Source organism: Mesorhizobium sp. WSM4841, from assembly GCF_055811515.1.
The window spans coordinates 66,507-122,812 of record NZ_JBVVQC010000002.1; the positions used below are offsets into that span (position 1 = coordinate 66,507).

Sequence of the window (56,306 nt, forward strand, 5' to 3'; positions counted from 1 at the left end):
CAAGACAGGCGAAACTGCAGGCCGGTCGCGGTGCCAGTTCTTCATGTAACAAGAGGTTCCGCCGAAGACAAAGAAAAAGGGGCGCCAAGGCCGATGAGCCGGCGCCGAAAGGAATGAAAGTGTCTGGTTTCGCGTCGCTCCGCCTCGCCCTCAGCGCAGCATTTCTCGGCGCTCTCCTTCATTCCTCGCATGTGGCGGCACAGAATGCGGCAGCACCCGCCCAGAGCACAACGCTCGGCCCGAGCGGCCTGCCGCTGCCGCGTTTCGTCAGCCTGAAAGCGGGCCGCGTCAACTCCCGCGTCGGACCAGGCGTCAACTATTCCGTCGACTGGATGTATATGAAGCCCGGCCTGCCGATGGAGATCATCCAGGAATTCGACACTTGGCGTCGTGTGCGCGATGCCGACGGCTCGGAAGGCTGGATCAACCAGTCGCTGCTTTCAGGCCGCCGTACGGCGATCGTAGCTCCCTGGCAGCGGGGCAAAGATGCCCGAGTCAATCTTCTCGACGACCCGGAAAAGGATGCCAGCATCGTCGCGATCATCGAGCCGGGCGCCATGGGCACGATCAAGTCCTGTGACGGCCAGTGGTGCGAGATGACCTTCAACGGCCACACCGGCTGGCTCGCCCAGTCGCTTGTCTGGGGCGCTTATCCGGGCGAACGGGTCAAGAACTGACCTCATCTTGTCGGTCGGGATTCTAGAGGCCGATACAGGCGAGACGGTATCTCGCGGCCTTATGAAGCGCGGATCAATCGGAGCGTTTGGGGCGCAGCCTCACCACGATGTCGACATTGGCGATCTCCATGCCTTCCGGCGGCTCCGGCAGGTTGGAAACCGTGACAGGACCACTGGCGATATCGAAGATCCTGTTTTCGCCTTCAATGTAGAAATGATGGTGATCGGAGGTGTTGGTGTCGAAGTAGGTCTTCGACCCCTCGACTGCCAGGATGCGCAGAAGGCCCGCCTGGGTGAATTGATGAAGAGCGTTGTAGACGGTGGCAAGCGAAACCGGCACGCCGGCGGTGATCGCCTCCTCGTGCAGCTCCTCGGCCGACAGATGGCGGTCGCCTTTGGCAAAAAGCAGATCGGCCAGCGCAATGCGCTGACGCGTCGGCCTCAGGCCAGCTTCGCGAACCCGCTTGTCCACAGAGACATTTTCCTTCCGGCAGCCCAGATCCATCTATCCGTCCAAGCTCAAAGTTTCGCCTCAAGATATGCCCAGAATGGCAAAAAACGAATATTGACCGAAACTGGACACCCCCCGACATATATTCTGTCGCCCGAATACGATCAATAGCGCGCATTGACCCAGGCAGACGGGCGGGTTAAGCGCAAACGCCGGTTTCCGGCCTGAAATAGATTGTGTTAGGAAACCAACGACAAGGGCGCGCTACCGCCCGGACGATTATTGGGGACGGAGATTGATGGCGGTTTCGAAATCCAGCTACGATTACGAGGAACTGCTTGCCTGCGCCCGCGGCGAGCTGTTCGGACCTGGAAACGCCCAGCTCCCCTATCCGCCGATGCTGATGTTCGATCGCATCACCGAAATCAGCGAGACGGGCGGTGCCTTCGACAAGGGCTTCATCCGCGCCGAATTCGACATCAAGCCGGACCTGTGGTTTTTCGCCTGCCATTTCATCGGCAATCCGATCATGCCGGGGTGCCTGGGCCTCGACGCCATGTGGCAACTGACGGGCTTCTATCTCGGCTGGCTCGGCGAGCCGGGCAAGGGCATGGCACTGTCGACCGGCGAAGTGAAATTCAAAGGCATGGTGACGCCGTCGGTCAAGAAGGTGGAATATGGCGTAGACTTCAAGCGCGTGATGCGCGGCCGGCTGGTGCTTGGAATCGCCGATGGCTGGCTGAAGGCGGATGGCGAACCCATATACGCAGCAACGGATCTCAAGGTGGGTCTGTCCAAGCAATCGGCCGCCGCCTAACCGGCGCCTTCACAGCGCCGCGAGTCCGCGGGACGCGCAAGGAAGCTGTAGAACTTTAATTTGCGCATGATCCTGGTCCGACAGGTTTCGGGTTCATGCGCTGGAAGGAGTTGCGAATGAGACGGGTCGTAGTGACGGGCCTCGGCATCGTGTCGTCGATCGGCAACAATGCCAACGAGGTGCAGGCCTCGCTCCACGATGCCAGATCCGGCATCAGCTTCTCCGATTCCTTCGCCGAACACGGCTTCCGCTGCCAGGTCTGGGGGGCGCCGACGCTCGACCCTTCCGCGCTGATCGATCGTCGCGCCATGCGCTTCCTGTCGCAAGGCGCGGCCTGGAACCATGTCGCCATGGACCAGGCTATCGTGGACGCTGGACTGGGCGAAAACGACATCACCAATGAGCGCACCGGCATCGTCATGGGATCGGGCGGACCGTCGACCCGAACCATCGTCGAAGCCGCTGAAACCACGCTCAAAAACGGCAGCCCCAAGCGCATTGGTCCGTTTGCGGTGCCGAAGGCGATGTCGTCGACCGCTTCGGCGACGCTCGCAACCTGGTTCAAGATCCACGGCGTCAACTATTCGATCTCTTCGGCCTGCTCGACCTCGGCGCATTGCATCGGCAATGGCTACGAACTGATCCAGTGGGGCAAGCAGGACATGGTCTTTGCCGGCGGCCATGAGGACCTCGACTGGACGATGTCGGACCTGTTCGACGCGATGGGCGCCATGTCCTCCAAGTTCAACGACCGGGCATCGGCCGCCTCGCGCGCCTATGACGTCGATCGTGACGGCTTCGTCATTGCCGGCGGCGCCGGCGTGCTGGTGCTAGAAGAGCTCGAGCACGCCAAGGCGCGCGGCGCAAAGATCTACGCCGAGGTCGTCGGCTATGGCGCGACCTCCGACGGCTACGACATGGTGGCGCCCTCGGGCGAAGGCGCGGTGCGCTGCATGCGGCAGGCGCTGGCGACCGTTTCTTCGCCGGTCGACTACATCAACACGCACGGCACCTCGACGCCGGTCGGCGACTCCAGGGAAATGGGCGCAATCCGCGAGGTGTTCGGCGACAAGATGCCTTTCATCACCTCGACGAAATCACTGACCGGCCATTCGCTGGGTGCGGCCGGCGTGCAGGAATCGATCTACTCGATCCTGATGATGCAAGGCGGCTTCATCGGCGAGAGCGCCCACATCGAGCAGCTCGATCCGGAATTCGAGGGCATGCCCATCGTGCGAGAGCGCATCGACGATGCCAGGATCGACACCGTTTTGTCCAACTCGTTCGGTTTCGGCGGCACCAACGCAACGCTGATTTTCCAGCGCTATTCCGCATAAGGATTGCCGACCATGGACGGATTGATGAAAGGCAAGCGTGGGCTTGTCATGGGTGTCGCCAACGACCATTCGATCGCTTGGGGCATCGCCCGAAAACTGTCCGAACATGGGGCAGAACTCGCCTTCACCTATCAGGGCGAAGCCTTTGGGCGCCGGGTCAAGCCGCTTGCCGACAAACTCGGCTCCTCGCTGGTCGTGCCTTGCGACGTCGAGGACAGCGCATCGGTTGCCGCTACCTTCGAGACCTTGGGCGAGGCCTGGGGAGGGCTGGACTTCGTCGTCCACGCCATCGGCTTTTCCGACAAGAACGAGCTGAAGGGCCTTTACGCCGACACCAGCCGCGATAATTTCGTCCGCACAATGGTCATCTCCTGCTACTCGTTCACCGAGGTCGCCCGTCATGCCGCCGCGCTGATGAAGGACAGCGGCTCGATGATCACGCTGACCTATGCCGGTTCCGTTCGTGTCATGCCGAACTACAACGTCATGGGCGTCGCCAAGGCCGGGCTGGAAGCCAGCGTCCGCTATCTCGCCAACGACTACGGCCCGCGCGGCATTAGAGTGAACGGCATATCCGCGGGACCGGTGCGGACATTGGCGGGCGCCGGGATTTCCGATGCACGCCACATGTTTTCCTACCAGCAGCGCAACTCGCCGCTGCGCCGTACGGTGACCATCGACGAAGTCGGCGGTTCCGCGGTCTACCTCCTGTCCGACCTGTCGTCAGGCGTCACCGGCGAAATCCACTATGTCGATTCCGGCTACCACATCGTCTCGATGCCGGCGCTCGACGAGCTGAAGCGGACCGACAACGTACGAGATTAATTCGGCCCGTAAAAATGCGACGGCCTTGCTGGCAAGCAGACTGGAACGATGGTCGAAGAGCGCGGCCATAGATACGGCGCCTTGCCGATCTGCACTGAACTCCGCGTTCAGCGGCGCGCCGCGAGAACCTTGAACATGCCATCGCGGGCGATCTCGGCATGGCTGGAGAAGGCGGCCGCCAGCATCGGCTCGTAGGGAAGCTGACGGTTCGCCACCATAAACAGCCGCCCACCCGGCTTCAGCGCCTTTGCCGCGGCGCGGATCATGCGGGCACCGATCTCCGGCTCGGCCGCCCGGCTGCGATGGAAGGGCGGGTTCATGACGATGGCGTCATAGCGCCGCTCGACCGGCTCGCTCAAAAGATCGATCCAGAAGAAATCGGCTTCCGCCGCTGTATTGCCAATATTGCCTTTCGCCGCCTCCAGCGCATCGAACTCGGCCTCGTAGAGATCGAGCGCCGATATGCCAGGTGAGCGGGCGGCGACCTCGGCCGCCACATAGCCCCAGCCGGCACACAAATCGGCAACTTTGCCACGCAGGTCGCCGGGCAGATTGTCGACCAGCAATTTCGAACCTGTATCGATCTTGTCGAAAGAAAACATGCCTGGCGCGGTGCGGAAACGGCCCTCGAGCAGAAGGGTTGGATTGGCGGCGCGAAGCGCTGCCGCGACCGCAGCATCGGCAGGTCGATGAAACCAGAAAGCGATGCCGTGATGTTTCGGCAAATGGCCGTCGAGCGGCACAAGCTCGCCGATGCGCTTGCGCAGGCTGGCAATGCCATCGTCCTTGGCACCGGCGACGATAATCGATCCGCCCGGCCTCACACGCTCAATCGCCTCAGCGATGTGCAATTCGTTTTGCCCGCGATGACGGCCGGCAAGCACCAATGCCGCATCGAAACCTTCGCCTTCCGGGCGCGGCGTGACCGTGAAGCCCGACCCCTGCAGCGCGCGAAAATGCGGGCGGAAGCCTTGCACCAGATGCAGTGCCGCATCGAAACCTTCGGGCAGGCGGAAGCCGGGTTCAGCGCCGAGAAAGAGGACACGCTCGCCCTTACGCGGCAGGGGGACAGCCTCGGCCTCGAACGGATGGAACAGTGTCTTCAGGGGCTCGGCGGACATTCTTCGATCTCGAAATGCAGCTGGCTTGTCTAGAAAATGAAACGGGCGCGACCTGTCGGCGCGCCCGTTTCGATTGTATCGCTTCGCATCGGCCCGAATCGGAATCGATTTCGGAAAGCACGATGCGAACATTCAAAGCCTTAGAGCGTACTATGTGCGTCCATTTTGGACGCACGTCGCTCTAAATCGCTCAGGCGGCGTCTTCTTCGCCTTCGGCCTTCTTGTCGCGGGCGATTTCCTTGCCCGTGGCCTGGTCGACGACCTTCATCGACAGGCGGACCTTGCCGCGTTCGTCGAAGCCCATCAGCTTGACCCAGACCTTGTCGCCTTCCTTGACGACGTCGGAGGTCTTGGCGACGCGATCGGTCGCGAGCTGCGAGATGTGGACGAGGCCGTCACGCGGACCGAAGAAATTGACGAAAGCGCCGAAGTCGGCGGTCTTGACGACCGTGCCCTCGTAGATTTCGCCGACTTCCGGCTCGGCGACGATGGTGTGGATCCACTTCTTCGCCGCCTCGATCTCCTTGGCATTGGACGAAGCGATCTTGACCGTGCCGTCGTCCTCGATGTTGATCTTGGCGCCGGTCTTTTCGACGATCTCGCGGATGACCTTGCCGCCCGAGCCGATCACGTCGCGGATCTTGTCGGTCGGGATGTGCATAACCTCGATGCGCGGCGCGAATTCGCCGAGTTCGGCACGCGCGCCAGACAGCGCGTGGCCCATTTCACCGAGGATATGCTGGCGGCCGTCCTTGGCCTGGTCCAGCGCGATCTTCATGATCTCCTCGGTGATGCCCTCGATCTTGATATCCATCTGCAGCGAGGTGATGCCGTTGGCGGTGCCGGCAACCTTGAAGTCCATGTCGCCGAGATGATCCTCGTCGCCGAGAATGTCGGAGAGCACCGCGAAGCGCTCGCCTTCCTTGATGAGACCCATGGCAATGCCGGCGACCGGCTTGGCCAGCGGAACACCGGCATCCATCAGCGCCAGCGAGGTGCCGCAGACGGTGGCCATCGACGACGATCCGTTGGACTCGGTGATCTCGGAGACGACGCGCAGCGTGTAGGGGAACTGGTCTGATGTCGGCAGCATCGGGCGGATCGCGCGCCAGGCCAGCTTGCCGTGACCGATTTCGCGGCGGCCGGGCGAACCCATGCGACCGGTTTCGCCGACCGAATAGGGAGGGAAGTTGTAGTGAAGGAGGAACTTCTCCTTGTACATGCCGGTCAGCGAATCGACATACTGCTCGTCCTCGCCGGTGCCGAGCGTGGCGACGACCAGCGCCTGGGTCTCGCCGCGGGTGAACAGCGCCGAGCCGTGGGTACGCGGCAGGACGCCGACTTCGGAGACGATCTTGCGGACCGTCTTCAGATCGCGGCCATCGATGCGCGAACCGGTGTCGAGGATGTTCCAGCGCACGACCTTGGCCTGGAGCTCCTTGAACACGGTGCCGATCTGTTCGGACGTGTATTTTGCTTCCTCGCCTTCGGCGGGTGCGAACGCAGCCTTGACCTTCGCCTTTACGGCGTCGACGGCGGCATAGCGCTTCTGCTTGTCGGTGATCTTGTAGGCATCGCGAAGCTCGCCTTCGACGATCTTCAGCATCTCCGCTTCAAGCGCCGAATAGTCCGGCGCGGTGAAATCGCGCGGATCCTTGGCGGCGACCTCGGCCAGCTTGATGATCGCGTCGATCACCGGCTGGAAGCCGCGATGGCCGAACATAACGGCGCCGAGCATCAGGTCCTCGCCGAGTTCCTTGGCTTCGGACTCGACCATCAGCACGGCGTCGGAGGTGCCGGCGACGATCAGGTCAAGCTTGGATTCCTGCATCTCGTCGACATGCGGATTGAGCACATATTCGCCGTTGATGTAACCGACGCGGGCGCCGCCGATCGGACCCATGAAAGGGACGCCGGACAGCGTCAAGGCCGCCGAGGTGGCGACGATCGACAGGATGTCCGGGTCGTTTTCGAGATCATGCTGGACGACGGTGACAACGATCTGCGTGTCGTTCTTGTAACCGTCAGCGAAGAGCGGGCGGATCGGACGGTCGATAAGGCGGGAAACCAGCGTTTCCTTTTCGCTCGGACGACCTTCGCGCTTGAAATAGCCGCCCGGGATCTTGCCGGCGGCATAGGTCTTTTCCTGATAGTTGACGGTCAGCGGGAAGAAATCGAGGCCGGGCTTCGGTTCCTTCATCGAAACGACGGTGGCGAGAACCTTGGTTTCGCCGTAGGTGGCGAGCACCGCACCGTCAGCTTGGCGCGCAATCTTGCCGGTTTCGAGGATGAGCGGACGGCCGCCCCATTCGATTTCCACTTTGTGGTGATTGAACATGTCTTGTCCTTCATATGCGGAAAGGGCCGCGCCGTTTCACCGTGCGCGAGTGCCCCTTTCCCTTGGCTTCGTTTCTCGGGCAGCCACGGGCAAGACAACGGGAAGCTCGGGTAAATCCGGCGCGGTGCCGGGCGAGCGTCCTGCAATCCTGCCCCATGACCGTCCATGGGCGGTTTCGAATGGCCCTGTGCTATCTCGAAACCGGGTCTGGCCAATCGATCCGACTGGCCTTGCGCATGACCCCGAAAACCGCGGCTCTCGGAAAATGCCTTGCGCAAATTCAAAGTCTCAGAGCGTACTATGTGCGCGTCCAAATCGATGCGCGGCGCTCTACTTCCTTCATTAGAGCAATGGACTGCTCCAATGCGCGACCGGCGGGCCCTCGAAAGAACCCGCCGGTCAATTCGTCAACGGCGCAGACCGAGCTTCTCGATCAGCGTCTGATAGCGCGCGTCATCCTTGCGCTTGAGATAATCAAGCAGGCTGCGGCGCTGGGAGACGAGAGCGAGCAGACCACGGCGGGAATGGTTATCCTTCTTGTGGTCCTTGAAATGGTCGGTCAGGTTCTTGATGCGCTCGGAAAGGATGGCCACCTGGACTTCCGGGGACCCGGTATCGCCCTTGGCGGTTGCGAATTCACCCATCAATTCCTTCTTGCGCTCGGCAGTAATCGACATCGTGTTTTTCCTTATCTGTTTGAGGAAACGGGACGCCCTCGGCCGGGATGTCGTCCAGCAGGGGCCGGTACAAGCAACGTGTCATTGCACGATGCTGCGGCGCATATAGTGCAATTCAGGCAAAAACACCAGCCCAATTCACAAGCCGGCTTTTTGCTGCACAAACGAAGATTTGTCTTCGGCTAAAGCCACTTCTTCCATCTGAAGAAGGCAACAAGCCCGAGCGCAACAACGGCCATGAACACGAGCGCCGCCGGATATCCGTATTGGGCCTTCAGCTCCGGCATGTTCCATGGCGAGGTTTCGGGATCGAAGTTCATGCCCCACACGCCAGCGAGAAAGGTGAGCGGGATGAAGATCACCGAGACGATCGTCAGATAGCTGATGACATCGCTGGTGCGCGCCTGGCTCAGCGACAGATGCATCTCGATCAGGCCGGTCAGCATGTCGCGCTGGGTTTCGACCAGTTCGATGAGCCGAAGCGAGTGATCGAGCGTGTCGTTCAGGAAGATCTTGGTCTCGGGCTTCACATAGGGCACGTCGTTGCGGATCAGCGTCGCCAGCGCATCGCGCATCGGCCAAAGCACCCCCTTCAGCACATTGGCGTCGCGCCGCAACTCGTGAAGCCGCCGCATCTGGTGCTTGTCCGCCGCGCGCAGCATCTGGTCCTCGATGCTGTCGACCAATTCGCCGGCAGCCTCGATCGGCGGGAAATAGCTGTCGACAATGGCGTCGATCAGCGCATAGGCGAGATAGTCAGCGCCGCGTGCGCGCAGCCGGTTGGGCATGGAGCTTGCGATGCGCTTGCGCACGGGATCGAACGGATCGCCTTCGCGCTCCTGGAAGGTGACGACGAAGTTTCTGCCGAAGAAGACCGCGATCTGCTCGTAACGATGCGCGGTGACATCGTCGATCATCCTGACGACGACGAAGGCATGGTCCTCGAAGAAATCCACCTTCGGCCGCTGGCCGGTGTTGACGACGTCTTCCAGCGCCAGCGGATGCAGGCTGAAAATCCGGCCGATCTCCTCGATCAGCGGGATGTTGGCGAGACCGGTACAATCGAGCCAAATGACCGGCCATGTGTCGCAATGAGCGTTGACGTCGTCGATGCTGGCATTTTCGATTGTCTCGAATTTGTCGGGCGACATCAGCGTCAGTCGCAGTTCGCTGCGCCGCGCCGCGGGGTCGGCGATCAGCGTGCCCGGTGATGCGCCGACCGGCGGCCGCCGCGCTGTCACCGGCGCCCGCTTCTTGATCGTCTCGGCCTTTGCCATGTGCCCCTCGGATGTTACGTCTGATCGAGATTAGACGACGGGACTCACCCGGCAAAGACCCGCTTCGGCTTGAACATGCCTTGTTCGACGGCGCCGATGGCGACCAGCTTGCCGCGCGCCGTAGCGCAGGCTTCCTCGGCTTCCACCGGCGCGTCGCGGCCACGGATGATGACCGGATTGCCGAGGCGGATTTTTGTTGCAGCGTCGTCGCTGATCGCGATTTGCGGCAGGCAGTCGAGCGCGGCCGATGTGTCGACCAGAAGCGCATCGATGGCGTCGAAATCGACAGGCACCGTGTCCGCTGAATCCGAACGTTCATCGCCCTGTTCGCCGAATCGAGCGGCTTCCAGCTCGGCGATGGTGACGAAGTCTTCCTGCGTGAACGGCTCGACCTCGATCCGGCGCAGTTCGGCGATATGACCGAAACAGCCGAGGTCGCGGCCCATGTCGCGGGCCAGCGAGCGCACATAGGTGCCCTTACCGCATTCGACCTCGAAAATGGTGCGATCCGCACTGTGCTCAATCAGGTCGAGACGGCCGATCTCGACCTCCCGCGCCGGGATGTCGACCGTCGCGCCGTCGCGGGCAAGGTCATAGGCGCGCTCGCCTGCGATCTTGATGGCCGAAAATTGCGGCGGTGTCTGCATGATGATGCCGGTGTATTTCGGCATCAGCAAAAGCACATCGGCTTCTGCCGGACGCTGGTCGGAGCTTTTCGTCACCGGCCCTTCGAGGTCATCGGTCGAACGCTCCTCACCCCAGGCAACCGTGAAGCGGTAGACCTTGGCGCCATCCTGGACATAGGGCACGGTCTTGGTCGCTTCGCCGAGCGCAATCGGCAGCATGCCGGAAGCGAGCGGGTCGAGCGTGCCAGCATGGCCGGCCTTTTCCGCCTGGAACAACCATTTGATCTTGGAGACGGCTTCGGTCGAGCCCATGCCGACGGGCTTGTCCAGCACCAGCCAGCCGGAGATCGGCCGGCCCTTCTTCTTGCCGCGACGCGCCACTATTCTTCGTCCTTGTCGCTGTGTTTATTCTGGTCGCCGGGGCCGAGATCGCGCGCCACTTCGGGCGAGTGCAACAATTCGTTGATCTTCTGGAAATTGTCGTAGCTGGTGTCGAGCCGGAAGCGGAATTCCGGCATGTACTTCATCTGCCGGAGCGCGCCGGAAACGCGGCCGCGGATGAATTTCGCATGCTTGTTGAGCGCTTCGACCACCGCATCGGCATCGCCAGCGCCGAGCGGCGAGACGAAGGCGGTGGCGATCTTCAGATCGGGCGACATGCGCACCTCCGAGACCGAAACCACGGCGTTCTCGACCAGCGGATCGATGATCTCGCCGCGTTGCAAGGTTTCCGACAGCGCATGGCGCACCTGCTCGCCGACGCGAAGCATGCGCTGGGATGGACCTGACGTGGTTGAACGGGGCATTTTTCTCTATCCTGAAATCGTGAGGCACGGGATGGGACCGCGCCGCATGTCTCATATGCTTTGGGCGGCAGCCTTTCGACCACCGCCCGGTCTCAGTAGATGCTCGAACTCAAGTTGCTCGAAACTCAGAGCGTCCTGGTCACCATCTCGACGCGGAAGCACTCGATGACGTCGCCGACGCGCATGTCTTCGTAGTTCTGGAAGGCCATGCCGCATTCCTGGCCGCCCGGGACTTCCGCGACTTCGTCCTTGAAGCGCTTCAGGGTCTTCAGCGTGCCTTCGTGGATGACGACGTTGTCGCGGATCAGGCGAACGCCCGCACCGCGCTCGACCTTGCCTTCGGTGACACGGCAGCCGGCGATCTTGCCGACCTTGGTGATGTCGAAGATCTCGAGGATCTCCGCATTGCCGATGAAGGTCTCGCGACGCTCCGGCGAAAGCAGGCCGGAGAGCGCCGCCTTCACGTCATCCACGAGGTTGTAGATGATCGAGTAGTAGCGGATCTCGATGCCTGCCGCCGCGGCAGCAGCACGCGCCTGCACATTGGCGCGGACGTTGAAGCCGATGATCGCGGCACCCGAGGTTTCCGCCAGCGACACATCGCTTTCGGTGATGCCGCCGGCGCCCGCATGGACGATGCGCGCACGCACCTCGTCGGTGCCGAGCTTGTCCAGGGCCGCGCTGATCGCCTCGATCGAGCCCTGCACGTCGCCCTTGATGACCAGCGGGAATTCCTTCAGCCCGCTCGTCTGCAGTTGCGACATCATCTGTTCGAGCGAGCCACGCTGGCCGGCATGCTTGGCCACCGCCTTCTCACGCGCCAGACGCTGGCGGTATTCGGTGATCTCGCGGGCGCGGGCTTCGTTGTTGACCACGGCGAAGCGGTCGCCGGCCTGTGGGGTTCCCTGCAGACCGAGCACCTCGACCGGCATCGCCGGCGGCGCTTCCTTGATCTGCCCGCCGCGGTCGTTGACCAGCGCGCGCACCCGGCCCCATTCGTTGCCGGCAACGAGGATATCGCCAGGCATCAGCGTGCCGGTCTGGACCAGCACGGTGGCGACGGGGCCGCGGCCCTTGTCGAGCTGGGCTTCGATGACGACGCCCTCGGCGGTGCGGTCCGGATTGGCCTTCAGGTCGAGGATTTCGGCCTGCAGCAGGATCGCTTCGAGCAGCTTGTCCAGATTGGTACCCTTGGTCGCCGACACTTCGACGTCCAGCACCTCGCCGCCCATCGATTCGACGAAGACTTCGTGGCGCAGCAGTTCCGAACGCACCTTCTGCGGGTCGGCATCATGCTTGTCGATCTTGTTGATCGCCACGATGATCGGAACGCCGGCCGCCTTGGCATGGCTGATCGATTCGATCGTCTGCGGCATCACGCTGTCGTCGGCCGCCACCACGAGGATGGCGATGTCTGTCGCCTGGGCGCCGCGGGCGCGCATCGCCGTGAAGGCGGCGTGGCCGGGCGTGTCGATGAAGGTGATCCTATGACCGTTCTTCTCGACCTGATAGGCGCCGATATGCTGGGTAATGCCGCCGGCCTCGCCGGACACGACATTGGCATTGCGGATGGCATCGAGCAGCGACGTCTTGCCGTGATCGACATGGCCCATGATGGTTACCACCGGCGGACGCGGCTCGAGATCTTCGGGACGATCGGCGATGTTGAACAGGCCTTCCTCGATGTCGGACTCGGCGACGCGGCGAACCGTGTGGCCGAATTCGGTGGCGACCAGCTCGGCCGTGTCGGCGTCGATGACGTCGCCTGGCTTCAGGATCTGGCCCTGTTTCATGAAGAACTTGACCACATCGACGGCGCGCTCGGACATGCGCTGCGCCAGCTCCTGGATGGTGATGGTTTCGGGCAGTATCACTTCGCGCATGACTTTCTCGCGCGGTTCATTATGCAGCGCGCGCTTGAATTTCTCCTGGCGCCGACGCATCGACGACAGCGAACGCGCTCGCGCATCCTCATCGGAAAGTGCGGCATTCAGCGTCAGCTTGCCGCGGCGGCGATCTTCTTCGCCCTTGGTCGGCTTGGCCGGACGCGCCACTTCGGGCGTGACGGGACGGCGCACGGGCGCTCCGGCGCCGGTGCGCTTCGGCTTGACGTCCTCGTCGTCGACCGTCGCCAGTTCGGCAGCCAGCGGCGCGCGGCGGCGCGCCTCTTCCTCGGCACGCCGGCGGGACTCCGCTTCGGCCTGCAGCCGGGCTTCTTCCTCGGCCTGGCGGCGCGCGGATTCCTCGCGCTCGCGACGGCGGCGCTCTTCATCCTCGGCGCGGCGCTTGGCCTCGTCGATGGCGCGCTGGCGATCCTCGACGTCGCGCACCTTCGAGCCCTCAAGGGCCCGGCGGCGCGCCTCCATCTCGTTGCGCGACAATTCGTTCAGCACCATGCCGCCGCGTTCGACCGGCGGCAGAGGCGGCGGCGCCTTGGGCGCCTCCTGCACAACGGGCGCTGCCACGACCGGCGGCTTCGGCGTGAAGACGGACGGGGCAGCGGCCGGCTCCGGCTTGTCACCGGGCAGCGAGAACTTGCGCTTCTTGGTCTCGACCACGACCGCCTTGGTGCGGCCATGCGAGAAGCTCTGGCGCACGGTGCCCTGTTCCGTACCGGGGCGCTTCAGCGTCAAAGTCTTCTTCGGCGTAACACTCAACGTCTTGTCGTCGCCCGATTTCGTATCGTTCATTCCATATCCTCTGCGGCATCATCTTCGTCAGCAACGGCCGCAAGCATTGCCAGATCGTCCGGGGAACCGCCCCGATATCGGTCGAGCGCAACCATGCGCTTCTGGACCGCCCTGCCCGCGTCTCCCGCGAGAACGGCAGCATGTATCACATTTGTACCCCCCAATGCCAAGCTCAACTCGGCCTCGGAGAAAAGTTTGTAGGCAGGGATGGCGGGGCCGCCAAGGCGGACGGTTGCCCGTCGCGCCTGGCTGATCTTGCGGACGCCGTCATCTGACGCCTCGGTCGCATGCAACACGAAAAGCGCCAGCCCACCACGCACCGCGCTCTCGACCTTGGTGGCGCCGAGCGCGATCGCGCCTGCCTTGCGGGCAAGACCGAGCATGCCCAGAGCGGATCTGGAAAGCAGCCCGTCGACCATGCCGCCGAGATCTGTCGGCACGGTCACCTGCGCCTTGAAGGCGCGAGCGAACAGGTTCTTCGCTGCCGCCTTGTCGATATGTAGGCGGTCGGCGGTCACCCAGCAACCGCGGCCGGGCAGGTTTTTCTTGATATCCGGAACGACGGCCGAATCCGGGCCGACGACGAAACGGATCAGTTCATCCGGTTCGGCTTGTCTGCGCGTGACGATGCAAGTGCGATCGTTCATCTCGTCCAAGGGCGGGTTGTGTGCGATGCGGTTTCACCTCACGCACCAACGGCTTCGTCAGCCGTCACGTCTTCGGCTGCAAGCTCGTCTTCGGTGATCCAGCCGGCCTTGAGGCGAGCGGCCAGAACCATCTGCTCGGCATCGGCACGCGAGACGCCGTGACTGGCGAGCACGCCGGGGAACACCTTCGTCTCGCCGTCCTTGCGTTCCTTCCAGCCGGTCAGGTCATCGGCCGCATAGCCGGCGAAATCCTCGATCGTCTTCACGCCGTCCTCGCCGAGTGTCACCATCATGGCGGTGGTCACGCCGGGAATCTCGCGCAGCTCGTCCTTGACGCCCAGCGCCTTGCGCTTCTCGTCATGCTCGGCTTCGATCTTCTCCAGATACTCGCGGGCGCGGGCCTGGATTTCCGAGGCGGTGTCCTCGTCGAAGCCGTCGATCGACGCGATCTCGTCAGCATCGACATAGGCGACTTCCTCGACGCTGGTGAAGCCTTCGGAGGCGAGCACCTGGCCGACCATCTCATCGACGTTGAGCGCATCCATGAACAGAGCCGAGCGTTCGACGAACTCCTTCTGGCGGCGCTCGCTCTCTTCCTGCTCGGTCAGGATGTCGATATCCCAGCCGGTGAGCTGCGAGGCGAGCCGGACGTTCTGGCCGCGGCGGCCGATGGCCAGCGACAGCTGGTCGTCCGGCACCACGACCTCGATGCGTTCAGCGTCCTCGTCGAGCACGACCTTGGCGACTTCCGCCGGCTGCAGCGCGTTGACGATGAAGGAAGCGGCCGAAGGCGACCACGGAATGATGTCGATCTTCTCGCCCTGCAATTCGCCGACCACCGCCTGAACGCGGCTGCCGCGCATGCCGACGCAGGCGCCGACCGGATCGATGGAACTGTCACGCGAGATGACGGCGATCTTGGCGCGCGAACCCGGATCGCGGGCGACCGACTTGATCTCGATGATGCCGTCGTAGATTTCCGGCACTTCCATGGTGAACAGCTTCGCCATGAACTGCGGATGGGTGCGCGACAGGAATATCTGCGGACCGCGCTGCTCGCGGCGCACGTCATAGACATAGGCGCGGACGCGATCGCCATATTTGTAGTTTTCGCGCGGGATCAGCTCGTCGCGGCGGATGATCGCCTCGCCGCGGCCGAGATCGACGATGACATTGCCGTATTCAACGCGCTTGACGGTGCCGTTGACGATCTCGCCGATGCGGTCCTTGTACTCGTCATATTGGCGATCACGCTCGGCCTCGCGCACCTTCTGCACGATGACCTGCTTGGCCGACTGGGCGGCGATGCGGCCGAAATCCATCGGCGGCAGCTGTTCGGCAATGAAGTCGCCGAGCTGGGCGTCGGGATTGCGCTCGCGCGCCGAGGAAATGGCGATCTGCGTCGCATAGTCGTCGACCTTCTCGACCACCTCCATCAGCCGCTGCAGCTTCATCTCGCCGGTATTCGGATTGATGTCGGCACGGATGTTGGTTTCCTGGCCATAGCGCGAGCGCGCCGCCTTCTGGATCGCATCGGCCATGGCGGCGATGACGATCGACTTGTCGATCGACTTTTCACGCGCGACCGCATCGGCGATCTGCAGCAGTTCAAGCCTGTTGGCGCTTACAACCATCGTTTTTCTCCCGAGCTTGTTGCCGAGCCTTGCGCCCGGCAGCCCAATCACATTTCCTGTTCGGTTTCATCTTCCGCGCCCGCTTCTACGCCCTCTGGCGCGTCTTCGGGTTCGCCGCGGCGCTTCTTAGCTTCCTTGCGCGCCCTGTTGTCCTTCGACAGTGCGTCGCGGATAAGGTCGTCGGTCAGGATCAGCCGTGCTTCGGCAATCGCATCGTAGGGCACACGCACCGTCGGCTGTTCGCCATAGGCCGCCTTGTCGCGCTCGATCAGCACGCCGTCCGCGTCGCTCTCGGCGATCTTGCCCTTGAAGCGCTTGCGGTCGGCGACAAGGACCGAGGTTTCCATCTTCACCAGATGACCCGTCCAGGTCGCGAAATCCGACTTACGGACCAGCGGCCGGTCGATACCCGGCGACGACACTTCGAGATGATATGCCTTTTCGATCGGATCATCGACATCGAGCGCAGGCGACACCGCCCGGCTGACCTCTTCGCAATCCTCGACGGTCATGGTGCCGTCCTCGCGCTCGGCCATGATCTGCAGCGTCAGCCCGTTCTGGCCCGTCAGATGCACCCTGACAAGGCGGAAGCCGATGGCACGCAGCACCGGCTGCACGATCAACGCGATGCGCGCATCGATGCCGCTTTCGCGGATGATGCGGTCGTCGCTGTCGGATACCGTTGCCGTCATTCTATTCCTGTCGCTTCATGGGCGGTCGGAAGCTAACAAAAAAGAGCGGGACCGGGTGGACCCACTCTTCGCCATACCGACCAAGAATTTGAGCCTGATATAGACGATCGCGGCCGTCGTTTCAAGTCCGCATGCAGCCCGCATGCAGGGCCGGGCGAAACTGCCTGGGGCGGCAGCCTTGCACAGGACGCATGGCGGCCATGCGGCGACGTCCCTGTGATATCAGGCAATACGCGCCTATCTATGTTGCGCTGCACAAATCCAATCACGCATAGCAGCAGGCGAAAGGGCATAATCATGACCAACCGCAAGGTTTTCTCGGCCATCGGCGATTTCTTCACCGTGTTCGGCAGCGCCGTCGCCGCTTCGCACGCCGTCGAAGCCGGCCGCAAGCCGCGCGCGCACGATCTGCGCAATCTCGGCATGGATCCGGCCTCCTTCCACAAGATCGGCCGCTTCTAAGACCGGCGATGCAGGGCGAGGACATCTTTGGTCCTCGTCGACGGCAAAGCGCGCGATGCGCGATGCTTAACGAAATATGCCTATCTTCGGACGAAGGTGAGATAGGCCGGCCGCCGGCCTTCGCGAATGGCCTTAGCTTCGTAGCGGGTACCCGGCCAGCCCTCATAGGGCCGCTGCCAGTCGGCTGCCTCTTCAGCCTGCCACGCAAACGCACCATGTGCCCGGCAGTGCAGCAGCGTCCAGTTCACATAGCTATCGATATCGGACGCAAAGCGGAATTTTCCGCCTGACTTCAGCACGCGGGCGAGACGGTCGAGATTGACCGGACTGACGAAACGGCGCTTCCAGTGTTTCTTCTTCGGCCAGGGATCGGGATAGAGCAGGTCGATGCCGTCTAGCGAGGCTTGCGGGAGCCAGTCGAGCAGGCGTGTGGCGTCGTCGTCATAGACCCGAAGATTGGCAAGTGGCCGTTTCGTGACCGCCATCATCAGCTTGGCCATGCCGTTGACGAAAGGCTCGACGCCGACAAAACCGGTCTCAGGAGCCGCCGTCGCCCGATGCAGCAGGTGCTCGCCGCCGCCGAAACCAATTTCGAGATGAATGGCGCCGACGTCGGCTTCGAACAGGCTGCGCAGTTCGGCCGGCGGTCCGGCCGTCAGATCGAGGCGGTAAGTGCTGAAGCCGCTTTCCAGTGCCGCCGCTTGCTGCGGACGGATGGTCTTGCCGCGCCGGCGACCGAAAAATGCTTCGGTCGCACGGCTTGGCCGGTCTTTCGGATCCATGGACGCCGCGGCTAGGCCGCGACTGCTTCGGCCGGCGCTTCGGCAAGTGCGTCCTTGAGCGCCTTGGCGAGATCGGTCTTTTCCCAGGAGAAGGACCCGTCGCGGCCGGCCTTGCGGCCGAAATGGCCATAAGACGACGTCTTGGCGTAAATCGGCTTGTTGAGATCGAGGTGACGGCGGATGCCGGACGGCGACAGGTCCATCACGGTGCGCAGCGCCTGCTCGAGCTTTGCCTCATCGACCCTGCCGGTGCCGTGCAGGTCGACATAGACCGACAGCGGCTGGGCGACGCCAATGGCATAGGAAAGCTGGATGGTGCAGCGATCGGCGAGCTTGGCGGCCACCACGTTCTTGGCGAGATAGCGTGCCGCATAGGCTGCGGAACGGTCGACCTTGGTGGTGTCCTTGCCGGAAAAAGCACCGCCGCCATGGGGTGCGGCACCGCCGTAAGTGTCGACGATGATCTTGCGCCCGGTCAGGCCGGCGTCGCCGTCTGGCCCGCCGATGACGAATTTGCCCGTCGGGTTGATGTACCAGTTGCAGCTGTCGGCGATCTTCAGGTCGCCCAGCGCCTCGCGGATATAAGGTTCGACGACGTTGCGGACCTTCTTCGAATCCCAGCTGGCGTCGAGATGCTGGGTGGACAGCACGATTTGCGTCACTTCCGCCGCCTTGCCGTCGACATAGCGGACGGTGACCTGGCTCTTGGCGTCCGGCCCGAGCCGGCCGGCGTCGCCGTTGCCCTCATGGCGCGCGGCGGCCAGCAATTCGAGGATCTTGTGGCTGTAGTAGATTGGTGCCGGCATCAGATCCGGCGTCTCGCGGCAGGCATAGCCGAACATGATGCCCTGGTCGCCGGCCCCTTCCTCGCCTTGCCGGTCGGAGGCATTGTCGACGCCCTGGCCAATATCAGGCGACTGGCCGTGCAGCAGAACCTCGATCTTTGCCGTTTTCCAGTGGAAACCGGCCTGTTCATAGCCGATTTCGCGGATCGCCTTGCGGGCGGCCGACTTGAACTTCGCCGGATTGACGAGCGGATGACCGGCGGCATCCATCAGGATGTTGCCGGCCTTGTCCTTCTTGAGCAGGGTCTCGGGGACGCGCACCTCGCCGGCGATGACGACGCGATTCGTGGTCGCCAGCGTTTCGCAGGCGACGCGGACCTTCCAGGGGTCCATGCCGGTCTTTCTGGCCTCGCGATAGACCAGATCGACGATCTCGTCGGAGATACGATCACAAACCTTGTCGGGATGACCCTCGGCAACGGATTCCGAGGTGAATAGATAGTTTTGCCGCGTCACGGGTGTCCCCTCTTGAAAAAATATCGGCACGCTGCCGATTGGCGCGCCACGTGTTAGCTGTGCCGGGCGGCGCTCGTCAAGCGGTGCGGCCATTCTGGTGTAAAAATCGCGCTGTTATCTTATACCAACTGCGACCGGCTGTGACCGGCGGCAGGATGCCGCCAGCGTGCCTTAGCTCCAACACGTGCTTAGCTTCAACACGTTGATGAAAAAGACTTTGAGCATGGGCGTCGAGCAAAATCGATCCGCTCTCCGGCATGCCTATGGGATGTAAATTCCACGATGCGCGAGATCGCGAGAATTTGCCTGCCCCGCTATGACGGCCTCGCCATTTCCGGCTTTTCAAGGGTCGCCAACTCAGTCGGCCCAAATCAATCGACTTCGTCGGTGGAAAGGGCCTTCACAAGCTCGATGATCTTGCGACGTATCTTCACGTCGGCGATCTTGACGAAGGCCCGGTTGAGTTGAAGACCTTCAGGAGTGCCGCAGAATTCGACGGCAAAAGCCATTGATGCATCCTCGGCAAATCCGCGGTTGCCCACGGTCTCCTGGCCCGGCGCGTCCTCGAAAAAGAAAGCGACGGGAACGCCGAGTATCGAGGCGATTGCCTGCAACCGGCTGGCGCCAACGCGATTGGTCCCCTTTTCGTATTTCTGTATCTGCTGAAACGTTATGCCGAGGTTCTCGCCCAGCTTCTCCTGACTCATTCCCAACATATTGCGACGAAGCCTGATGCGACTTCCGACATGGATGTCGATAGGATTCGGCTTCTTCTTGTTTTCTTCTGCCATTTTTTCCTCGCCGAATTTTTCCGGCTTTTTGTGTTTTTCTGCCCAAACGAAGCCGGCGGCCAGTGCCCCAACACAACGACGTACCGACTTCGAGAAATTTCAGGCCGTTACAGTATGAGTTTCTAATGTGTCGACTGTCAATTCGCCCGTAGCTTTTGCCTTACATTCAATGTGAAAGCGGCCAGGGCAAACAGCAACAAGATCAGCAGTCCGTTAATGCGTCTTTGGCTGGAAGAAACGATGGCTTGATTGGAAATCGGAACATGGACATCGACGGCTCCGCGTGCGTCGATCGCCAGTGCATCGAGGATGCGCCCGCGCGGATCGACGACAGCGGAGATGCCGTTATTGGCTGCACGCAACAAGGGCACCCCGTTCTCCACAGCACGAACCTGCGCCTGCCTGAAATGCTGGTATGGACCCGGCGTGTCACCGAACCACGCGTCGTTCGTGACATTCACAATAAGCTCAGCTGACGGAGCGTCAATCGCCACCAGATCGGGAAAGATGACTTCATAGCAAATGAACGGAAGCATGCGGATGCCACCGGACAGCGTGATCGGATGCCGCTCATTGCCGGCCGCGTAGGTCGTCGGCCCGGCGACGAGCTGTTTGAGTCCTAAGCGGCCAAGCAGGTCGGCAAAAGGCAGATATTCGCCAAAGGGCACCAGATGAACCTTGTCGACAGCATCTGCAATTTCACCCTTGTCGTCGATCGCCACCACCGAATTGTAGTACCGCCTGTCGGCATCTGCTGCCGAGCCGCCCTCCTCCCGGACGACGCCGGCGATCAGCATCTGGCCGTCGCCAAGCATCTCTCCCAGAGCGGTCAGCGCATCGGGACGTTCGGCGAAAAAAAACGGCACGGAGGTTTCCGGCCACAGGATCAATTGCGGCTTGTCATGGCCGGCCTGCGGCGCCTCGGCCGAAAGCCCCATCAGCATGGCGAAGATCCGGTCGGGCACCGAAGCGTCCCACTTCTCGCTGAGGTCGACAGCCGGCTGCACGATGCGGACGTCGATTGCGCGGGTTGCGGGCTCGACCTTGGCAGCAAGCCTGACATAGCCGAAGCCGACATGGGCCGCGACGAGAACGGCAAGCAGTGCAGCTCCCAGGCGGACATGCCGGCCCGCCGCAAGCAGGGCCGGCAGTGCAAAGACGAAGACCGCCAGCGCGTTCATGCCGACCATGCCGGTCACCGACACGCTCTGCATAAGCAAGGGCACCGGCATCGCCGCGTAGCCGACGGCATTCCACGGGAACCCGGTGAACAGAAAATCGCGCAGCCATTCCGCCAGGCCGAAGCCGAAGGCAAGAGCGGCGATGCGGCCGATGTCGTTGCTCCACAGCAGCCGGGCAACCGCTGTTGCGAAGCCGTAGAAAAAGGCGAGCGCCAGCGGAATTCCGACCACTGCGAAGGGCAGCGCCCAGGCGAAACTGTCGGCCTCGACCAGAAGTGCCGAGCCGATCCACCACAGGCCGGCGAGAAAATAGCCGAAGCCGAACCACCAGCCGATGGCGAAAGCCGGCCGCAAACGCCGGAACCAACCATCGGAAGCTTCGCCGGTCGCACCGTCGAGAAGCCAGACCAGCAGCGGAAACGAAACGAAACCGACGGCGAAGAAATCGTAAGGCGCCTGGGCAAGAACCGCCAGCGCCCCGGCAAGAAACGCCACAAGGGCGCGACGCCAACCCCATAGCAGAATTATCCGGCCGGCCAGGCGCTTCATCAATGCTTCCGAGTCGTTCGAATCACGGCAGAAGATTTATCAGGCTGCGGTCCACGTTCCAAACGGCCACGCTTCAGCCTGCGTGCCGGATTGAATTTCGGCAATCGAACCGTTGCTGTCATTCGCAATCGTCGAGCCAATGGCAAAACACTGGATGTCTTCGGACCTTGGTAATACGCCCGCTTTCGGCATCAGTGCTTCGAGTTATGTGAATATCAGACGATCGGCAATCCGGCGGCTTTCCATTCCGGATAGCATGTGAGGTATGGGAGTTTGTTCACGTCACACGCCGGCGGTGCGGTGCCGCATCGGGAGGCCGCATCCGGAATGTCAACCTGCATGACTCGTGACGGTGCGGGAGACCGGCATGATGTGGGCGAACATGCTGCGGGCGTTCCAGGTCGGGAAGGCTCTTGCGAGCGACAGGTCGCCGTCGAGCTGGATTCGGTCCTCGCGGGTGGCTTGGGACCAACTGAGCTGGCCGGCGTGCCATTTGACGAAAGCTTCGGCTTCCGCCGTGATGTAGAGGTCCTCGTCGAAGCCAGGGTAAGTCTTGCAGATCTCTGTGTCTCCGAGCTCGATGAGTAGCCAATAGCGCTCCCGGTGTGGGCGGCCGGTGAAGTCGAAGCGGATGACGACGCGTCGATCCGGGAGCCGGTCCCGGCGGAGCGCCTTGCACATCGACCACAGGGCCACAAAGGGGTCTAGGTGCTGGGGGGCGATCTCGAGCCAATGCGCGCCCCACTCGCCGAGCGACTGGCAGACCGTGAAGAGGTCGTGGCCCGCCGACGTGAGCTCGTAGTGGCGCCCGCGCCCGTCTGGCTTGGGATTCGACTCGACGACACCGACCCATTCGAGCTGCTTGAGCCGCTCTGAGAGCAGGGTACGGGAGAGTCCGGGCGCGCCCTCCAGGATCTCGCTGAAGCTTCCGCAGCCAAGGTACAGGTTGCGGATGATCAGCGGCGTCCAGCGCTCGGCGAAAATCTCGGCGCCACGGGCGATGGGGCAGTACTGGCCGTATGTCCTCATGACGGACGTCCTCACAACAGCAGTGTTGCGCATCCGCCTCCGATTGTGGAGTCCAGATTGTTGACTATACGGCAGCGGCCCGCCGTGGTCCGATGTGGCCTCTCTCGACGTGAGGAGGACACGATGACGACACCTATGACGACAACAACGTACGCAGAAGCCCACCACGGGAGCATGCAGCCAACCGTCGTGGAAATCGACGGGTTCCGAGGCCGGCTGATCAATGCCAGCCACGCCGACTACGATGTCGCCCGTGCAATCTGGAACGGCGCCATTGACCGGCGCCCGCATCTGATCGCCCGATGCATCGGGACCGCCGACGTGGTCGCGGCCGTGCGCTTCGCTCGCGACCACGATCTGGAGATCGCCATACGGGGCGGAGGCCACGGCGTGGCGGGCACCGCCGTTTGCGACGACGGGATCGTCATCGACCTCTCGGCGATGCGGGGCGTGCGGGTCGATCCCGCCGGCCGCAGGGCGTGGGTGCAGGGTGGCGCGCTGTGGGGCGACGTCGACCGCGAGACGCAGGCGCACGGCCTGGCCACCACCGGCGGAATCGTGAGCCATACCGGAGTCGCCGGGCTCACCCTCGGCGGTGGCATCGGCTGGCTGATGCGCAAGCATGGCCTCGCGGTCGACAACCTCCTCGCCGCCGACGTCGTGACGGCCGACGGCGAGCGGCTGCGGGCGTCCGAGGACGAGCACCCCGACCTGTTCTGGGCGTTGCGCGGCGGCGGCGGCAACTTCGGCGTGGTCACCTCGTTCGAGTTCCGCCTCCACCCCGTCGGGCCCACGGTTCTGGCCGGGCCTATCCTCTGGGACGCGAGCGACGCCGGGGAGGTCCTCCGTTTCTACCGCGACTTCATCCGCGACGCTCCCGACGAGCTCGGCACAGTCGTAAAATTCTGCACCGTGCCGCCTCTATCGGTCATTCCCGAGGAACTGCACTGGCGCCCGGTGATGATGGTGGGCGCGTGCTACGCCGGGCCGATCGAGGACGGTGAGAAGGCGCTCCGCCCGCTCCGCACATTTCGGACTCCCCTCCTCGATCTGGCCGGGCCCAAGCCGTACGTGGTATTCCAGAGCGCGCTCGACTCGACCGTCCTCCACGGTTGGAACTACTACTGGAAGGCCACCCACCTCCCCGCGCTCCGCGACGACCTCATCGACGTGATCGCCGGGCACGCATTCTCCTGCTCGTCGCCACGGTCGTATGTGGCAATGTTCCATCTGAAGGGGGCGGTGAGCCGAGTGGCCGAGGGCGCGACGGCGTTCGGGAACCGGCAAGCGTCGCACGCGATCATCGTCCACGCTGCGTGGCGGCCCGGCGAGGACTTCGGCGACCGAGAGACGGCCTGGACGAGGGGGGTCCTCGCCGCTCTTGGCCGCTTCCGCGAAGGCGTCTACGTCAATTTCCTCGGCGGCGACGAAGACCCGGGCCGGGTCCGAGAGGCGTACGGCGACTCCGTCTTTGACCGGCTGGCTGACGTGAAGTCCTCGTACGACCCCGACAACGTCTTCCACCATAACCAGAACATCCGCCCGGGGCTGAGTGCCGGTGTGAGCGGTTCCGACGGCGCGGGCGATACTTGATAAATTTGGGGTGGTGTTGGATGGGTGCGACGCTGCCGGAGGCGCAATGCCGTCCTTGAGGCGCACATAGACCGACTGCGTGTTCTTGCCGGCGACCGACGCGGGGCTGGCGACATGGTCGGCCCATTCGGCATCGACGATGATATAGCCGTCACCGAACCGCATCTCGGAATGGACGAGCCTGCCATCAGCGTCGCTGACCACCATGCTTGGCTCGAATCCGAAAGCCTTTTCAAGCCAGATCAATGCGGCGCGCGGATTCTTGTAGAATATGCCAGAGCCCAAGGTTGAGTGCTTGAACGGATCGTCGACCGTCATCGGGCGAGCGGCGTCTTTCAAGCCTGCTCGGCGCGCACCGCGCGCCGGCGGCGCTCGCCCTTTTGGGTCTCCACGATGCGCACGCGCTTGACGCGGCGTGGATCGGCGTCGAGCACAAGGAATTCGAAACCAGGTATGGCCTGCACCACTTCGCCGCGGGCCGGAACACGGCCAAGCGTGTTGAAGATCATGCCGCCGATCGTGTCGACATATTCGCCATGCTCGCCGGCGGCGAAATCCTCGCCGATCATCTTGGTGACTTCGTCGATCTCGGCCTTGCCGTCGACGACGAACACGCCCTCGCCGGTCTGGGTGATCATCGGCTCGTCCTCGTCATGCTCGTCCTCGATGTCGCCGACCACCATCTCGACGATATCCTCGAGCGAGGCCAGACCATCAGTGCCGCCATATTCATCGATGACCAGCGCCATCTGGGTGCGCATCGCCTGCATCCGCCCCATGAGATCGGAGGCGAGCATCGACGGCGGCACGAAAAGCACCGGGCGGATCAGGTTCAGGTCGCCGATGGTGCGCGCGAGATCGACCTTGGCAAGATCGAGAAGCGTGGTGGCGGCGGCTTTCCTGGTCGTCCTGCCCTTCCTGACGCGGGCGATCTTGGTGATGTGCGCGAGCACGTCGCGGATGTGGACCATGCCGCGCGGGTCGTCGAGCGTTTCCGAATAGACCGGCATGCGGGAATGGCCGGACTGCTCGAACAGTCCCAGAAGATCGCCCAGGTTCGTGGTGATCTCGACCGCCTCGATATCGGCGCGCGGCACCATGACGTCCTCGACGCGCACCTCGCGCAGGCGCAGGATGTTGTTGAGCATGGCCCGCTCGCCGGGCGAGAAGGATCCGGGATCGCTCGCCGTTTCGGCAAGCGCGTCGGCGATCTCCTCGCGCAGGCTGGTGCCGTTGCGTTGCCTGAACAGGCCGAGCACGCGATCGAACAGGGAAGGACCGGCAGGCGATGGCTCGCTGGCGAAGCTGCCGGTCGGGATACTCGGACTAGAGCCCTCTTCCGTCTGTTCGGATGGCTTGGTCGCACTGCCGGCGTCTGGGCGGGCGGCAGTCTCTGGTTTGTCGTTCATCGTCGTCCGGTCATTTGATCTTTTTAGTTACGCGTAGGGATCGGGAATGGCAAGCCTCGCAAGTGCTGCGCGTTCGACGGCTTCCATTTCCTCGGCCTCGGCGTCGGTCTCGTGATCGTAGCCCAGCAAATGCAGCAGGCCGTGGATGACGAGATGGATGATATGGTTCTCGACAGGCTTGTCTTCCAGTGCGGATTCCCGCGCGACCGTCTCGGCGGCCAGCACGATGTCGCCCAGCATGGGGGGCAGCGGACCGCCCTTCGCGAGCGGAAAAGCCGGGAAAGACAAGACGTTGGTCGGTTTGTCCTTGCCGCGCCAACCGGCATTGAGGCTGCGGATATGGGCATCGTCAGAAAAGACGATGCTGAGCTCGGAACGGCCGGCCGCGCCGGTTTCGGCAAATGCAGCGGCAACGGCGCGATCGACCAGCCGCGTCAGCGCGGCCTCATCGGGCCAGTCGCCCGCTTCGACCGCTATATCGATGTCGACGGGAACCGGAAGGTCCCCGCCTACAGACTTTTTGTCCTCAGCCATAAGGCCGCATCATCAGCCTTCGGCGCCGAGGCCCCGGGCCAGCTTGCCGTCACGGTCGTAGGCCTTGACGATCTCGGCGACCAACGGATGCCTGACGACGTCGCCTTCGTTGAAGCGCACCGTCACCATGCCGGTTACGCCGTCGAGGATCCTGAGCGCCTCGACCAGACCGGATTTGGTGTTTTGCGGCAGGTCGATCTGGGTCGGATCGCCGGTGACGATCATGCGTGAATTCTCGCCGAGACGGGTCAGGAACATCTTCATCTGCATCGGCGTGGTGTTCTGCGCCTCGTCGAGGATGACGGCGGAGTGCGCCAGCGTGCGGCCGCGCATGAAGGCCAGCGGCGCGATCTCGATCACCTCGGCGGCTATCGCCCGCTCGACCTTGTCGGCCGGCATCATCTCGTAAAGCGCGTCGTAGAGCGGCCGCAGATAGGGATCGACCTTCTCCTTCATGTCGCCGGGCAGGAAGCCGAGCCGCTCGCCGGCCTCGACGGCCGGCCGCGACAGCACGATGCGCTCGACCATGCCGCGTTCGAGCAGCATCGCCGCATGCGCCACGGCGAGGAAGGTTTTTCCAGTGCCGGCCGGGCCGATGCCGAAGACGAGTTCGGACCGCTCCAGCGCGCGCATATAGGCGTCCTGGTTGAGCGAACGGGCATAGATCGTCTTCTTGCGCGTCGATATCTGGGCGGCGGACACCTTGCCCTTGCGCTCCAGCGTCGGCAGCGTCAGCTGGTCGTCGGCGGCGATCGCCATGCGCACGGCGCCGTCGACGTCCGATTGGCCGATGTCAGCGCCTTTCTGGAGAATGCCGTAGAGATTATCCAGGGCGCGGCGCGCCTGCTCGGCGGCCGAGGCGGAGCCCTTGATGGTCAGCTGGTTGCCTCGCGAGCGGATATCGACGCCAAGCTTCTGCTCAAGCCTGGCCAGATTTTCGTCGAACTGGCCATAAAGGGCGCTGGCAAGCTTGTTGTTGTCGAAAGTCAGAACGATGTGCGCCATATCCGAAGCCCCCGATGGTAGGTTCTGGGGCAGGTTCTTCACTTCCGCAGCGCTCAACCGTCTCTCCTCATCTGCCGAGACCTTCAGGCCAATTCGGCGAACAGGCTGTTGTAACCCGTCTTCGTGATTCGTACCTGGATAATCTCACCGATTTCGCCGGACATTTCATCAACAATAACCGGCTGCAGCCACGGCGAGCGGCCGACCTTCTGGCCGGCCTGGCGACCCGGCTTCTCGATCAGCGTGTCGATGGTGCTGCCGACCAGGCTCGCGCCGAAATCCTGCTGCTGCTTCAGCAGCAGCGCCTGCAGCCGCTGCAGGCGCTCGTCCTTGACGGCTTCCGGCACATGATCGGCCATTTCTGCGCCCGGCGTGCCGGGGCGCGGTGAATATTTGAACGAGAAGGCCGAGGCATAGTTCACCTGGCGGACAAGGTCCATCGTCGCCTCGAAATCCGCATCCGTCTCGCCGGGAAAGCCGACAATGAAGTCGCCCGAAAGCGCGATATCGCTCCGTGCGGCGCGGATCCGGTCGAGCAGCGTCAGATAGTCCTTTGCCGTATGCCTGCGGTTCATCGCCTTGAGTGTGCGGTCGGAGCCGGATTGCACAGGCAAATGCAGATAGGGCATCAGCGCCGGCAAATCACGGTGGGCGGCGATCAATTCGTCGTCCATGTCGCGCGGGTGGCTGGTGGTATAGCGCAACCGCGCCAGCCCGGGAATCTCGGCCAGCCGGAACAGCAGGCGGCCAAGACCCCATTCCTCGGTCTTGCCCCCTTTGGCTTCGCCCTCGCCATGCCAGGCATTGACGTTCTGGCCAAGCAGCGTCACCTCGCGCACGCCGGCTTGCGCCAGCCGCTCGGCCTCGGCGACGATCTGCGCCACCGGCCGCGACACTTCCGAGCCTCTGGTATAGGGCACGACGCAGAAGGTGCAGAACTTGTCGCAGCCCTCCTGCACGGTCAAAAACGCGGTAACGCCGCGCCTGATGATCTCGGCGCGTTTCGGCTGCGGCAGATGCTCGAATTTGTCCTCGATGGCATAGTCGGTCTCGACGATCTTTTCGCCGCCGCGCACCCGTGCCAGCACATGCGGCAGCCTGTGATAGGTCTGGGGGCCGATGACCAGATCGACGGCCGGCGAGCGGCGGATGATCTCGGAGCCCTCGGCCTGCGCCACGCAGCCGGCGACACCGACCAGCATCTCGCGGCCGGCCCGTGCCCGTTCGGCCTTCATCTCACGAATGCGGCCGAGTTCGGAATAGACCTTTTCGGCGGCTTTCTCGCGGATATGGCAGGTGTTAAGCAGCACCAGATCGGCCTCGGCGATGGCGTCCGTCGCCACATAGCCGTCGGCGGCCAGCGCGTCGGTCATGCGCTGCGAATCGTAGACGTTCATCTGGCAGCCATAGGTCTTGACGAAGACCTTCCTGCTTGCGGCAGACGGTACGACCGCACTCTCGGCGGCAGTATTGGTGTCGTCCCGTTCTATCGTATTCAATTCCATCTGGCGGCTTCTAACGCCTTTCCCCGACAAAAAACAGACGATTCTGCCCGTAGAGCGGGATGCATTTGGATTGAACGGGGGCATCCCGCTCTATCTGTTTGTTTTAGCCGCATTTGTGCGACGCCAAATGATTCCACTTGGCTGCAAAATGCAGCACCGCGCGTCCTCTTGGACGCGCAAAGGATGCTGGTGCACGTGAATTTGCGCTGGAGCTTTTCCGGCCTACCGGCTCGGGTGCGGATCGGCGAGCGTCGCCTGCACCATATCGCGCACCCGACTCTCCATCAGCCTTGCCGTTTCCTTGCGGTTGGAGCCCTTGGAAAAGGCAACCGGCTCGCCGAAATGCACTTCGACATCGAGCCCGCCCTCTGCCATCAGGATCTTGAGATGCGGCATCAAATCCTCGTCACCGATCCAGGCGGCAATCGGCCGGTGCCTGCGGCCGAGCGGCACGCCGTGCAGGCGCGTATAGACGATCGCCACCGGCTGGATGAAGACCCGTTCGGCCGCCCCTTCCGAAATCGCCATCGAGGCGGCCCCGAACAGCGTGCTCTTGAACGGCAAGATCATGTTGCCGTCACCGGTCGAACCTTCGGCAAACAGCACCATGGCGTCGCCCTTGGCCATGCGGTTGGCGATCTCGCTCGCCTGGTCGCCCGACGAACGCTTGCGCTCGCGCTCGATGAAGACGGTGCGCTGCAGCTTCGACAACATGCCGATCAATGGCCAGCCGGCCATGTCGGCCCTGGCGATGAACGTCACGTCGACCATCGATCCCAGCACCATGATGTCGGTCCAGGAGATGTGGTTCGACGCAACCAATAGCGGGCGCTGGCTGGACAAGGTCCCCTTGACATGGATGCGCATGCCCAGCGCTCGGATGATGAGCCGGTGCCAGATCTTCAGGATGAACGTCTCGGACCAGAGCCCGGTCTTCATCGACAGGATCTGCAGCGGCACGAGGATCAACGAGCCGGCGACAACGAGGCCCAGCGCCAGGAAAATCCTGATTTTTCCGATCATCCGCTCTTGGCCCTGCCCCATCTATGGCTAGAGCGACGTGCGCCCAATTGTACGCACAAAGTGCTCTCTAGCATTTTTGAATCTGCGCATCCGAATCTACGCATTGTGCTTTCCGAAAATCGGTTCCGATTTGCGGGCCGATGCGCTACCGAAGATCGCGGCGCATGACAAGCGCCCCGGTCGGGCCGTGCTCGGGCGATCTGTAATAGTTGGCACGTTTGCCGACCTCGCGGAATCCCAGCCGCCGATAGAGCGCGATCGCGGCGATGTTGGTCTCGTCGACCTCGAGGAAAAGCGCCTCGGCGCGTTGCGCATGCAGTTCGCGCAGAACGGCATCCATCAGTTGCCAGCCAAGGCCCTGGCGGCGATGGGAGCGCGCCACCGCGACAGTCAGGACCTCGCCTTCGCCGGCCGCCAGGCGCGCCAGCACGAAACCGACCGGCGGCTTGGCACCCTGTCCGGTCTCGCGCGCGGCATAGCCGAACACCGTGTCCTGCTCGAGCAGTGCGGCGAATTCGTCGTCGGTCCACGGCCGGACGAAATCCTCGCGATGCAGCACCGACATGGCCGCGCTGTCGGCAATCGTCAGCGGCTCGAGCGCAAAGTCCCTGCGGCGCGGCTGGAGGAAAGGAATGCGCATCAGTTTTTCTTCCCGGCTTTCTTCCTGGACAGGATAAACCCGGCCTGCGGCTTGGCGTCCGCCCCGCGCAAATAAAGCGGTTTCGGCTTTTCGCCTTCACCCTTGGTAGCGGCCAGCCGGGCATAGATTGCGATATCCGCAGTGGCACTTGTCGGGCCGATGTCGAAGGCGCGCCCGACCGAAGCGGCAATTTGCGATGTCGCCGTGCCGGCCATAACTGGAGACCTATCCACCGCCATGGCGGCGGCTTGCGAAAGCGTGGTCACCGCGGGACCGTAAATCAAAACGGATGCTTCGTCGTAAAGTGCTGCATGGATTTCCTCGCGGCCGGCGTCGAGCGCGACCAGCACGGCGCGGCCGGGAAATGTCTCTTTCGCCTGCGCAGCCAGCGCTTCCAGCGTCGTCACCCCGATTGCCGGAATTTTCAGCGCCAGCGCCAGGCCCCGCGCCGCCGAGACACCGACGCGCAGGCCGGTGAAGGAGCCCGGACCGGTGGAGACAGCGATGGCGCCGAGGCCGGCATAGTCGGTCCCGGCCGCCTTCAACGCCTCCTCGATCACGGCCATCAAATGCTCGGCATGGCCCTTGCCGAGATCGAACACCGAACGGCCGAGCTCTTTCCCGACCGCCGCGTCGTAGACACAGGCGGCGCAGAGATTGGCGGCGCAGTCGATGGCAAGCAGCTTCATGAGGCGGCCGGTTGGAGCACCCGCTTGGGCACAGGGGTTCGAAAAACAGTGTCCCTGTGCCTGCCATGGCTCGTCCCCGCAAGGGGATAATGCATAATTCGTTTGGCGGCTTCGCTTCGATCTCGCCCGAAGGCGGTACCTTCTAGCGAGCGTAGCCGTTTGGGAACCGGTGCCGGACGCACTTATCCGGCCTGCTCGATGCGCAGCATGTGATTGTCCCAGACATAGTCCGGTTCGGACCTTATTGCGCCGCCCACTTCGACGATTTCGCCGGTGCCTGTCGTCGCCATGAAGCTCGCCCCGTCGGGCGCCACGCCGCAGACCTCGGCCAGCGCGCTGGTGGCGACGATCCGGCCGCTGGCCGCATCGATGACGGCAAGCGAGTTGCCTTCCGGCGAGGACACGGCGACGGTACCGGCAGCAGGATTGGCAGCGACCGAGCCTATATAGTTCCTGAAGCCGGACAGCACGTCGCCCGGCATGTCGAGCAGTTGCAGATCCTCGCCGCGGGCGGCGCGGCCGACCAGCAGCGGACGATCGGTGCCCGGCCCCCTGTACTGGCAGCCGAACCAGACCGTGCCGGATCGGTCAACATCCATGTGACGGATCGACAGCAGGTGCAGCGCCGGCGGCAATTCGTGCTTTTCGACGAGGTCACCGGTGAGGCGGTCGACCAGAACATAGGATGGCTTCATTGTCGCGATGTTGAGCTCGGCGCGGCCATAATCCGGATGCGTCTCGATGCCGCCATTGGCGACGGCAATCGTCCTGCCGTCGCCCAGCAGCAGAAGCTCGTGCGGGCCCATGCCATAGGTCGGGAACTCACCAACCCGCTTGAATCTCGCACGCGCGTCGTAGACACCGACCACGCCGGCGGCATTGTCGAAATCGTTCTCGGTGGCGTAGAGCAGCGCACCGTCGGTCGAAAACACGCCGTGGCCGAAGAAATGCCGTCCACTGACGCTGGCGATGGTCAGCGGCGCGTCGCGACCCGTGTGGTCGAAGACCACCGCGAAGGTGCCGGGCTGCCTGGCAAAGACCACGGAGCGCTTCGACACCGGATCGAAGGTGACGTCGTGACCGCGGCCGGGAAAGTGGATGGCGTGCAGGACCTTGCCGGCTTCGGACAGGATGGCCGCGCCATAGCTGCCGTCGCGCTTGACGAACGCCGTGGCGAAGACGGCGTCGGCGGCAAGCGTCTTTGCCCATGCCGAAGGCGCCATCGCTGCAACAAAGCCAACGCCTGCGGCCCTGAGGAAATCACGACGATCGATCAGCGGCGTCCTCAGAGTTAGTCTCCGTCGAGTGATGAGAAGCCAGCGGTCAGGCCGAATTCGGCGGTCAGCCTGGTGCCGATCAGGGTCGTCAGGCTGGATGTCACCAGCGAGAAGTGGTCGAGCTTCTGGCGCAGCGCCGGATCGGCGAGCGCCTTGTCGATCGGACCTCTGATGGCGGTGGCGTCGGCGGCCCCGTTGACGAGCTGGATGTGGATCGATTCCGCCATCCAGCGTGCGTCGGGCGACAGCGCATCGCCAAGCTGCGATGCCTGGAACAGCGCGTCCACGCCTGCAAGATTTCCGGTCAGCGAACGCGCGGTGTTTTGTGAGCGCCAATAGATCGCCTGTCTGGGCTTGTCGGCCTCCGGGCTACTGCCCAGAAAGCCTTTCAGGCGCACGTCACGTACCATCTCCAGTTCGTTGATGAAGACGCCGACCAGTTCGGTCACCGCTTCCGTGCCGTCGCGGTAGAGCGCGTTTTGCGGTCCCGGATTCGCCCAAAGTGCTGCAAAACCGTCGGGCCTGTTCCAGGCGTCGCTGACCTCGGCAGCAATCGTTTTGATGTTGCCGGCGACGGCCGCGCCGTAAGCGCAACGATAGGGATCGTCCTTGCGGGCGAGCCGCTCGGCGCCATCGCCGTAAAGCACGAATTCCAGCGCGCCGAGCCCTTGCATGGCGACGCTCTTTGTCGCCAGCTGGACCGGATCGGCGGCGGTCCGGTCTTTATTGGCCAGCGCCGCCTGCACCTGCCTCAGGCCGATGCTCTTGCGGTCCGGCCAGAACAGCATGCGCTCCAGCCGGTTGTTCTGCGTGATCGGCCCGATGCGGATGATCTCGACGACCGACCAGGCATCCACAGTGCCGGAGAACTCGGCGCGCGCCGCATCGAGATGGTCCTGCGAGGGCGCGTGGCAAAGCGTGCGCATTGCCTTGGTCAGGCTGTCCGCATGGTCATGCAGGCGTGCATAGGCCGGGCGGACAAAGCCGTCGATCGCCCGCTGGATCACGTCGGAAGCCTTGACCGCCGCGGACGCAGGCAATGCACCGGCGAGGACCAGCGGGAGAACCAGACCAAGCGCAAGACGTTTCGACATCAGAACGACTCCAGGAATTTGACCAGTGCGTCGCGATTGGCCGCATCCGCGGCGGCAAAGCGGTCGCGCGCCTTTTGCCCCTCGCCGCCATGCCACAGGATCGCCTCGGTCAGGGTGCGCGCGCGCCCGTCATGCAGGAAGAAGCTGTTGCCGTTGACGGTCTGGGTGAGACCGATGCCCCACAGCGGCGGCGTGCGCCATTCGCTGCCGGTAGCCTCGCCCACCGCTTGCCCGTCGGCGAGGCCCGGCCCCATGTCGTGCAGCAGAAAATCGGAATAGGGCCAGATCAACTGGAAGGCCTGCGCCTTGTTGGGCGTGCCGCGACGGGTGACGAATTTCGGCGTATGGCAGGAAATGCAGCCCATGTCGTAGAACAGCTTCTTGCCGGCCAGCACATCGGGTTTGTCGAGATCGCGCCGCGCCGGCACGGCGAGGTTTTGCGAATAGAAGGTGACGAGGTCCATCACCGGCGACGGCGCCTCGACCGGGCCGAGGCGCTCCTGTGCGCCGTTCGGCATGGCAAGACATGCCTTTTCGGCCGCGGTGCAATCGCCCCAGTGGTTCGGCACTTCCGGCGTCGAAATGCCGATGTCGCCGGCGAATGCGTCCGCCGCTTGCTGGCGGATCGATGGCGTCTGCGCCTTCCAGCCGAAGCGGCCGAGCGTCAGTTCGCCGCTTTGGCCGTCGTGCACGATGTTGGGCCTGCCGGAGATGCCGTCACTATTCCGATCGTCCGGATCGGCATGGGTGAGAATGTCCGCCGGCGCGATCTGCTCGACCAGGCCGAGGCCGATCATCGGCGGCGTCATGCGCGGCGAAAGCGTGGTGTGCGGATCGAGCGGCCCGTTGGCAAGGTCGTCGACCGAATAGCTCGGCTTGCGCAGCGAAACCACTGTACCGTCCGCCAGCGTGACTTTCTGCTCCTGATAGTCGACACGCATCCGGCCTTCGCCCCAAAGGCCTGGAACTGCCAGGTCCTGCAATTGCGAGCCATAGACCGGATCGGGGAAGTTGAGCACCTTGCGGGCGGCCAGCGCTGCCTTCTCCTCCTCGGTGCTCGCTTGCCGCGCCAGCCTCAGGAACATCGAGGTGGTACCGCTGTCGGCTTCCGGCGGATGACCGCGACCGTCCTTCAGATGGCAATTCTGGCACGCCCGCTCGTTGAATAGCGGCCCAAGCCCGTCCGATGCCTGCGTCGACGAGGGCGACGACACCCAGTTCTTGCGGAAAATGGCATTGCCGAGCTTGAAGGTGCCCTCTTCCTCGAAAGTGATATTGGTCGAGGATTGCGAGAAGGCGTCCTTGTTGGCACCTTTCCGCGACGTGCCGGCGCCGCCCTGCATCGGCTCGAACTGCTCGGGCTTGGAAAAATCCTTGGTCGGCCTGGTGATTGCGATGACGCGCGCCAGATCCTTCGGCGTCAGATCGGTGCGGCTCGTGGCGAGGCCCGCCGGTTCGGGCGCGCCGGCCAGCGCCGAGGCCGTATGTGCGACCACTACGGCAAGCGAAAGCCAGCGACGCCAGCTGTATCGCGGGTTTTGCTGGAACGGCAGGCCGTAATCCTCGGCCCGCCGCAAGCGGCGCAAGAAATCTAAGGGGCGCCGCATTCCTGCATGTCCCTAATCCGCCTCGTCGGCCGATGCCGCGTTGAGCTGGCCGTATTTCTCTTCGCCGATCGAGGCGAGCAGGTCGAGTTGCGTCTCGAGGAAATCGATGTGACCTTCCTCGTCGGACAGCAGATCCTCGAACAGCTTCATCGTCACGTAGTCGCCTGCTTCTTCGCAAATCTCACGCGAACGCTTGTAGGCAGTGCGCGCGTCATATTCGCCGGCAAGATCGGATTCGAGCACTTCCTTGACATTCTGTCCGATGCGCAGCGGTGCTACCGACTGCAGGTTCGGATGGCCTTCGAGGAAGATGATGCGAGCCACGAGCCGGTCGGCATGGTGCATCTCCTCGATCGATTCCGCGCGTTCCTTCTTTGCCAGCTTGGCGTATCCCCAGTCTTCCAGCAGCCGGAAATGCACCCAGTACTGATTGACCGCTCCAAGTTCCAGAAACAGAGCCTCGTTAAGCCGCTCTATGATCTGCTGTTCGCCTTTCATGGGTTCTGCTCCCATATTGGACGCGCAGGCCTCTGACGCGATCCAGGTGTGAAACGACATCCACGCCGCTCGCCTCCGAGCGGGTGTGGTAATTTTCGGTTACCCGAATGATCGTTTCGACCACATTTGGGAAGCAGCCGCAACAGCGACCACGCTTCTGCATGGCATGATAGATCTTCGCCGGCACGATAAGCTGCCAGGGATCCTGATCCAGCAGCCCGACGATCGTCTGCTCAATCTCCTTTTCGGTGATGATGTTGCAATGGCAGATCAGCATTATTTGCTCTGTATGGCTGACGGCACTTGCTCGGCGCCGTGTGGCTTATTTCTCAATCGAACCGAAAACCGATTTCCACTTTTCTTTATGCGGACCTTCGGTTCGGGATCGTGCTCAAGGCAACGCCTTACTGGAACACTTTGTCTGGCGCATCGAGGCTGTCGGAGCCCTCGAACGCGATGGCATTGAGTTTCAGGGTGCCGACGGCGCGTTCGATCGATTTGGTCTGGTCGACCAGCGCGTCGATCGCCGCCTGCACGGTGGCATTGCCTTCCGCGTTGCCTTCGCCGATCTGCTGGTCATAGGCCTCGCCGCCAAGCGCCCGCGCCTTGATGGCTTCCATCTTGGCGACGGTGACATCCAGCTTGTCCGACAGTTCCTTGTCGATCGCCGGATCGGCCTCCTTGACCATGTCGGATACCGAGGGGCCTTCGACGACGGTGCCGTCGAGGCGCGTGTAGCTGCCACGGTAGGCGGCGCGAATGCCGACGACATCGTAGAGATGCGAGTCGTAGGTGTTGTCGGAGAAGCAGTCGTGCTCCTCTTCCGGGTCGTGCAGCAGCAGGCCGAGCTTCATGCGCTCGCCGGCGAGTTCGCCATAGGACAGCGAGCCCATGCCGGTGAGGATGGCCGAGATGCCGGCTTTCGGCTCGCCATCGACAAGGTTCTTGCGGGCGCCGCCGCCCTCCTTCCAATCGTTGACCATATCCTGCAGATCGGAAACCAGAAGGTCGCTCGCCGACTTCAGATACTGCGCGCGACGATCGCAATTGCCGCCGGTGCAGTTGGCGAGATCGTAGTCCGTATAGGGCCGCTCGCCGGCGCCCGGGCCGGTGCCGTGCAGGTCCTGGCCCCACAGCAGGAATTCGATGGCGTGATAGCCGGTCGCCACATTGGCCTCGATGCCGCCGGCCTCCTGCAGCGTGCCGGAGAGGAACTCCGGCGTCAGATTGGTGGCGTCGATCTTCTTGCCGTCGACCTCGATCGACTTGTTGGCGATCACATTGGCGGTGTAGAGCGCATTCGCGTCCGACTCGGTGCCGTAGTTCTCGGCGACATAGTCGATCAGCCCCTCGTCCAGCGGCCAGGCATTCACCTTGCCTTCCCAGTCGTCGACGATGGCATTGCCGAAGCGGTACACTTCGGTCTGCTGATAGGGAACGCGCGACGCCTTCCAGGCCTCGCGGGCGGCAGTCAGCGTTTCCACCGAAGGTTTGGCGAGCAGCGCCTCAACGGCCTTGTCGAGCGCCTGCGCCGCGGTCAGCGAATCCTGATACTTGGCGAGCGCAATGTCGGAATAGGTCTTGATGACCGCCTTGGCATCGGTTTCAGCCTTGGCCGGCAACACGAATATCGCCGCCGTCAATGCCGCCGTAGCGCCGATCGCGGCGAGCCTGCCATATCGTGCCGTGATCATCGCTCTCATGATTGTCATCTCCTCGGAATTCAGTGAAATGCCGGCGCCAAAGGCGCGTCGGCAGGCAATCGGCGCCAAGGCAGGTCCCTGCCATTGGGCGAGAAACAGGCCGCGGCATAGCGCGGTTTGCGGAAGAAAGACATCGAAATGCCTCCAATCGAAAGGGTTCAAGGCCCAGACATCAAAGGGATGCGCTTGACGCGCAAGCTTCCATAAAGCGATGAAGGCACCGGAAGTCAACCAATTTCAGAGAGAAAAGCCAATCGAAACAACAGTTTAGAATTATTCTAAACTGCAAGTGTCAACTTTAGCCGTATTTTACCGTGTCGTCGTTAAACGGCACTATTGACGGACCGCCATTCCGGGTGCGACCCGCAAAGGCGGTCTTGCGGCGGCGCCAGACAATCGCCACTTGGCGAGACGTCCTAGACTTGGATTAAGGAATTGGGGCTGCGATGAAAAACGGTGTGGTCATTGTCGGTGCGGGTCATGCGGGCGTGCAAGCGGCCGCCAGCCTGCGCGAGGACGGGTACGACGGACCCGTGATCCTCGTCAGTGACGAGCACGAACTGCCCTACCACAAGCCGCCGCTGTCGAAGACCTTCATCAAGGATCAAGAGGCCAAACCGCAGCCGCTGCGCGGTGAGGCGTTTTATACCGGCAGCGCGATCGACTACCGGCCGGGCATTCGAATCGAGCGCATCGATGCCGGCGGCCGCAGGCTGGAGATATCAGGGGGTGGCGTGCTGCCGTTCGACCGGCTCATCCTGGCGACCGGTTCGCGGCCGCGCATCCTGCCGCTGCCGGGTTCGGATTTTTCAGGCGTTGTGTCGCTGCGCTCGCTCGCCGACGCGCGGCTGATCCGTGAATTGAGCGCACGGAGCGAGGATGTCGTCATCCTCGGCGGCGGCTTCATCGGACTGGAGATCGCCGCAACGCTCAAAGCGGCCGGCCGCAAGGTCACGGTAGTCGAGGCGGTCGACCGACTGCTCGGCCGGGCAGTGGCGCCGGTCATCGCGCGCCATGTACGGCAGCGGCTGGAAGCGACCGGTGTCCGCATCCTTACCGGCACCACGATTGCGCGGCTCGAAGGTGAGAGCGGCCGTGTCGCGGCCGCGGTCACCTCAAGCGGCGAGCGCCTGCCGGCGCAGATGGTCATCGTCGGCATCGGCGTCGTTCCGAATGTCGAACTGGCGCAAGCCGCAGGCATCGCTATCGCCAACGGCATCAGCGTCGACCAGCAGATGCGCACGTCGGTGCCCGAAATCCTCGCCATCGGCGACGCCGCCTCCTACCGGCACTGGCTCACCGGCGGCGATGTGCGGCTGGAATCGGTGCAGAATGCCACCGACCAGGCACGTCTTGCCGCCCGCACCATCGTCGGCCATGCGGACGCCTTTGCGGCGGTGCCATGGTTCTGGTCCGACATCGGCGACATGAAGCTGCAGATGGTCGGCCTGATTTCGGGCGGCGACAGCCATGTCGTGCTGGGCGATGTCAACGAGAACAGATTCTCCATCTATCACTATGCTGGAAATCGTCTGCTCGGCATCGAATCGGTCAATCGGCCGGGCGACCATATGCTTGGCCGCAAGATGCTCGGCGCCGGCTTCTCGCCGATGCCGCAGACAGTTGCGACGGGGCCGGACGGACTGAAGGCGGCGCTCGCCGCCTTCCAGCAGGAAGAGCCCGTCCGCGCCGCTGAATAAGGATATGTTGATATTCAGGTGATGCCGGCCTGCGAACGGCGGTTTCCTGCGCTTCCGGTACTCACGTACCCGAAAGTACGCTCCGTTCCGGTTCTCGGAACCCACCATTCTCGGCGCGGCCTGACCTGAATCTCATCACATCCCGGAGCAGACGAGGGTCAGGCGGCGCGGACCTCGCGGATCGAGCTTTCCAGGATGTCGAGCGCTTCGTTCATGACTTCGTCCTGGATGGTGATCGGCGCCAGGAAACGGATGACGTTGCCATAGACGCCGCAGGTGAGCAGGATCAGGCCCTTGTCGAGCGCCTTCAGCCGGACTGCATTGGCGATCTCGGCCGACGGCAAGCCCTTCTTCACGTCGTTGAACTCGACAGCGTTCATGAAGCCGGGGCCTCTGATATCGACGATCTCGGGCGTGTCGTCGCGGATCGATTGCAAACGCTGCTTTAGCCTGTTGCCCAGCGTGTTGGCGCGGTCGCAGAGCTTTTCCTCTTCGATCACGTCGAGCACGGCATGCGCCGCGGCGACGCCGATCGGGCTACCGCCATAGGTGCCGCCGAGCCCGCCTGGGTTCGGCGCATCCATGATCTCGGCGCGGCCGGTGACCGCCGCCAGCGGGAAGCCGCCGGCCAGGCTCTTGGCCATTGTGGTGATGTCGGGCGCCACTTCGTGGTGATCCATGGCGAACATCTTTCCGGTGCGGGCAAAGCCGGTCTGCACCTCGTCGGCGATCAACAGCATGCCATGCTGGTCGCAGATCTTGCGCAGCGCCGTCATAAACTCACGCGGCGCCTCGTAAAATCCGCCCTCGCCCTGCACCGGCTCGACGATGATGGCGGCGACGCGGGCCGGATCGACATCGGCCTTGAACAGCCGGTCGAGCGCGGCCAGCGAATCGGCGACCGAGATCCCGTGCAGCGCCACCGGGAACGGCGCGTGGAAGACATCGGCCGGCATGGCGCCGAAGCCGACCTTGTAGGGCACGACCTTGCCGGTCAGCGCCATGCCCATGAAGGTGCGGCCGTGGAAGCCGCCGGCGAAGGCGATGACCGCCGGCCGGCCGGTGGCATTGCGGGCGATCTTGACGGCGTTCTCCACCGCCTCGGCGCCGGTGGTGACGAAGATCGTCTTCTTGTCGAATTTGCCCGGCAGCATGCCGTTCAGCCGTTCGGCCAGCCTGACATAGCTCTCATAAGGCACCACCTGGTGGCAGGTGTGGGTGAAGCGGTCGAGCTGCGCCTTGACCGCCTCGATCACCTTGGGGTGGCGGTGGCCGGTGTTGACGACGGCGATGCCCGAGGAGAAATCGATGTAGCGGCGGCCTTCGACATCCCAGATTTCCGAATTTTCGGCGCGGTCGGCATAGATTTGCGTGGTCACGCCGACGCCGCGTGAAATCGACTGGTTCTTGCGTTCGGAAATGGCTGAATTCTTCATGATGTCCCTCGCCGGGCCGGCGCCCGTTCTCGTTTGGATGACTGCCGGGAATTGTTCTGACCTTATTTCACGTTTTCCTCAAGTTGGCACCGTCGCCGGCTCGTTGGGCCTGCCGCCGTTAAGGTCGTGTTCCTTCGCGCCCCCCTCTGGCCTGCCGGCCATCTCCCCCACAAGGGGGGAGATCGGCAGCTTCGTCGACGGCGCTCCTTCTACAACGTTCGCGATTGGCGAAATCAGTGGTGGCGGCCAATCTCCCCACCCGTGGGGGAGATGGCCGGCAGGCCAGAGGGGGGCGCCAAGGAATGCGACATATGGAATAAAAGATACTCTAAGCCCTGACAAACCCCTCGCTGGCCCTGAGCAAATTGCGCGTATAATCCTTGCTGACGCGGCGCTCGACGAGGTCGTTCGCGGTGAGGTGCTCGACCGCCTCGCCGTTCTGCATCACCATCAGCCGCTCGCACATATGGGTGATGATGGCGAGGTCGTGGCTGACCATCAGGAAGGTCAGCTTGCGCCGCCGCCGGATCTCCTCCAGCAGGTTGAGCACCTCGGCCTGCACGGAGGCGTCGAGTGCCGAGGTCGGCTCGTCGAGCAGCAGGATCGACGGTTCGAGGATCAGGGCACGCGCAATCGCCACGCGCTGGCGCTGGCCGCCCGACAATTGATGCGAATAACGGAAGCGGAAGCCGGTTCCAAGGCCAACCTCATCCAGCGCCCGCTGGATGCGCTTCTCACTATCGGCAAAGCCGTGGATGGCGAGCGGCTCCTGCAGCAGGCGGTCGACGGTCTGGCGCGGATGCAGCGAGCCGTAAGGGTCCTGGAAGACCATCTGCACTTCGCGATAAAAGGCCTTGTCGCGGCGCGCACCGAGTTTTTTGCCGTTGACGGTGATGCTGCCCGAAGCGGCCGGCGCGAGACCGGCGATCGCCCTCAGCAGCGTGGATTTGCCGGAGCCGGATTCGCCGACCAGGCCGAAGGTTTCGCCGGATTGCACTTCGAGGCTGACGCCCTTCAGCGCGCGAAACCGGTCGAAGATCACCTCCAGCCTGTCGACGGAAAGCGCTGATGTCATGCCGCCCACTCCGGCCTGCGGTCGAGCACCGGCAGCGGGTGACGGTCGGCGCCGATCTTGGGCATGCAGTTGAGCAGGCCGCGCGTATACGGATGCTGGGCGCGGCCGAGTTCCGATGCCTTGAGCTGCTCGACCACCTTGCCGGCATACATGACGATCACCCGGTCGCAGAAGGACGAGACCAGGCGCAGATCGTGCGAGATGAAGATCAGCCCCATGCCGCGCTCGCTGACCAGCCGGTCGAGGATGCCGAGCACGTCGAGCTGCACGGTGACATCGAGCGCCGAGGTCGGCTCGTCGGCGATCATCATTTCAGGCCCGGCGATCAGCATCATGGCGATCATGGCGCGCTGGCCCATGCCGCCCGACACCTCATGCGGATGCAGGTCGAAGACACGGGCCGGATCGCGGATCTGCACCGCCTCCAGCATGGCGAGCGCGCGGTCGCGGGCCTCCGCCTGGCCGACCTTCTCATGCGTGCGCAGCGTCTCGACGATCTGTCGGCCGATGCTCATCACCGGGTCGAGCGAATATTTCGGATCCTGCAGGATCATGGCGATGCGCTTGCCGCGCAGCGCCCGGCGGTCGCGGGGCGAGGCCGCGAGCAGGTCGATGCCGTCGAAAGCAAGTTTCCTGGCGGTGACCTCGGCCTGCGGCGGGGTCAGGCCCATGATGGCGCGGCCGGTCTGCGACTTGCCGGAACCGCTCTCGCCGACGATGCCGAGCCGTTCGCGGCCGAGCGAAAAGGAAACGCCGCGCACCGCCTCGATCCGGCCGGTGCGCGTCGGGAAGGTGACGCGCAGATCGTCGACCTCCAGCAGGGTGCTCGTTGGGTCGCCGTTCATTGGTCGCCGCTTCGGGGGTCGAGCGCGTCGCGCAGGCCGTCGCCGAGCAGGTTGAAGCCCAGGCTGACGATGAGGATGGCAAAGCCCGGTGCACCGGCCACCCACCATTGGTCGAGCACGAAGCGGCGGCCCGAAGCGATCATCGCGCCCCATTCCGGCAGTGGCGGTTGCGCGCCGAGGCCGAGGAAGCCGAGACCGGCGGCGGTCAGGATGATACCGGCCATGTCGAGCGTCACCCTGACGATCAGCGACGAGATGCAGAGCGGCATGATGTGGCGCAGCACGATGCGGAACGGCGAAGCACCCATCAATTGCACCGCCTTGATGTAATCCGAATTGCGCACGGTGAGCGTTTCGGCACGGGCAATTCGCGCGTAAGGCGGCCAGGAGGTGACGGCGATGGCGAGCACCGCATTCTCGATGCCGGGGCCGAGTGCCGCGACGAATGCCAGCGCCAGGATCAGCTTCGGAAACGCCAGAAAGATGTCGGTGATGCGCATCAGGATCGCATCGATCCAGCCGCCGGCATAGCCGGCGACGGTGCCGACCAGCAGGCCGATAGGGGCGGCGATGATGGCGACGAGAATGACGACGTAAAGCGTCCAGCGCGAGCCGAAGATGACGCGCGAAAGGATGTCGCGGCCGAGGTCGTCGGTGCCGAACCAGTGCTCGGCACTTGGCGCCAGCAGCCGCGAGCCCTTGAGGTCGCCGAATGTTGGCGAATAGGGCGCCAGCACATCGGCAAAGGCGGCGACCACCAGCAAAGCGATGATGATGAGCAGGCCGAGAAACGCCAGCCGGTTGGCGGAAAAGCGCCGCCACGCCACATAGGCACGGCCGAGCCTTGCCTGCATGCGCGAAGCCGGCCGCTCGCTGAGCAGCCAGTCGCGACGGCTTTGTATCGCTTCTGCGCTCATCGTACCTTGGTCCTTGGGTCGAGCACCCGGTAGAGCAGGTCCGACAGGAGATTGATGCCGATGAAAACCGAGCCGATGATGATGGTGCCGCCGAGCACCGCGTTCATGTCGGCGTTCTGCAGGGAATTGGTGATGTAGAGGCCGATGCCCGGCCATGAAAACACGGTCTCGGTCAGCACCGAGCCTTCGAGCAGGCCGGCATAGGAGAGCGCAATCACGGTGACCATCGGCACCGCCGCGTTGCGCAGCGCGTGGCCCCAGATGATGCGTGTTTCCGACAGGCCCTTGGCGCGCGCCGCCACGATATATTCCTGGGCAAGCTCGTTCAGCATGAACGATCGCGTCATCCGGCTGATGTAGGCGAGCGAGAAATAGCCAAGCAGCGAGGCCGGCAGGATGATGTGGCGGAAGGCATCGCGAAACACATCCCACTGCCGCTGCCACAGCGCATCCAAGAGATAAAAGCCGGTGATCGGCGTGAAGGTGTATTCGTAGACAATGTCGAGACGGCCGGGAAAAGCCACCCATTGCAGCCTGGCATAGAACAGCACGAGCGCCAGCAGTCCCAGCCAAAAGATCGGCACGGAATAGCCGACCAGGCCGATGATCCGCACGATCTGGTCGATGATGCTGCCGCGCCGCACCGCAGCCAGCACGCCGAGCGGCACACCAAGCAATGCACCGATCAGCGTTCCCAGCGTCGCCAGCTCGATCGTCGCCGGAAAGGCGCGGCGAATGTCGGTCATCACCGGGTTGGTGGTCAGCACCGAGGTGCCGAAATTGCCGTTCAGGGCATTCTTCACATAGATGTAGAACTGCTCGATCAGCGGCAGGTCGAGACCCATCTCGCGGCGCGTCCGCTCGACGACATTGGCCGGCGCTCGGTCGCCGAGCACCGCCAGCACCGGATCGATGGGGATCACCCGGCCGATGAAGAAGGTCACCGCGAGAAGACCGAGATAGGTGGTTATCGCGATGACCAGGAAGCGGGCGATCGCCGACGCGACAGCGACAGCACGGGCGCTGTCGCGCCCTGCCGTCGCTTCGCTATCAACCGTGCTCATGCGGCGCGTCCGCCGGCATCACTCCTTGGAGATCTGGCCGACGAAGTTGGTGTCGAAGCTCGGGCCGAGCTCAAAGCCCTTGAGGTTCTTGCGCAGGCCGGCCACTTCCAGCTGCTGGTGGATGATGATGAAAGGACTGGTTTCGAGGACCTTCTTCTGCAGGTCCTGGTACATTGCGGCGCGCTTGGCAGCATCCTTCTCGAGCAACGCCGCTTCCGTCTGCTTGGTCAACTCCGGAATATCCCAGGCGTTGCGCCAGGCCAGCGTCTTGGTCTTGCCTTCATCCGAATTGTCGGAGTTGCTGGCGAAGGTCTGGGCATTGGAGTTCGGATCGAAGTAGTCCTGACCCCACTGGCCGATATAGATGTCGTGGTTGCGGGCGCGGTATTTGGTCAGCGTCTGCTTGCCGTCGCCGGGAATGATCTCCAGCTTGATGCCGGCCTGTCCCAGCGTCTGCTGGAACGATTCCGCCATGCCGGTCACCGGCTGGGTGTTGCGTACGTCCATGGTGACGCTGAAGCCGTCGGCCAAGCCGGCCTTGGCAAGCAGTTCCTTGGCCTTGGCGAGATCGAAGGTGAACGGATTCTCGTCTAGCTCGCCAAGCACGCCTTTCGGCAGGAAGGTCTGGTGGATCTCGCCGATGCCCTTGAGGATAGTCGAGCTCAAGGCATCATAGTCGACAAGATATTTGAAGGCCTGGCGAACCTCGGGCTTGACGAGGTTCGGATTCTTCTGGTTGAGGCTGATGTAAAAGACCGTGCCCTTCGGCGCGCTGGTGGTGGTGAGATCGGCGTTCTTGGCGATGGCGTCGAGGTCGTTCGGCTCGAGATTGCGGGCAACGTCGATGTCGCCGGCCTCCAGCGCCAGGCGCTGGCCCGAGCTTTCCTTCATGTTGCGGTAGATGACGCGGGCAAGCTTGGCCTTTTCGCCGTGATAATTGTCGTTGCGCTCCATCACGACGACCTCGTTGGCCCGCCATTCGCGCAGCTTGAAGGCGCCGGAGCCGGCATAGCCGGTCTTCAGCCAGGCATTGCCGAAGTCATTGTCGTATTTGTAGTCGGCACTCGGCGTCACCGCGGCGACATGTTCCTTGACCAGCTTGGCGTCGACGACCGAGGCGACGGTTGCCGACAGACAGTTCAGGACGAAGCTCGGCGCATAGGTCTTGTCGACGGTGAACTGGAACGTCGTGTCATCGACAGCCTTGGCCTTCTCGGTGACGTTGTCGCCATTGATGCCGAACTGGCCGATGATGAAGGCCGGGCTCTTGTCGAGCTTGATGGCGCGCTCAAACGAATAGGCGACGTCCGCCGCGGTGATCGGGTTGCCCGAGGCAAATTTCAGGCCGGGCTTGAGCTTGAAGGTGTAGGTCAGGCCGTCGTCGGAGACAGTCCAGCTTTCGGCGAGATCGCCCTTGACCTTGGAGGTATCGCTGAGATCGAGGCGGACAAGAAGATCGTAAGTGTTGCCAGTGACCTCTGCGGTCGACAGCTCGAACGCCTCGCCCGGATCCATCGAGATGATGTCGTCGATCGCGAAACCCTCGACCAGCGTGTCGGCCGGCGTGACGGCAAGGGCAGGCGCACCGGCCAGAAGCAACGCGGACATGGCTGCGCCGGCGAGCAAGATGCGGGAGCGTAGAGCAAACTTTTCCATCATCATTTGTACCTGTTCCCTGTTTTTGTTGACCTGAGTTCCCGGCTCAGGGTTTTGGCATTTACTTGCCAAATCGAACGGTGACCCTGAACCGGTCGTCTTGGTGATTTTTATCCAGTTCGGCCTCACCATATCTGGCGGTTTCAGGCGCGGCAACGAGCATTTGCAAAGCTGTTTGTTGGACCAGATCAGGCAGCCAGCATCGCCGAAAGCGACACCCGCAGTGCAGCTATTTCAACGCGGTCACCAGGTCTGCGTCTGGAAAACAGGTGGCGGCGCGACCGTTCTTCGCTTGCCATTTGCCGATCGACCGGCGTGTCTTGAAACCGGGCAAACCGTCGGCGCTGCCGACATCGTGGCCCTCGGCCTCCAGCGCCCGCTGCAAGGCGGAGATATCAGACCTGTGGAGCCCGCCGACCGCGCCCCAACGCCCTGAAAAATTGCTGTCGCCGTGGGCGATGCGGTCAGCGCCATGACCAATGAACAGGGCGTAGAGATCGCTGGTGTTGTATTGCTTCAGCACGTAGAAATTGGGCGTGACGATGAAGGCCGGACCGCTGCGCCCGGCCGGCATCAAAAGAAAGCCTTCGGCCTTCAACTCGCGCGCCGGAAACGGCTTTGGCGTGGCACGTTCGATGCCCATATCAGCCCACTCGGAAATCCTCTTGCCCTGATCCGGCCCTTCGAGCGAACAGGAGACCGCTTCCGGGACTGTCACCTCGAAGCCCCAGCCGCGGCCCTTCACCCAGCCATAGTGGACGAGATAGTTGGCAATCGAGGCCAGCGTGTCCGGCACCGAGTTCCAGATGTCGACCCGGCCGTCGCCATCGAAGTCGACGGCATGTCTGAGGAACGAACTCGGCATGAACTGCGGCTGGCCGAGTGCACCTGCCCAGGACGATTTCATCGCCCCAACCGGGGCCAGCCCGCGCTCGACGATCTCGAGTGCTGCCATGAGCTCGGTGCGAAAGAAGTCCTTCCTGGTCGCCATGAACGCCTTGGTGCCTAGCACCTCGAACGCATCGTAAGGCATCTTCGCCGCACCAAAGCCGCTCTCGCGACCCCAGATCGCCAGCAGCACCTCGCCCGGCACGCCGTAGCGCTTCTCAATCGCGGCGATCGTCCCGGCATTGGCCGCCGCATGCGTCCGCCCACCGGCGGTCACGGCGCGAACCGTCTTTTCGGCGAAATAGGCGCCGGGCGAACCGAACTCGGCCTGATGCTGCTTTTGCGGCGTCGTCGCCTTCTTGCCCGGCATCACCAGGTCGGGCAGTTTGAGGTTCGGTTTGAGGCCGTCGAAGGCGGCGTCGAAGGTTTTTCTGGAGATGCCCTTGGCGCTGGCTTCCGGCCAGAGATCGCTGCTGAGCCAGGCGTGGAACTGGTCGTCGATTTTTGCGGCGGAAGCGGGGGTGGCGAGGAGCGTGATTAGTGCGACCAGAAGAAATGCAAAGCTGAGTTTGCGAAGGTCGCGATCCGTCGCGCCCCCCTCTGTCCTGCCGGACATCTCCCCCACTTGGGGGGAGATCGGCAGCGTCGCGGACAGCGCCTGTTCAACAACGTTGGAGATTGGCAAAAGCCGAGATGACATCCAATCTCCCCCCTTGTGGGGGAGATGTCCGGCAGGACAGAGGGGGGCGCGACGGAATGCAATCATCTCAATAGGCCCCCCTTCCTCAAAACGCCGTCCGCGAGCGCAGCGCGGCGGCCAGCGTGCCTTCGTCGAGATAGTCGAGTTCGCCGCCGACCGGCACGCCATGCGCTAGCCGCGTAACTTTGATGTCGAAGCCGGACAATTGATCGGTGAGATAATGCGCGGTGGTCTGGCCCTCGACCGTGGCGTTGACGGCAAGGATCACCTCCTTGACCTCGCCACCGGCGACGCGGTCGACCAGCGAGCGAATGTTGAGCTGCTCGGGGCCGATGCCGTCAAGCGGCGACAGCGAGCCGCCGAGCACGTGATAGCGGACATTCATGGCGGCCGCCCGCTCCAGCGCCCACAGGTCGGCCACGTCCTCGACGACGATGAGCGTGCCGGCGTCGCGGCGCGGATCGGTGCAGATCATGCAGGGGTCGGATGTATCGACATTGCCGCAGGTCGAGCAGATGCGCACCTTGTCGACCGCCTCGCTCATGGCGGCGGCCAGCGGCGACAGCAACTGCTCCTTCTTCTTGATGAGGTGAAGCGCTGCTCGCCTGGCCGAACGGGGTCCAAGCCCCGGCACCTTGGCCAGAAGCTGGATCAGGCGTTCGATCTCGGGACCGGCGATTCGCTTCGACATCGCATCGGTTTATGATTTTTCCGCACGCTTTGGAACACTCCTGCGGCGCGGCTGCCACGAAACAATCGCTCAGGTTTGCGCTGCCCCTCATTGCCCTGCCGGGCATTTCTCCCCGTATAGTGACGGGGAGAAGGGCGCCTTCGCAAAAGATTTCGCCAATCTCAAGCGCGCAGGAAAGGTGCCAAGGTTGCAGCCAGCCCCTTCTCCCCGTTCCACGGGGAGAAGATGCCGGCAGGCAGATGAGGGGCGGCGCCGACGTCGACGATCGATCGCCTCAGTAGGCTTCCAGCGGCCTGCCCTGGCCGGCGATCATCGCGCCAATGGCGTCGGTGTTCTCGGGTGTCGATTCAAACGACATGGTCGGCTCGGCCGGCGCCGCCGGGAATGACGTGACCGGTCGCGCACTGGCGGTGCCGCCGAAACGGGCGGCGTCCGGCTCCTGCATCGGCTGTTGCATCGCCACAAGGGTCGCCTTCTCCGGCGTCGCCTTCTTGGGGACCGCTGGTTGCGATGCGACCGCGGTTACATAGGTTGCGTTGGTGGATGTTGCCTTGGCGAATTCTGGCTTGGCGGCCGGCGCCGCGGAGGCCACGAGCGTCACCGGTGCGGCGCGCGCCGAATTCCGCGGTGCGGACTGTGCCATGGCGACCGTGGGCTCGTCCGGCAACGGTTTCCAGTTCCGGCCGCGCTTTTCGTAGAAGGCGTTGCCGCCGGCGACCATGGTGTAGTGCATGTTCTTGTAGGGGAAACGCAGGCCGGCGGTGTGAAAGAACATCGAGTTCTTCAGCTTGGCCTTGCGCTCGCCCTTGAGCACCGCCTCGGCGGCTTCCTCGACATCGGGCATCGCCTTCGAATTCATCCGCCGTGTCATCACGCCCGGCGCGAACTGGCCACGCTCGCCGACTACCTCACAGATGGTGTTGCCGTGCTTGCCGGAGCGCAGCCGGTTCATGACCACCGTGCCGACAGCAATCATGCCGTCACGGCTCGACCGGTTGGATTCGAAGAACATCGCGCGCTGGAGGCACTCCTTGTCCTTCGCTGTGTGGCTGTAGGGCCGGGACCCGACGGCATCGGTCAGGCTGGCCACGGACAGGCCGTGCGTGGTCTGACTGCAGGCGGCCAAAAACAGCGGAGAGGTGATGACGCCGAGCAGCAACGGCGTCTTCCATCGGGTCGCGATCAAAGATATCCCCTCATTTTGTCGCCAGCCCGCCCCTGGTTGCGGCAAGAATGAGACACTTTCAGGCAAAAAGATGGCTAAAGCGTTATTAAGTGTGCGGAGTTGCCGAATGGACACACCGGTGGAGCAAGCGACCGCCGGATCGCGGCATGGCACTCCATGGCCACTATAACGGCATGGATCCTATCTTAGGATCTCCACAGGAGGGGCTTCCCCAAGGCTGGAGCAATGGGCTCAGTCGACCGGCATAGCTATCAACACACCTTAGAACGGCAGCTTCATTCCCGGCGGTATCGGCAGTCCTGCGGTCAATGCTTGGGTCTTTTCCTGCATCATCTGCTCGACCTTGGCCCTGGCGTCATTGTGGGCGGCGAGAAGCAGATCCTCCAGAATCTCGACCTCGTCCTCCTTGAACAGCGACGGGTCGATTTTCAGGGACTTCATCTCGAATTTGCCGGTCAGCGTCACGCTGACCAGGCCGCCGCCGGCCTGTCCGGTGGCTTCCAACGTGGCGATCTCGTCCTGCATGGCCTGGAACTTGGCCTGCATTTCTTTCGCCTTGCCCATCAGGCCGAGAAGATCTTTCATCGCGTGGTCCTCTACGATTGATCTGGTTTCTTGTTTGAGCATAATCTTCTCCGAAAACCGGCTCCCACTTTTCGGGATCATGCTTAGGTTTCGTCGTCGTCTGTGGCCGGCTCGATCGGAACCTCGGCCTCCACCGCATCGGCTTCCGGTGCGTCGGGAATGCGCACGTCGATGATCTTGGCGCCGGGAAAACGCGCCAGGATGGCGGCGACGGTCGGGTCGCTCCTGGCATCGAGGAGCGCGTTTTCGCGTTTGGTCGATTCCATCTCGGCCAGCGTCTGGCCGCCCTCTTCCTTTGACAGCGAGACCAGCCAGCTGCGGCCGGTCCAGGCGCGCAATTTGGCGGTCAGATCGTTGAGCAGCATCTTCGGCGCGTCATCGGTCAAGCTGACGTCGATGCGGCCCGGCTCGATGCGCACCAGGCGCACGCAGCGCTTCACCAGCACCTTGAAGGCCATGTCGCGCTGGGCGTCGGCAAGGGCGACGATGTCAGCCAGCGACTTCACCGGCACCGGCACCGGCGCATCCGCGACCGGCTCCGGCGCCGGAACGAAAGCCGCAGGCATCGGCTCGGGTTCGACCAGCCGCATCGTCTGCGCGCCGCCATTGGCCGCTGGCATCCGCGTCTGCGCCACGGCGCTGGCGCCGCCGTTGCTGGGATTTGCGGGGCCAGAATTTGCTGGGCCGGGACTTGCCGGTCCAGAGCTTGCCGGCGCACCATTCAAGCGTGGCGCTCCACCCGGCATCGACGCTCCGCCCTCCAGCGATTTCAGCGCCTCGTCCAGTGTCGGCAGGCCGGCGGCATGCGCCAGCCGGATCAGCACCATTTCGGCGGCACTGACCGGCCGGTTGGAGGACTGCACCTCGGGAATGCCTTTCAACAGCATCTGCCAGGTCCGCGACAGCACCCTGACCGACAGCGCCTTGGCGAAATCGGCGCCGCGTCGTCGCTCGTCCTCGGACAGCGAGGCGTCCTCGAGCGCGGTCGGCACGAAGCGCAACCGGGTGACGAGGTGGTTGAACTCGGCAAGGTCGGTCAGCACCGCGGCCGGATCGGCGCCGGTGTCGTACTGGTTGCGGAATTCGGCCAGTGCGGCCGCCACGTCGCCCTTCATCACATATTCGAACAGGTCGACGATGCGGGCGCGGTCGGCGAGCCCGAGCATGGCGCGCACCGCTTCGGCGCTGACCGCGCCGCTGCCATGGGCGATCGCCTGGTCGAGAATGGACAGCGAATCGCGCGCAGAGCCTTCGGCCGCGCGGGCGATCATGGCCAGCGCGTCGTCGTCGACGGCAATGCCTTCCCTAGCGGCGATCGAGGAGAGATGCGCGACCAGCGTGCCGGCATCGATACGCCTGAGGTCGAAGCGCTGGCAGCGCGACAAAACGGTGATCGGAACTTTGCGGATTTCGGTGGTGGCGAAGATGAATTTGACGTGCGGCGGCGGCTCCTCCAGCGTCTTCAGCAGGCCGTTGAAGGCCTGGGTCGAGAGCATGTGCACTTCGTCGATGATGTAGACCTTGTAGCGCGCAGATACCGGCGCGTAACGCACGCGCTCGATGATGTCTCTGATGTCGTCGATGCCAGTGTGCGAGGCGGCGTCCATCTCAATGACATCGACATGGCGGCCTTCCATGATCGCCTGGCAATGCTCGCCCAGCACCGCAAGATCGACCGAAGGCTGGTCGACGGCAGCGGTCCTGTAGTTGAGCGCCCGCGCCAGGATGCGCGCCGTCGTCGTCTTGCCGACACCGCGCACGCCGGTCAGCATCCAGGCCTGGGCTATCCGGCCGGTGGCGAAGGCGTTGGTGAGGGTGCGGACCATCGGCTCCTGGCCGATCAGTTCGGAGAAATTTGCAGGACGGTATTTGCGCGCCAGAACGCGATAGGCGGCGGCCTTTTCCGTTCCCGAATTTCCGGCTTCGCTCATTCGCCCGTAAAGCTCCAAGGGCCGCGCCTGCAGGCGGCCGATTCCTGCGCATAGTTTCGCCCGCAGGGCTTAGCGCCGTCAATGTCGCGGGAGAAAGGCGAAGAGGTGGGAGGCTGGAACAATGACCCGTTCCGGGCTCGTTAGGGCTGCTTCCTTCCGGACCTGACCCGGTTGGCGAGTGGACCGTCCACCACCAACCTCCCGCTTTCCATATCGGCAATTCGGCGATGAAATGCAAGGGCGCAGGATCAATCAGCCGGGAGTGGCGTCGAAAGCTGAAACAAAAAAACCCGCCTCGGGGCGGGTCATTGGCGCAAATCAGCACCATGCCCAAACCATTAGCACAACTGCCGTCACAAAGCAACGATTCGCTTGCCGCCTCTTGCGGGCCACCGGCAGCCGCTCTAGCGTTCAAAAGTCTAAAAAACACGACAAAAGTGAAGGAAACGCCGATGTCGCCGGGCCTCGAGGCCGGATTCACGCTGGATGCCCGCCTGGAGGCGGACAGCGAGCAGTTGATGTGGCTCGGCTTGTGCGAGTTGCGGGTGATGAACGACCGCCGCTGGCCGTGGCTGCTCCTGGTGCCGCAGCGGCCGGGCGCGGAGGAAATCCATGATTTGACGCCGCTCGACCAGGCGATGCTGACCTTCGAGACCAACATGGTGGCGCAGGCGCTGAAAAGCGTGACCGGCTGCACCAAGATAAACAGCGGCGCACTTGGCAACATCGTCCGCCAGTTGCATGTCCATGTCATCGCGCGCTCGGAGGGGGATCCCGGCTGGCCGGGCCCGGTGTGGGGGCACGGCATGCGCGAGCCCTACCAGCGGTCGGACCTCCGCCGGTTTGCGCAACAGATAAAGGCGGCGCTATAAGCCTGTCCCGTGTCCATCCTGAAGTTGAGTCCCCATGAGCTTCCGCCTGTTTGACGCGCCCTTGCGTGAGCCGAGCCAATTCGTCGGCTTCGCCGGCAACATGATTGACCGGCAATCGGAGAACCGCGCCGACGATTCCGTCGAAAAGGCGCTCGCCGATCCGTCGGCCAGGCTTTTGCTGATGCATGGCGGGCGGCTCTACCTGAAGCTCAGCGATGGTGGCTTCGACCCCTGGTTCGGCGCCGGGGAAAGCCGGCCGCTCCGGGCGTCGCTCGACCTTGGCGTCCTGCTCGGTTTTTCCGACAGCGGCCCGGTGCTCGCCGTGCCGGCCGGGCTCGATCCCGAACAACTGCCGGAGACGATCAAGGCCATCGACTATCGCTCGGTCTATATGCAGGGGCTGATCGACGAAGCGGCCGCCGGCGCGATGGCGCAAGGAGCTGCATTGCTCGCCTGGCATGCCAGCCACCGCTTCTGCAGCAAATGCGGCGCTGAAGCCGAAATGCGGGCCGGCGGCTACAAGCGGCTTTGCGCGGCCTGCGCCACCGAGCATTTTCCGCGCACCGACCCGGTGGCGATCATGCTGACGGCGACGCGTGAAAAATGCCTATTAGGCCGCGGCCGGCATTTCGCGCCGGGCATGTATTCGGCGCTTGCCGGCTTCATCGAACCGGGCGAGACGATCGAGGCGGCGGTGCGCCGCGAAACGCTGGAGGAGGCAGGCATCAGGCTTGGCCGCGTCGTCTATCACGCCAGCCAGCCCTGGCCGTTTCCCTATTCGCTGATGATCGGCTGTTTCGGCGAGCCGCTCAACGACGACATCCAGGCCGACATCAACGAACTGGAAGACTGCCGCTGGTTCTTTCGCGACGAGGTGCTGTGGATGCTGGCCCGCGAGCATCCGGGCGGCCTGGTCACCCCGCCGAAAGGGGCGATCGCCTATAATCTCATCCGCGCCTGGGCAGACAGCGCATAGAACCTACGGGGGAGCAAAATGATCCGTCACACAGTGGTATTCAGACTGAAGCACAAAGACAGCTCGGCCGAGGAGGCAAAATTCCTCGTCGACGCGAAAATACTGGCGGCGATACCGGGCGTCGAAAAGTTCGAGCAGCTGCGTCAGGTCAGCCCGAAGAACGATTTTCGTTTCGGCTTCTCGATGGAGTTCGCCGACCAGGTCGCCTATTCAGGCTATAACGACCATCCCGACCACGTCGCCTTTGTCCGCGACCGCTGGATCCCGGAGGTCGAGGCATTTCTCGAGATCGACTACGCGCCGCTGAGCTAGGATCAGAGTTCAATCATTCTGAACGAGCAAGTTCGACCCATTGCGGACCTTTATCAGCCGGTCGGTGACTTGCCAGTGAAAACCGCCAGTTGAGCGGCGAAAGCACGCTTGTAGGCCGGCCGGGCTTCGCCGCGGGCGACATAGGCGGAGAGGTTCGGATATTCGTCCAGTATACCCGACCCGCTCAACCTTAGCAGCACGTGCACCATCATCAGGTCCCCCGCGCTGAACGCGCCATCGAGCCAGTCGGCATCGCCAAGGCGACCGGAAAGTTCGCCCAGCCGGTCACGGATGCGATCCTCGACCATAGGCAGGCGCTGTTCGTGCCAGGTCTCGTCGCGCTCCAGGAGCACGGCGGTTTGGCGTTCAAGGATCGGCGGCTCCACGGTGTTTAGCGCGGCAAACATCCATGAGATTGCGCGCGCCCGGGCATTCGCATCGTCTGGCAGCAGGCCACCATGGCGCTCAGCGATATGGAACACGATCGCCCCCGACTCGAACAGGGCGAGATCGCCTTCGTCATAGGTCGGAATCTGCCCGAAAGGATGAAGCGCGAGATGCGCGGGTTCGTTCATCGCTTTGAACGAAACAAGACGAACGTTGTAGGGCTGGCCGACTTCTTCAAGCGCCCAGCGAACGCGCATGTCACGCGCCAGTCCCTTGCCGCGATCGGGCGACCGTTCAAAGGCGGTGATGGTAGGGGTCATTGGCGGCTCCAGTGATTGCATGACGCCATCGTGCGTGGCGTCGTCGATTGAGATCGGTTTCCTCATCTCGTCGTCTCCCTTCTTCGATCGTGGCAACCAAAGGACGAACGTCGAGCCGGTATTCCGACATCTGGGAACTGCTCGTCAATCGCGTGTGACCGCCGCAACGGAGGCGCGTAGCGCTCCGGCGAAGTCGGGATGGCCATAGAGGTCGTTGTGGCCAGCCGCTACGGCGATGTGGCTGCGCAGGTCACGCGCAGCCTCGCGCAGAAGTGCCGAACGTGCCGCAGGAACGATGGTGTCGTTCTCGGCGACGATGACGGCCGTGGGCACATCGAGGTCGCGCAGCGTTTCTGCCGTCTCCATGCGGTGCCGCAGCAAGAGGCGCACCGGCAGCCAGGCATAGTGATGAGCGGCGAGTTCTTTCAGCGAATCGAAGGGAGTAACCATGACGATGCCACGCAGGGGCCGGGCCGTCGCCAGATCGACCGCGACCGCAGCGCCGACGCTAAGGCCGATGGCGACGATGCCGGCTTTGGCATCGCTGGCCAGGTGGTCATGGGCGCGTCGGGCGTCCTCGAACAGGGCGGCGGCCGACGGGCTTCCGCCGCTCGGCGCATAGCCGCGGTAATGCAGCGCAGCGACCTCGTGTTCGGGAAATAGCTGGTGCAGCATCAGGGCAAGTGCGTCGGCATTCCAGGCGTTTCCGGCGAATCCCAGCAGGACCGGGCGTGGCTCGGCCGCCTGTCCTGCCGGCAGGCGTACCAGAACGACGCGCTCGCCATCCTCCGTCGCCAGCTCGACATGACGGGCCCCGGCCGGCAGGTCGGGTCCGAACGCCGCAAGGCCGGCCGGAAAGATCAGCCAGGACTGGAGCACATACACGACGGCGACAAAGACCGCATACAATCCAGCGACTGCGAGCATCAGTTTCAGGAGCCACATCGCAGCAATGTCGCCCGGCGCCCGTCACCTGGCAAGGCGCTGAGCTAGTCCGCCACCTTCCATTGCTCGCGCGACTGGCTGGCCGGATAGACGCCCAGAATCCGCATTTCGCGCGAGAAGAAGGCAAGCTCGTCGAGCGCCAGTTTTACCAGCGGGTCGTCGGGATGGCCCTCGATATCGGCATAAAACAGGGTCGCGGTGAATGCGCCGAGCTGGTAGCTCTCCAGCTTGGTCATATTGATGCCGTTGGTGGCAAAGCCGCCCATCGCCTTGTAGAGCGCGGCCGGCACGTTGCGGACGCGGAAGATGAACGTCGTCATCATCCTCGCGTCGGCGGAAGGGCGTTCTGCCCACTGCCTGTTCCTGGTCAGCAGGACGAAGCGGGTGACGTTGCTGTCGGTATCCTCGACATTCTCCTCGATGATGTCGAGCCCGTAGAGCGTCGAGGCCAGCGCCGGCGCCAGCGCCGCCATGGTGCGGTCCTTCAGCTCGGCGACCAGCTTGGCGGCGCCCGCCGTGTCGCCGGCGACCAC

At 63.3% G+C, this 56,306-nt stretch carries 55 protein-coding genes and 1 other RNA gene (1 of these 56 only partly in view); 11 read left to right on the plus strand and 45 right to left on the minus strand.

The window, feature by feature from the left end:
* The first annotated feature begins 119 nt into the window (after positions 1 to 119).
* Positions 120 to 677, plus strand: a complete 558-nt coding sequence (locus AC0L14_RS02340; protein ID WP_473526074.1) for an SH3 domain-containing protein — start codon at positions 120 to 122, stop codon at positions 675 to 677.
* Between the two features lie 73 nt (positions 678 to 750).
* Here the strand turns inward: AC0L14_RS02340 and irrA are convergent, their stop codons facing one another.
* On the minus strand, positions 751 to 1,182 hold the full coding sequence (irrA, locus tag AC0L14_RS02345) for an iron response transcriptional regulator IrrA (RefSeq protein WP_473748539.1): 432 nt from the start codon (positions 1,180 to 1,182) through the stop codon (positions 751 to 753).
* A 244-nt stretch (positions 1,183 to 1,426) separates the two neighbouring features.
* Here irrA and fabA point away from each other — a divergent pair, with 244 nt between their 5' ends.
* From fabA to fabI, 3 genes are all read left to right on the plus strand, one after another.
* Positions 1,427 to 1,945, plus strand: a complete 519-nt coding sequence (fabA, locus tag AC0L14_RS02350) for a 3-hydroxyacyl-[acyl-carrier-protein] dehydratase FabA (protein ID WP_023802127.1) — start codon at positions 1,427 to 1,429, stop codon at positions 1,943 to 1,945.
* 116 nt (positions 1,946 to 2,061) lie between these two features.
* On the plus strand, positions 2,062 to 3,282 hold the full coding sequence (gene fabB, locus AC0L14_RS02355) for a beta-ketoacyl-ACP synthase I (RefSeq protein ID WP_123147394.1): 1,221 nt from the start codon (positions 2,062 to 2,064) through the stop codon (positions 3,280 to 3,282).
* A 12-nt stretch (positions 3,283 to 3,294) separates the two neighbouring features.
* Positions 3,295 to 4,107, plus strand: coding sequence for an enoyl-ACP reductase FabI (fabI, locus tag AC0L14_RS02360; protein ID WP_473526076.1), 813 nt, complete (start codon positions 3,295 to 3,297; stop codon positions 4,105 to 4,107).
* A gap of 107 nt (positions 4,108 to 4,214) precedes the next feature.
* Here fabI and AC0L14_RS02365 read toward each other — a convergent pair whose 3' ends face one another.
* From AC0L14_RS02365 to rimP, 10 genes are all read right to left on the minus strand, one after another.
* On the minus strand, positions 4,215 to 5,228 hold the full coding sequence (locus tag AC0L14_RS02365) for a class I SAM-dependent methyltransferase (RefSeq protein ID WP_473748540.1): 1,014 nt from the start codon (positions 5,226 to 5,228) through the stop codon (positions 4,215 to 4,217).
* Between the two features lie 190 nt (positions 5,229 to 5,418).
* Positions 5,419 to 7,566, minus strand: a complete 2,148-nt coding sequence (pnp, locus tag AC0L14_RS02370) for a polyribonucleotide nucleotidyltransferase (protein ID WP_095493596.1) — start codon at positions 7,564 to 7,566, stop codon at positions 5,419 to 5,421.
* Positions 7,567 to 7,973: 407 nt separating this feature from the next.
* Positions 7,974 to 8,258, minus strand: coding sequence for a 30S ribosomal protein S15 (gene rpsO, locus AC0L14_RS02375; protein WP_407660271.1), 285 nt, complete (start codon positions 8,256 to 8,258; stop codon positions 7,974 to 7,976).
* 167 nt (positions 8,259 to 8,425) lie between these two features.
* Complete coding sequence (gene corA, locus AC0L14_RS02380) at positions 8,426 to 9,520, minus strand: magnesium/cobalt transporter CorA (protein WP_473748541.1); 1,095 nt, start codon at positions 9,518 to 9,520, stop codon at positions 8,426 to 8,428.
* A gap of 44 nt (positions 9,521 to 9,564) precedes the next feature.
* A complete protein-coding gene (gene truB / locus AC0L14_RS02385; protein ID WP_473483842.1) occupies positions 9,565 to 10,527 on the minus strand; it encodes a tRNA pseudouridine(55) synthase TruB in 963 nt (320 codons plus the stop codon).
* Positions 10,527 to 10,952 carry a 30S ribosome-binding factor RbfA gene (rbfA, locus tag AC0L14_RS02390; protein ID WP_473636203.1) on the minus strand — a complete coding sequence of 142 codons (426 nt, stop codon included), beginning with the start codon at positions 10,950 to 10,952 and terminating at the stop codon, positions 10,527 to 10,529. Before rbfA ends, truB begins: the two co-directional genes overlap by 1 nt.
* A gap of 125 nt (positions 10,953 to 11,077) precedes the next feature.
* Positions 11,078 to 13,642, minus strand: coding sequence for a translation initiation factor IF-2 (gene infB / locus AC0L14_RS02395; protein ID WP_473748542.1), 2,565 nt, complete (start codon positions 13,640 to 13,642; stop codon positions 11,078 to 11,080).
* A complete protein-coding gene (locus AC0L14_RS02400; protein WP_473483849.1) occupies positions 13,639 to 14,289 on the minus strand; it encodes an RNA-binding protein in 651 nt (216 codons plus the stop codon). The genes infB and AC0L14_RS02400 overlap by 4 nt, the downstream gene beginning before the upstream one ends.
* A 38-nt stretch (positions 14,290 to 14,327) precedes the next feature.
* Positions 14,328 to 15,923 (minus strand): transcription termination factor NusA, encoded by a 1,596-nt coding sequence (nusA, locus tag AC0L14_RS02405; protein ID WP_352951398.1) that lies wholly within the window; start codon positions 15,921 to 15,923, stop codon positions 14,328 to 14,330.
* 47 nt (positions 15,924 to 15,970) lie between these two features.
* Complete coding sequence (gene rimP / locus AC0L14_RS02410; protein ID WP_473748544.1) at positions 15,971 to 16,615, minus strand: ribosome maturation factor RimP; 645 nt, start codon at positions 16,613 to 16,615, stop codon at positions 15,971 to 15,973.
* Between the two features lie 297 nt (positions 16,616 to 16,912).
* Between rimP and AC0L14_RS02415 the strand changes: the two genes are divergently transcribed.
* Positions 16,913 to 17,077 (plus strand): hypothetical protein, encoded by a 165-nt coding sequence (locus AC0L14_RS02415; protein WP_473748545.1) that lies wholly within the window; start codon positions 16,913 to 16,915, stop codon positions 17,075 to 17,077.
* An 80-nt stretch (positions 17,078 to 17,157) separates the two neighbouring features.
* On the opposite strand, the gene trmB is transcribed toward AC0L14_RS02415, so the two are convergent.
* From trmB to AC0L14_RS02445, 6 genes are all read right to left on the minus strand, one after another.
* Complete coding sequence (gene trmB, locus AC0L14_RS02420; protein WP_473748546.1) at positions 17,158 to 17,859, minus strand: tRNA (guanine(46)-N(7))-methyltransferase TrmB; 702 nt, start codon at positions 17,857 to 17,859, stop codon at positions 17,158 to 17,160.
* Between the two features lie 11 nt (positions 17,860 to 17,870).
* Complete coding sequence (gene metK / locus AC0L14_RS02425) at positions 17,871 to 19,160, minus strand: methionine adenosyltransferase (protein ID WP_473748547.1); 1,290 nt, start codon at positions 19,158 to 19,160, stop codon at positions 17,871 to 17,873.
* 371 nt (positions 19,161 to 19,531) lie between these two features.
* Positions 19,532 to 19,951, minus strand: coding sequence for a helix-turn-helix domain-containing protein (locus tag AC0L14_RS02430; RefSeq protein ID WP_123146516.1), 420 nt, complete (start codon positions 19,949 to 19,951; stop codon positions 19,532 to 19,534).
* A 137-nt stretch (positions 19,952 to 20,088) separates the two neighbouring features.
* The gene (gene lnt, locus AC0L14_RS02435; RefSeq protein ID WP_473748548.1) at positions 20,089 to 21,681 is read right to left on the minus strand and encodes an apolipoprotein N-acyltransferase; all 1,593 of its coding nucleotides are present in this window, start codon (positions 21,679 to 21,681) and stop codon (positions 20,089 to 20,091) included.
* Between the two features lie 39 nt (positions 21,682 to 21,720).
* Positions 21,721 to 21,873, minus strand: coding sequence for a hypothetical protein (locus tag AC0L14_RS02440; RefSeq protein WP_473526081.1), 153 nt, complete (start codon positions 21,871 to 21,873; stop codon positions 21,721 to 21,723).
* Between the two features lie 138 nt (positions 21,874 to 22,011).
* Complete coding sequence (locus tag AC0L14_RS02445; protein WP_123147392.1) at positions 22,012 to 22,710, minus strand: winged helix-turn-helix transcriptional regulator; 699 nt, start codon at positions 22,708 to 22,710, stop codon at positions 22,012 to 22,014.
* Positions 22,711 to 22,833: 123 nt separating this feature from the next.
* Between AC0L14_RS02445 and AC0L14_RS02450 the strand changes: the two genes are divergently transcribed.
* Positions 22,834 to 24,303, plus strand: coding sequence for an FAD-binding oxidoreductase (locus AC0L14_RS02450; protein WP_473748549.1), 1,470 nt, complete (start codon positions 22,834 to 22,836; stop codon positions 24,301 to 24,303).
* A 114-nt stretch (positions 24,304 to 24,417) separates the two neighbouring features.
* Entirely contained in the window at positions 24,418 to 24,594 is a 177-nt protein-coding gene (locus AC0L14_RS02455; protein ID WP_473748550.1) for a hypothetical protein, read from the plus strand.
* 44 nt (positions 24,595 to 24,638) lie between these two features.
* Here the strand turns inward: AC0L14_RS02455 and AC0L14_RS02460 are convergent, their stop codons facing one another.
* From AC0L14_RS02460 to AC0L14_RS02520, 13 genes are all read right to left on the minus strand, one after another.
* Positions 24,639 to 25,712: a hemolysin family protein gene (locus tag AC0L14_RS02460; RefSeq protein ID WP_473748551.1), complete on the minus strand. Its 1,074-nt coding sequence runs from the start codon at positions 25,710 to 25,712 to the stop codon at positions 24,639 to 24,641.
* Between the two features lie 27 nt (positions 25,713 to 25,739).
* Entirely contained in the window at positions 25,740 to 26,246 is a 507-nt protein-coding gene (gene ybeY, locus AC0L14_RS02465) for an rRNA maturation RNase YbeY (RefSeq protein WP_473636194.1), read from the minus strand.
* Positions 26,247 to 26,258: 12 nt separating this feature from the next.
* Positions 26,259 to 27,251, minus strand: a complete 993-nt coding sequence (locus AC0L14_RS02470; protein ID WP_287305617.1) for a PhoH family protein — start codon at positions 27,249 to 27,251, stop codon at positions 26,259 to 26,261.
* Between the two features lie 83 nt (positions 27,252 to 27,334).
* Positions 27,335 to 28,756 (minus strand): tRNA (N6-isopentenyl adenosine(37)-C2)-methylthiotransferase MiaB, encoded by a 1,422-nt coding sequence (gene miaB, locus AC0L14_RS02475; protein ID WP_473748553.1) that lies wholly within the window; start codon positions 28,754 to 28,756, stop codon positions 27,335 to 27,337.
* A gap of 222 nt (positions 28,757 to 28,978) precedes the next feature.
* A complete protein-coding gene (olsA, locus tag AC0L14_RS02480; protein ID WP_473748554.1) occupies positions 28,979 to 29,779 on the minus strand; it encodes a lyso-ornithine lipid O-acyltransferase in 801 nt (266 codons plus the stop codon).
* Positions 29,780 to 29,924: 145 nt separating this feature from the next.
* Complete coding sequence (rimI, locus tag AC0L14_RS02485; protein ID WP_473748555.1) at positions 29,925 to 30,419, minus strand: ribosomal protein S18-alanine N-acetyltransferase; 495 nt, start codon at positions 30,417 to 30,419, stop codon at positions 29,925 to 29,927.
* Complete coding sequence (tsaB, locus tag AC0L14_RS02490; RefSeq protein ID WP_473748556.1) at positions 30,419 to 31,108, minus strand: tRNA (adenosine(37)-N6)-threonylcarbamoyltransferase complex dimerization subunit type 1 TsaB; 690 nt, start codon at positions 31,106 to 31,108, stop codon at positions 30,419 to 30,421. Before tsaB ends, rimI begins: the two co-directional genes overlap by 1 nt.
* Before the next feature lie 182 nt (positions 31,109 to 31,290).
* Positions 31,291 to 32,397: a DUF1513 domain-containing protein gene (locus AC0L14_RS02495; protein ID WP_473748693.1), complete on the minus strand. Its 1,107-nt coding sequence runs from the start codon at positions 32,395 to 32,397 to the stop codon at positions 31,291 to 31,293.
* Between the two features lie 2 nt (positions 32,398 to 32,399).
* Positions 32,400 to 33,479, minus strand: a complete 1,080-nt coding sequence (locus tag AC0L14_RS02500) for an imelysin family protein (protein WP_473748557.1) — start codon at positions 33,477 to 33,479, stop codon at positions 32,400 to 32,402.
* A complete protein-coding gene (locus AC0L14_RS02505) occupies positions 33,479 to 35,086 on the minus strand; it encodes a di-heme oxidoreductase family protein (RefSeq protein ID WP_473748558.1) in 1,608 nt (535 codons plus the stop codon). The genes AC0L14_RS02500 and AC0L14_RS02505 overlap by 1 nt, the downstream gene beginning before the upstream one ends.
* 12 nt (positions 35,087 to 35,098) lie before the next feature.
* The gene (bfr, locus tag AC0L14_RS02510; RefSeq protein ID WP_077377191.1) at positions 35,099 to 35,584 is read right to left on the minus strand and encodes a bacterioferritin; all 486 of its coding nucleotides are present in this window, start codon (positions 35,582 to 35,584) and stop codon (positions 35,099 to 35,101) included.
* Positions 35,550 to 35,861, minus strand: coding sequence for a (2Fe-2S)-binding protein (locus AC0L14_RS02515; RefSeq protein ID WP_123146504.1), 312 nt, complete (start codon positions 35,859 to 35,861; stop codon positions 35,550 to 35,552). Before AC0L14_RS02515 ends, bfr begins: the two co-directional genes overlap by 35 nt.
* A 127-nt stretch (positions 35,862 to 35,988) precedes the next feature.
* Positions 35,989 to 37,278, minus strand: a complete 1,290-nt coding sequence (locus AC0L14_RS02520; protein ID WP_473748694.1) for an imelysin family protein — start codon at positions 37,276 to 37,278, stop codon at positions 35,989 to 35,991.
* Between the two features lie 455 nt (positions 37,279 to 37,733).
* On the opposite strand from AC0L14_RS02520, the gene AC0L14_RS02525 reads away from it, so the two are divergent.
* Positions 37,734 to 38,987, plus strand: coding sequence for an NAD(P)/FAD-dependent oxidoreductase (locus tag AC0L14_RS02525; RefSeq protein WP_123146503.1), 1,254 nt, complete (start codon positions 37,734 to 37,736; stop codon positions 38,985 to 38,987).
* Between the two features lie 158 nt (positions 38,988 to 39,145).
* On the opposite strand, the gene AC0L14_RS02530 is transcribed toward AC0L14_RS02525, so the two are convergent.
* From AC0L14_RS02530 to ffs, 12 genes are all read right to left on the minus strand, one after another.
* Positions 39,146 to 40,423 (minus strand): 4-aminobutyrate--2-oxoglutarate transaminase, encoded by a 1,278-nt coding sequence (locus AC0L14_RS02530; protein WP_473748560.1) that lies wholly within the window; start codon positions 40,421 to 40,423, stop codon positions 39,146 to 39,148.
* A gap of 328 nt (positions 40,424 to 40,751) precedes the next feature.
* The gene (locus tag AC0L14_RS02535; RefSeq protein ID WP_473526089.1) at positions 40,752 to 41,498 is read right to left on the minus strand and encodes an ABC transporter ATP-binding protein; all 747 of its coding nucleotides are present in this window, start codon (positions 41,496 to 41,498) and stop codon (positions 40,752 to 40,754) included.
* Entirely contained in the window at positions 41,495 to 42,343 is an 849-nt protein-coding gene (locus tag AC0L14_RS02540; protein ID WP_473526090.1) for an ABC transporter ATP-binding protein, read from the minus strand. Before AC0L14_RS02540 ends, AC0L14_RS02535 begins: the two co-directional genes overlap by 4 nt.
* Positions 42,340 to 43,260 (minus strand): nickel transporter permease, encoded by a 921-nt coding sequence (nikC, locus tag AC0L14_RS02545; protein WP_473483912.1) that lies wholly within the window; start codon positions 43,258 to 43,260, stop codon positions 42,340 to 42,342. Before nikC ends, AC0L14_RS02540 begins: the two co-directional genes overlap by 4 nt.
* Positions 43,257 to 44,324 carry an ABC transporter permease gene (locus AC0L14_RS02550; RefSeq protein WP_473483915.1) on the minus strand — a complete coding sequence of 356 codons (1,068 nt, stop codon included), beginning with the start codon at positions 44,322 to 44,324 and terminating at the stop codon, positions 43,257 to 43,259. The genes nikC and AC0L14_RS02550 overlap by 4 nt, the downstream gene beginning before the upstream one ends.
* A gap of 18 nt (positions 44,325 to 44,342) precedes the next feature.
* Positions 44,343 to 45,986 (minus strand): ABC transporter substrate-binding protein, encoded by a 1,644-nt coding sequence (locus AC0L14_RS02555; protein ID WP_473748561.1) that lies wholly within the window; start codon positions 45,984 to 45,986, stop codon positions 44,343 to 44,345.
* A 223-nt stretch (positions 45,987 to 46,209) separates the two neighbouring features.
* A complete protein-coding gene (locus AC0L14_RS02560; RefSeq protein ID WP_473748695.1) occupies positions 46,210 to 47,484 on the minus strand; it encodes a lytic murein transglycosylase in 1,275 nt (424 codons plus the stop codon).
* A 169-nt stretch (positions 47,485 to 47,653) separates the two neighbouring features.
* Positions 47,654 to 48,259, minus strand: a complete 606-nt coding sequence (gene recR, locus AC0L14_RS02565) for a recombination mediator RecR (RefSeq protein ID WP_023802085.1) — start codon at positions 48,257 to 48,259, stop codon at positions 47,654 to 47,656.
* 274 nt (positions 48,260 to 48,533) lie between these two features.
* On the minus strand, positions 48,534 to 49,445 hold the full coding sequence (locus AC0L14_RS02570) for a cell wall hydrolase (protein WP_473748562.1): 912 nt from the start codon (positions 49,443 to 49,445) through the stop codon (positions 48,534 to 48,536).
* 261 nt (positions 49,446 to 49,706) lie between these two features.
* Entirely contained in the window at positions 49,707 to 50,030 is a 324-nt protein-coding gene (locus tag AC0L14_RS02575) for a YbaB/EbfC family nucleoid-associated protein (protein WP_023802083.1), read from the minus strand.
* A gap of 83 nt (positions 50,031 to 50,113) precedes the next feature.
* On the minus strand, positions 50,114 to 51,961 hold the full coding sequence (locus AC0L14_RS02580) for a DNA polymerase III subunit gamma/tau (RefSeq protein ID WP_473483928.1): 1,848 nt from the start codon (positions 51,959 to 51,961) through the stop codon (positions 50,114 to 50,116).
* A gap of 105 nt (positions 51,962 to 52,066) precedes the next feature.
* Positions 52,067 to 52,163: signal recognition particle sRNA small type (ffs, locus tag AC0L14_RS02585), an RNA gene on the minus strand.
* A 250-nt stretch (positions 52,164 to 52,413) separates the two neighbouring features.
* On the opposite strand from ffs, the gene AC0L14_RS02590 reads away from it, so the two are divergent.
* The 3 genes from AC0L14_RS02590 to AC0L14_RS02600 are packed head-to-tail and all read left to right on the plus strand — an operon-like array spanning position 52,414 to position 54,121.
* On the plus strand, positions 52,414 to 52,833 hold the full coding sequence (locus AC0L14_RS02590) for an HIT domain-containing protein (RefSeq protein ID WP_123146493.1): 420 nt from the start codon (positions 52,414 to 52,416) through the stop codon (positions 52,831 to 52,833).
* Positions 52,834 to 52,867: 34 nt separating this feature from the next.
* On the plus strand, positions 52,868 to 53,809 hold the full coding sequence (nudC, locus tag AC0L14_RS02595; protein ID WP_473748563.1) for an NAD(+) diphosphatase: 942 nt from the start codon (positions 52,868 to 52,870) through the stop codon (positions 53,807 to 53,809).
* 18 nt (positions 53,810 to 53,827) lie between these two features.
* Entirely contained in the window at positions 53,828 to 54,121 is a 294-nt protein-coding gene (locus AC0L14_RS02600) for a Dabb family protein (protein WP_473748564.1), read from the plus strand.
* Positions 54,122 to 54,174: 53 nt separating this feature from the next.
* On the opposite strand, the gene AC0L14_RS02605 is transcribed toward AC0L14_RS02600, so the two are convergent.
* The 3 genes from AC0L14_RS02605 to AC0L14_RS02615 form a co-directional block, all read right to left on the minus strand.
* Positions 54,175 to 54,828, minus strand: a complete 654-nt coding sequence (locus AC0L14_RS02605) for a glutathione S-transferase family protein (protein WP_473484521.1) — start codon at positions 54,826 to 54,828, stop codon at positions 54,175 to 54,177.
* 144 nt (positions 54,829 to 54,972) lie between these two features.
* A complete protein-coding gene (locus AC0L14_RS02610) occupies positions 54,973 to 55,773 on the minus strand; it encodes an alpha/beta hydrolase (protein WP_473748565.1) in 801 nt (266 codons plus the stop codon).
* Between the two features lie 44 nt (positions 55,774 to 55,817).
* Positions 55,818 to 56,306: the 3' portion of a prephenate dehydratase gene (locus AC0L14_RS02615; protein WP_473748566.1), read on the minus strand. The gene runs 375 nt beyond the window's last position; 489 of the gene's 864 nt are visible here — the last part of the coding sequence; its start codon lies off the right edge, out of view — the gene reads right to left on this strand; it ends in the stop codon at positions 55,818 to 55,820.

Bases quoted from the DNA above. Each gene is read 5' to 3' on its own strand.
- irrA (WP_473748539.1), bottom strand. From the start codon at position 1,182: ATGGATCTGGGCTGCCGGAAGGAAAATGTCTCTGTGGACAAGCGGGTT.
- fabA (WP_023802127.1), top strand. From the start codon at position 1,427: ATGGCGGTTTCGAAATCCAGCTACGATTACGAGGAACTGCTTGCCTGC.
- fabB (WP_123147394.1), top strand. From the start codon at position 2,062: ATGAGACGGGTCGTAGTGACGGGCCTCGGCATCGTGTCGTCGATCGGC.
- fabI (WP_473526076.1), top strand. From the start codon at position 3,295: ATGGACGGATTGATGAAAGGCAAGCGTGGGCTTGTCATGGGTGTCGCC.
- AC0L14_RS02365 (WP_473748540.1), bottom strand. From the start codon at position 5,228: ATGTCCGCCGAGCCCCTGAAGACACTGTTCCATCCGTTCGAGGCCGAG.
- pnp (WP_095493596.1), bottom strand. From the start codon at position 7,566: ATGTTCAATCACCACAAAGTGGAAATCGAATGGGGCGGCCGTCCGCTC.
- corA (WP_473748541.1), bottom strand. From the start codon at position 9,520: ATGGCAAAGGCCGAGACGATCAAGAAGCGGGCGCCGGTGACAGCGCGG.
- rbfA (WP_473636203.1), bottom strand. From the start codon at position 10,952: ATGCCCCGTTCAACCACGTCAGGTCCATCCCAGCGCATGCTTCGCGTC.
- infB (WP_473748542.1), bottom strand. From the start codon at position 13,642: ATGAACGATACGAAATCGGGCGACGACAAGACGTTGAGTGTTACGCCG.
- AC0L14_RS02400 (WP_473483849.1), bottom strand. From the start codon at position 14,289: ATGAACGATCGCACTTGCATCGTCACGCGCAGACAAGCCGAACCGGAT.
- nusA (WP_352951398.1), bottom strand. From the start codon at position 15,923: ATGGTTGTAAGCGCCAACAGGCTTGAACTGCTGCAGATCGCCGATGCG.
- rimP (WP_473748544.1), bottom strand. From the start codon at position 16,615: ATGACGGCAACGGTATCCGACAGCGACGACCGCATCATCCGCGAAAGC.
- AC0L14_RS02415 (WP_473748545.1), top strand. From the start codon at position 16,913: ATGACCAACCGCAAGGTTTTCTCGGCCATCGGCGATTTCTTCACCGTG.
- trmB (WP_473748546.1), bottom strand. From the start codon at position 17,859: ATGGATCCGAAAGACCGGCCAAGCCGTGCGACCGAAGCATTTTTCGGT.
- AC0L14_RS02430 (WP_123146516.1), bottom strand. From the start codon at position 19,951: ATGGCAGAAGAAAACAAGAAGAAGCCGAATCCTATCGACATCCATGTC.
- lnt (WP_473748548.1), bottom strand. From the start codon at position 21,681: ATGAAGCGCCTGGCCGGCCGGATAATTCTGCTATGGGGTTGGCGTCGC.
- AC0L14_RS02440 (WP_473526081.1), bottom strand. From the start codon at position 21,873: ATGCCGAAAGCGGGCGTATTACCAAGGTCCGAAGACATCCAGTGTTTT.
- AC0L14_RS02445 (WP_123147392.1), bottom strand. From the start codon at position 22,710: ATGAGGACATACGGCCAGTACTGCCCCATCGCCCGTGGCGCCGAGATT.
- AC0L14_RS02450 (WP_473748549.1), top strand. From the start codon at position 22,834: ATGACGACACCTATGACGACAACAACGTACGCAGAAGCCCACCACGGG.
- AC0L14_RS02455 (WP_473748550.1), top strand. From the start codon at position 24,418: ATGGTCGGCCCATTCGGCATCGACGATGATATAGCCGTCACCGAACCG.
- AC0L14_RS02460 (WP_473748551.1), bottom strand. From the start codon at position 25,712: ATGAACGACAAACCAGAGACTGCCGCCCGCCCAGACGCCGGCAGTGCG.
- ybeY (WP_473636194.1), bottom strand. From the start codon at position 26,246: ATGGCTGAGGACAAAAAGTCTGTAGGCGGGGACCTTCCGGTTCCCGTC.
- AC0L14_RS02470 (WP_287305617.1), bottom strand. From the start codon at position 27,251: ATGGCGCACATCGTTCTGACTTTCGACAACAACAAGCTTGCCAGCGCC.
- miaB (WP_473748553.1), bottom strand. From the start codon at position 28,756: ATGGAATTGAATACGATAGAACGGGACGACACCAATACTGCCGCCGAG.
- olsA (WP_473748554.1), bottom strand. From the start codon at position 29,779: ATGATCGGAAAAATCAGGATTTTCCTGGCGCTGGGCCTCGTTGTCGCC.
- rimI (WP_473748555.1), bottom strand. From the start codon at position 30,419: ATGCGCATTCCTTTCCTCCAGCCGCGCCGCAGGGACTTTGCGCTCGAG.
- tsaB (WP_473748556.1), bottom strand. From the start codon at position 31,108: ATGAAGCTGCTTGCCATCGACTGCGCCGCCAATCTCTGCGCCGCCTGT.
- AC0L14_RS02500 (WP_473748557.1), bottom strand. From the start codon at position 33,479: ATGTCGAAACGTCTTGCGCTTGGTCTGGTTCTCCCGCTGGTCCTCGCC.
- AC0L14_RS02505 (WP_473748558.1), bottom strand. From the start codon at position 35,086: ATGCGGCGCCCCTTAGATTTCTTGCGCCGCTTGCGGCGGGCCGAGGAT.
- bfr (WP_077377191.1), bottom strand. From the start codon at position 35,584: ATGAAAGGCGAACAGCAGATCATAGAGCGGCTTAACGAGGCTCTGTTT.
- AC0L14_RS02515 (WP_123146504.1), bottom strand. From the start codon at position 35,861: ATGCTGATCTGCCATTGCAACATCATCACCGAAAAGGAGATTGAGCAG.
- AC0L14_RS02520 (WP_473748694.1), bottom strand. From the start codon at position 37,278: ATGATCACGGCACGATATGGCAGGCTCGCCGCGATCGGCGCTACGGCG.
- AC0L14_RS02525 (WP_123146503.1), top strand. From the start codon at position 37,734: ATGAAAAACGGTGTGGTCATTGTCGGTGCGGGTCATGCGGGCGTGCAA.
- AC0L14_RS02530 (WP_473748560.1), bottom strand. From the start codon at position 40,423: ATGAAGAATTCAGCCATTTCCGAACGCAAGAACCAGTCGATTTCACGC.
- AC0L14_RS02535 (WP_473526089.1), bottom strand. From the start codon at position 41,498: ATGACATCAGCGCTTTCCGTCGACAGGCTGGAGGTGATCTTCGACCGG.
- AC0L14_RS02540 (WP_473526090.1), bottom strand. From the start codon at position 42,343: ATGAACGGCGACCCAACGAGCACCCTGCTGGAGGTCGACGATCTGCGC.
- nikC (WP_473483912.1), bottom strand. From the start codon at position 43,260: ATGAGCGCAGAAGCGATACAAAGCCGTCGCGACTGGCTGCTCAGCGAG.
- AC0L14_RS02550 (WP_473483915.1), bottom strand. From the start codon at position 44,324: ATGAGCACGGTTGATAGCGAAGCGACGGCAGGGCGCGACAGCGCCCGT.
- AC0L14_RS02555 (WP_473748561.1), bottom strand. From the start codon at position 45,986: ATGATGATGGAAAAGTTTGCTCTACGCTCCCGCATCTTGCTCGCCGGC.
- AC0L14_RS02560 (WP_473748695.1), bottom strand. From the start codon at position 47,484: ATGTCCGGCAGGACAGAGGGGGGCGCGACGGATCGCGACCTTCGCAAA.
- recR (WP_023802085.1), bottom strand. From the start codon at position 48,259: ATGTCGAAGCGAATCGCCGGTCCCGAGATCGAACGCCTGATCCAGCTT.
- AC0L14_RS02575 (WP_023802083.1), bottom strand. From the start codon at position 50,030: ATGAAAGATCTTCTCGGCCTGATGGGCAAGGCGAAAGAAATGCAGGCC.
- AC0L14_RS02580 (WP_473483928.1), bottom strand. From the start codon at position 51,961: ATGAGCGAAGCCGGAAATTCGGGAACGGAAAAGGCCGCCGCCTATCGC.
- AC0L14_RS02590 (WP_123146493.1), top strand. From the start codon at position 52,414: ATGTCGCCGGGCCTCGAGGCCGGATTCACGCTGGATGCCCGCCTGGAG.
- nudC (WP_473748563.1), top strand. From the start codon at position 52,868: ATGAGCTTCCGCCTGTTTGACGCGCCCTTGCGTGAGCCGAGCCAATTC.
- AC0L14_RS02600 (WP_473748564.1), top strand. From the start codon at position 53,828: ATGATCCGTCACACAGTGGTATTCAGACTGAAGCACAAAGACAGCTCG.
- AC0L14_RS02605 (WP_473484521.1), bottom strand. From the start codon at position 54,828: ATGACCCCTACCATCACCGCCTTTGAACGGTCGCCCGATCGCGGCAAG.
- AC0L14_RS02610 (WP_473748565.1), bottom strand. From the start codon at position 55,773: ATGTGGCTCCTGAAACTGATGCTCGCAGTCGCTGGATTGTATGCGGTC.